The organism is Halorubrum sp. SD626R, from assembly GCF_001261915.1.
Taxonomy (GTDB): Archaea; Halobacteriota; Halobacteria; order Halobacteriales; family Haloferacaceae; genus Halorubrum.
This window is the reverse complement of the sequence record NZ_CVRT01000030.1, coordinates 115,344-160,576: the sequence shown is the minus strand read 5'-3', so window position 1 is coordinate 160,576 and position 45,233 is coordinate 115,344. Positions and strand designations below refer to the sequence as shown.

Below are 45,233 nucleotides of genomic sequence, written 5' to 3'. Positions count from 1 at the left end.
AATAGATGTACACCCACGCGAGCAGCAGGATGACGAAGTAGATCCCGATGAGCGTAAGTGTCCCGATCGGATCAAACTCTTTGTCAGATCCAATGGTCTCCGTGACCCCGTTCTCAACCTCATTTTGGGCCATGAACTCGCTATTACATATAAGGGTAAATATTGTAGATATGTTTGCAGCTAGTGGGAATATTAGTGCTACCTGATATGATCTGGAAAGCACAATTTGCGAAGTGTTTTGTTTAAAAACCCGCCTACTTCTCATATGGTTTCCATGTTTTCTTTTTTCTTCTTCTGCCGCTTGGTTGCTCAACTTGAATCGTCATTCGACCATCACTACTCAGGGAGACTGAAACACGTTCGATATTTCGCTCATATTGACTACACCGTCCGTTTTCGGAGTCAACCGCAAGGTGTTCTTTTATCAGACCCGAATTACTGAGTCGGTCTAGTTTTCGGTACACCGTTGAGGTTGAGAGATCACATTCATCAACGAGTTCGGCGGCAGTCATTGGCTTATTGAGCGCAGATAAGATCTTCCGGTTCGTTTCGACGCTCAGTGCGTTGAGGATCTGTTCAATAGACTGTGAGTCTTCAGACTCAGTGTCGAAACTGCTCATTTTGACCATCTCAATGTGTGTGTGCCAGTATCTGTCCTTGCGCTCGCGTCATTACCCTGGTAGCAGGTGTTTCGCATCACTGTAAGTTATGAGCCGATCGGCTAGTGTGTCCACTTGTCGTAGGACAACTCTCTACCCCGATCCTCTAGCCAAGTCTATTACTGTCTGTGAACGAAGTACAAACCCGTCTCAATTAGATGGCTCTAGCTCTATTGGAACTCTACAGTAAACAGAATGGAGGTCATTCCCCTGACTCAGTCACCAACCTCAATCGGGACCCCAATCATATTCCCCCATTCGGTCCACGAACCGTCATAATTCTGTACGTGCTCATACCCAAGCAATTCTTCCAGCACGAACCACGTAACTGATGAGCGTTCACCGATCCGACAGTAGACGATCACCTTGTCGTCAGGATAGATTCCGTGCGACTCATACACATTTCTGAGTTCGCTGGGGGGTTTGAACCGGCCGTCGGGACGGATATTCTTGGCCCAAAAGATATTGATCGCTCCAGGAATATGGCCACCACGCATCGCTCCCTCGTTGATTCCGGGTGGTTTTGTAATATCGCCGCGAAACTCCTCTGGTAGACGCACGTCAATAAATGCAGTTTCGGTATGGAGTGCGTCTCGTACCTCTTCCCGATAGGCACGAAGTTTTGGATTGGTCGATGAATCAAGCCTCCTGTCGTACTCCACAGTTGGTGGATCGAACGGTTCCGTTGTGATCGGATAATCGTAATCTGTCCAGTACTCGCGGCCGCCGTCCATAATCCGAACGTCTGGATGCCCGTAGTAGGAGAGTTGCCAGTAGAGGTGGGCTGCGAACCAGTTCGAGTTATCACCGTAGACGACAACGGTCGTTTCTTCGGTGATCCCATGTGATCCGAGGAATGAACGCATCTCACTGGGATCAAGGATGTCGTGTGACTCCGCTGATCGGAGGTCAGTTTGCCAGTCGATGCCAACGGCACCTGGTGCGTGGCCCTTGTCGTAGAACGCAGTATTGACATCGACTTCGAGCAGCCGGAGGTCAGAACTGGTGGCGCTAAACTGATCGAGTCGTGCGTCAACCCAGTCAGGGCTGACTAGCACGTCTGTTGGATACTGTGTTGCTGTCGATGCATCGATCTGCGTATGTTCACCGTTCTCTGATGGGTTTTCAGCCGTCATAGTTGTTGCTCTGCGAATCGCTTCGCCAATTCCGCGGTCGCTCGTCGGAGGCGGTACGACACGGTCGACCGGGGTAACCCGAGCTCGTCGGCGAGTTCGTCAAGTGTCACTTCCCGCGGCGTCTCGAAGTAGCCACGCTCTACAGCCACGTTCAGAATCTCCCGCTGTTCCGCGCGGATGTCCGCTCGCGAGAGAAGCCCGCTCTCCCAGTGGTCTACCTCAGTTAGGTGTTTAAACGAGAACGATAACCCTTCGCCGAGCTTCGCAGACAGCGTGTCGTACAGAAGTCCGATTTTCGAATCGTCCTGCACCAACACGCGCCAGCGAACCCTATCGCCGGTTCGAGTCTGCTCGAAGAGGACCCCGCCATCGATGTACTTCGCCGCGATGAGCGGGACCGATTCGCAGTAATCCACATTCGAGATGTACGTGTACGCGACTCTCCGTCGTTGCTCTTCAGTCAACAAGCTCGTCGTTCGGGTCGAGTTACACGATCGGGTGCTGATCGACTCTCGGTCGACGGACTCGTCTAAGAGCAGCTCGTCGACGGCCGCGAGGTCGGTCGGATCGCCCGTCACTGACTCGAGCGTCCACAGCTCCGTGGGATCAAGACACGAGTAGACAGCCTCCGATCGGAGGGACTCGCGATCAATGAACAGATCGACGTACTCGTCGGCGCCGATGTCGTACGTTATTTCGAAGGTAAAATCGTGCATCTGGCAGTGAACTTGGTTGGTAGGGACCGCATCGGTTTGAGACGGCCGCGATATCGGTGACAGAGGGGGTATGTTGCGTCGCGCATCGGTTCTCGATCCGGTTGGCTCTCGACAACACGTCTGATATGGTCCCAACGTACTTACATCATCTTGTATGGTTCTCTCACGCTCGCCCCGCGAGACGCTGGGTGCGCTCAGAAGCCAACTGCTGATCCCAGCAGTCGTCGCGCTCCTTGCTGGGCTCGGCGGAATCGTCTTCGGGATTATCCGTAACGACATCGTCACCGCGCTGGGGGCGCTTTTGTTTCTCCCGAGCGCGGTCCTGCTGTTCGGTATCGTCGCCAAACGCCACGGAGTCTGACCGTTCGCGTCCCCCACCGAGCGAACGGACAGAGACCTGTTGATCTGTCGTCCCGTCAACTGCTGTCTATTTGATTCATCTCCGCCGAATGCCCAGATCTCGCTCGGCAGCGGAGGCTGAAACGCGGCGGCCACGCGTACTCCACTACTCACGTCGCACCTCGGATCCGAACGGTGACGAGTCGGTCGACATTGTACATGACCACCGCGACCGACGCTAAAATCGTTGCAAAGTAGACGATGAGCTGGGACGGGCCAGACGCGGCCCCGCCGAGCACGGCCCCTACGAACCCGACGACGAGCAGCTCTGCCCACGTGACCACCACGCGCGAGATCAGCAGCGTCCCGACCGTCGACGCCCCCGCCGGCGTTCCGGTCCGCGAATCATCGCTCATGTCAGTACGCCTCGTCGGGCGTGATCGGCCCACTGAACGCCGAGTACAGGACGGCGAAGTACGTCACGATGAGCGGGAGAAGCAGCGCTGCCCCGATCGACATGAGGTTTAATGGAAGCGTTGAGACGATAGCCTCTCTAATAGTCAGCCCCGCTGCCGGATCGATACTCGGATACATGAGAAGTGCGACTACCGCAATCAGCCCATAGGTCAGTCCTGCGGCTGCCACAAGCGCGACCATGTTCCACCCACGTCGGAGTGCGACGCCGTAGCCGACTCCGAGCGCGACAGACGCGGCGACCAGTACGAGTACCGGTGCTGACAGCACCGCGTCAACGCCGGCTGGGAGTCGGACCGTCAAGACCCCGAGGGTTATGACGACCGCGAGGAGATACGCAACGACGGCCCCGAGCCCGATCCGCGTCACCGTCTTCGGAAGTGCGTTTCGGGTTTTTAATCGGAGAAATGCGGCGCCGGACACGACAGTTAACGCTGTGACCGTAATCCCGACGACGATTCCGATGACGGTGAACGACCGGGAAGTCCCAACGAGCCAATTTCCCGCGAACGCACCGAGGAGGAACGGCGCCAGGATGCTGCCAGCGACGAAGGATCGCCCCCACCACCGCTGCCAGCGTTCGTCGTGTCGCTGTTCGTACATTTCTGGGGCGAGCCCGCGGAGGATGAGTGCCCCGAGAATGCCGAACATCAGCAAGTAGTGGCGACTGAACAGCCCGGCGTATACCGACGGGAACGCGGCGAACAGCGCACCGCCGAAGACAACGAGCCACACCTCGTTGCCGTCCCAAAACGGCCCGATTGCCGACAGTACCGCCTCGCGTGCGTCGTCGTCTGTGAGCGTCGCGAAGATCGCGCCGGCCCCGAAGTCGAACCCATCGAGGAACAGAAACGTTCCCAACAGCCCGAACACGAGTACGAACCACAGTTCCGGCAGCGGCAGGTCGAACAGCGGCCCCGAGGCGAGCGCCTCAACGCTCGGGCTAGTCATCGCCGGGCACCCCTGCAGACGGAGCGTCGCGATCGCCTGCCGACTCTAGTGCGCTCATGTCCGGCGGGCCACCGCGGATTATGCGCATGACGACGTAGCTGTATAGCGACAAGATCGCCGTGTAGACGCCGACGAACCCGACGAGCGTGATTAGTGCCTCACTCCCGGTAAGCCCGGGCGAGACCCCCTCGCTCGTCTTGAGGATGTCTTGAATCACCCACGGCTGGCGGCCCACCTCGGTGACGACCCACCCGAGTTCGACCGCGACGAAACCGAGGAGGCTGGAAGCCATCAGCGCCTTGTGAAGCAGTCCATCCTCGAATAGCTCACCAGTGTACCACCGGTAGCCGCCCCAGAACGCAAGCAGAATGAACCAAAAGCCCATCCCGACCATCGCGCGGAACGACCAGAAGACGATGGCGACCGGCGGGGCTTCAGTATCGAACGTGTTTAGACCGCGGATTTCCGCGGTCGCGTCGCCCCCGCTGGCGAGCCACGACGCGCCGCCGGGAATGCCGATCCCGAACAGTTCCTTCGCACGCGGGTCGGTGAGCTGACTCAAGTCTGTTGGGATGGCGAAGATGTACTCGGGAACGTACGACTCGGTGTTCCAGACCGCCTCCATGGCGGCGAACTTCTGTGGCTGTGTTTCGTATATGTGGCGTGCGTACAGGTCACCTTGGAGTACCTGCAGCGGTGCCGTAATCAGTAACGCGACCAGTGCGATCTTGAGGGTCTTGTGCCAAAAAACGATGTTCTTCGTCTTGTTCCCCCAGACGTGGTGCCGATATATGTAGTACGCTGCGACGCCGGCCATAAACAGGGCCACCGACTCCACCGCGGCGTTCTGCATGTGGACGTACATGTATCCGAAACGTGGATTCAGGTACGCCGCGACTGGGTCAACGAGGTGTACCACCTGCTGGCCATCTTCAGTAACGAGTTCGTACCCGCGCGGCATCTGCATCCACGAGTTCGCGATGAGGATCCAGACAGCTGACAGCCACGTCCCGATTCCGACAGCGAGACTAGAGATCATATAAAGCCGGTCAGAGACCCGCTCGCGGCCGAATACAAAAATACCGAGGAACGTCGCCTCCAGCATGAATGCCATCATCCCCTCGATGGCGAGCGGACCGCCGAACAGCTCTCCGGCAGTCGTCGAGAACGCGGCGAAGTTCGTTCCGAACTCGAACTCAAGTACAATTCCAGTTACTGTCCCGACGACGAACGAGACGGCGAAGATCTTGGTCCAGAAGCGACGTAATTGTTCGTACACCGGGTCACCGCCCCGAATATCCTTCCACGTGAAGTAGATGAGGAAAGGAGCTAGTCCCATGCTCATCACCGGAAAGATGATATGAACGATCGTCGTCAGGGCGAACTGGAACCGGCTTGCGAGTACTGGGTCGATCATTTGGTACGTGGTGATGAGTAGTGTGGACGTCGCATTTTTCGAGCCGATCGGCAGTCGGTGCTTCCCCTCGTTATTAGCGACTGCTCCCGGATAACGTCGGAGTTGTCACAGGACAAGTCGCAACCGGTGTCCGGTTTCGCACAACAGCGAATCGAGTTAGCTGGTCAAGGCTGCATGCCCCCACGCCGGTTTCGACGCCGCTGCCGGCGTCGATCCAAGTATTGACTTTTCAGGTGTGGTCGCCGCGGTCGCGTTGATTGTCTTGCGCCAACCGATCCTTTTGGTCCACGAGGCGGGTGGGTTCACGCATGGAGACACATCACGCTGTGCTCGCGCTCGTCGCGCTTGTTTCGCTCGTGATGACGGTTCGAGCGGTTATCGCTGGTCTCAGCGGTAACTTCGGAACGGTGGGTCGACAGGTCGGGGTCGGTGGGGTCATCTTTGCGTTCGGCGTGGCGCTGTACCGTAACTGGGACTCTGTCGGCTGAGGTGCGACAGTTGGTCGAAACTCAGCTCCGTCGGTTTCAAGACTCATCTGCTCCACCTGCCGCCCGCTGAGCCTCAGCGGTAGCACGGTCGTACCGGACTGTGATCGACCGCGGCAGACCCTCGACTGAAACGATCGTTTCGACGTGTCTCCGGGGTACTCTGCTGGTACGGATTCAATTCTCTGTGCCGTCTGCCGCCGCAGATTCGTAGCGGTAGTAACCTCCAGTCAGGCTGCGAGCGGGTATACCGTACTCTGCCAGCACCCGCGTTGCCATATAGGAGCTCTTCCCGATTTTGCAGTACGCGAGCACCTCACCGTCTGGGTCCGCGTTAGATAGCGTACACGAGCCGATCAGTCCTCCAGCCCGAAGTCCGCGAGCGAATGAGTGTGGTGCCATGCCGCAACGATTTCGTCCGTATCAAACGTGAGGATACCGTCTGTTAGTTCAATTCTAACTGTCCCATCTTCGATGTCCGTATCGTGGAGATGTATCTCTAGTGGCTCTTCAAACTCTGAAACAGCCAGCATCAGTTCACCTTTCTCTTCGAGCTTCGATCGTAGGTCGTCGTTTTCAACTGCCATTACAAGCATCTCTTAGCTTTCAATATAATAAAATCTATTTACTATTTTCACAATCCTATTTTTTAGAAAAGCTTTTATTCTTGTTATTTTGCACAGCTAAGTGGCTGCTGTGTATGTATGCCGTCAAGCGGCTGCTGTACGGTGTATGTGTGGGCTTGTCTGTTAGACTGCGAATATATCGGATATTACCAGACCGTAGTCGCACCGTCGTGATTAGCATATAACACGTGAATTGGTCGGCGGCTTCGCCGTGTTTATTTGTGTGTAATATGTACTATACTCTAACAGAATATACCAATGAGTTCGAATAAGGATTCTACCGAAGAGTCGCCCTCTCTTGTGGGGGTCGTTGTCGGTGCGTTCAGCGTCGTCGTCCTGCTTGCCTCTATCGCTTACACCGTTATTTTGAGCGTTGTGAACTGGGCAGCGGTCAACCTGCTCGCCTATCCCGTGAACGCAGTCGCTCCCTTTGCGGTGATCAGCGGAGCAATACTAACAATCGCGATTATCGTCCCAACCACGTTAGTTACTGTCAACAAAACTAACTAGGAGTCGATAGTAAATGCGCAGTAAGTCGAGAGCACTACCCTTATCGCGCACAGAATACTCCGCGGAGAGTTGAAATCCCCAGTAACGCCTTGACGAGACCTTCGTGTGGTCTCGTGCCGATTCTGTCTAGAACTCCTTCGTGGACTCGCTTTCGGTGTCTTCGTCGTTGTTCTCTCTCTCGCCGTTGAATCGCTCCATGACTGTACATCTGAGGCGGTCAACGAGACCCGAACAGGCACCACACTCTGCGCACGACTCCTCCAAACAGGACAGTGACGTGCCACAGCGTGGACACGCCAACCCACGGGCAGGATCGAACCCATACCCACAAGTCGGACAGATCACAGGATCACCTCCAGAGCGGCCGCGGCGAGTCCACCGACGGTGAACGCTGTCACCCAAGAGCCGACCCACATGAGGAGTGCACTCCGCGCGTCGTGTTCCTTGAGAATCATCGTCATAGTAAGTATACAGGGAACGAACAGCGTGATGACGACCAGTCCGACAAAGGTCTGTGGTGCTCCCAGCGTCAAGTCTGTCATTCCTGCGGCGGCGAAGTCACGCCGGATCAGTCCCAAAACGAGTACCTGTCCGAATGACGCCGGTAGCCCGAGTGCGGCGGTCAGCGGCCGGAGCGCTGTTATGATCGCGTCGAGCACGCCAGCGTAGTCAAGCGTCGACACCACCACCGCAGTGCCCGCGAACAAGGGTGCCGCCTCCCTGAGGAACGCGGCCGTCCGATTCGACGCTTTACGAGCGACGTTTCGTGGGCGTGGGGCGCGCACACGTGGGAGTTGCTCGATTAGTGCCTCTTGATCGCCGGGGAGTACCCGGTCAAGAAAGATACCGGTAACCCCGAGGACACCGAGCAGTACAAGTAAGTAGCCAGCCCACCAGACGAATCCGAGCCCGGCAAGTATCCCCAAAATGACACCGATCTGTGCAGAACAGGGGATAGCGAGACCCAGCAACGCCGTCGTAATGATTTGTTCCCGGCGCGACCCGACCATCTGAGTGGAGATGACCGCCATCGTCACACATCCCATACCGACAATCAACGGGACAACCGCGCGACCGTTGAGCCCGATCCGATTGAGCCCCCTATCGGCTAAGACAGCAAGTCGGGGCAGGACGCCGGCGTCTTCAAGTATACTGATCACGAGGTAGAATGCAGCCACGAGCGGTACTAACACGCCGAGAATGTACTGGACGGTGATCGTCAGCAATCCTAAGTTATCGTTGATAAGCAAGAACTCAACGTGAGCGGCCCATTCGGTTGTCGGGAGCAGATTATCGACAACTGTCTCAACAGCGGGATTATAGTATCGGCCGAAGAGTATCTCTTCTGTGTAGCCGACGACCATCTGTGCAACCACTACTCCCATAAAATAGAAGACCGCGATGAGGAGTCCGGACACAATCGGAATACCCGTCGCCGGCCGCATAAGCAGGTCCTCGAGCCATTTCTTAGAGGGTTCCCCAGATGTGGTGGCATGCTCGACCGTCTCTACGGTCGATTGGACCCGGGTACGACGCTCACGATAGACCGTTTCTCGTTTATCGACAACGGCGGGAGAGGTGTCACCCCCATCAGCTACTAGGTTGCGGGTGTCGACGCGGCGGGCTGTTGGTTCGTCGCCTTCGATGAGTAGCGTCTTCTCTGCGCGGGTGGCATCGATGTCGTCAGGAAGCGCGTCGTAGTACGAATCGATGGGCGTTGATGCGGGCGCTGATGCTTCCGAGAGGCGATTCTGCAGTTCGTCAACGCCCAAACCGGTAACGGCGACGGTCGGGACGACCGGGACACCAAGCGCAGTTTCCAGCGTGTCAATATCAAGCTCAAGATTAGCTGCCGCGACCTCGTCCATCATATTCAGCGCGACAACAGTTGGAACACCCATGTCTAGCAGCTGTAGGGTCAAGAACAGATCTCGGTCTAATTGTGTGCCATCAACAACGTTTATAACCGCGTCTGTGTCAAGGATAATTCCTCTTGTGACTCGCTCCTCTTCGGAAAACGACGAGACGCCGTTGATCCCCGGAGTGTCAGTCAACTCTGTCGACCCCATCGTCACTGACGTCGTCTTGAGCGTCGTGCCGGAGTAGTTCGAGACATCAACGTACTCTTCTGTGAGCCTTTTGAACAGCGCGCTCTTGCCTGCGTTGGGTGCGCCGACTAGCGCGACAGATGTCTCGGTATCGTCGGAGGTGAAGCTCCGCATGGGGTCTTCTCTTGTCATCGCGGTGCCCGGTCACTGCTTGCACGCTCGACAGTTATCTCCTCGGCGAGCGGCCGGCCGAGCGCCAGTTCCGTCCCGTGACGCTGAATGACGACCGGGCCATTTTGGATCTGTCTGTGACACTTGACACGGCCGTCGAGAAGGCCCAGTCGCAGCAACCGGGCACGCACCTCGTCGTCTGGCACGTCGATTAATTCAATCCACTCCTCCGAAGGCACGTCCACCAGCGCAGCCGTCATTTAGGTATACCTAAAACAAGATGCACATTGAGAGGTACGGCAAATAATGTAGTATTATATACGTCTACCGGCTGCTTATCAACGAGAAGTGTACATTTCTGAGTCTTTTTATGAGCCAACAGAATGAGTTGACGGTAAACATCAGCTGGAGCAACCTGAGATCGAATCCGCCAACCGGGACCTCACCCGATCGAATCAGTCAGGCCGGCTGCGAATCCAATTTTTTGTAGTCAATATAGTCTGCTCCACGGAGATCTTCAAGCAAGTTGATGGCTGCGCGGGCACCCTCTCCGACGGAAGTCGCGATCTGTTGATGGCCACCAGTGACATCGCCTGCCGCGTACACTCGATCAATTGGCGTCGATTGATCAGGGTCGGTGATGATGTCGTCACCATCAACAGGGACACCGAGCATCTCCGCGAGATCCGTGCCGCCGGCGGTACCTAGTGCGACGAACAGTCCGTCTACTGACACCTCCTCTCCGTTTTGGGTGATGACGGCTTCGAGTACCTCCTCGCCGGTAAGCCTATCCAGGTTATCGGTAATAACTGGAATGTTTGCCTCAACGACACGATCTTGGAGGTCTTTATCGGCTTCAAACGGCGATCCGTTAGTCAGTATTCGGACATCGTCGGTGTAGTCAAGCAACATCAGTGCCTCTGTTGCGGCGTAGTTGTCGTTACCAACGACTGCGACTGGACTGTCGCGATAAAAGTACGCGTCACATTCGACACAGTAGGAGACACCGTGACCTTCGTACGACTCAACATCCGCGATTGCTGGCCGTTCGTAGTCCGCTCCGGTCGCGATGATCACACCGTCGACGGTGTACTTGTCAGCTGTCGTCTCGACACAGTATTGCTCCTCGTCTGGTTCTATCCGAACCACTTCCTCTTCGACAATGTTAGCACCGTATTTTTGTGCGTGCTTTTGACCCAGATCGACGAGTTCCGGGCCGGTAACGCCTTCTGGGAACCCGTAGACGTTTTCCATCGTGTCCACATCACGGGTTGTTCCGCCACCGTCGTCAAACACGAGCGTTCGCTTGTCGGCACGGGCCGTGTAGATTGCTGCGTTCAATCCAGTCGGTCCACCACCGATAATGGCTACACCGGGCATTTGTATTGTAAGATATTCACTATACTAACTTATACATTCCGGCCCTCCACTAATCGCACTGTGCGTGAGATCCTGATATCAAAGAGAACCAATTAGTAGGTATATTGGTAGCAAAGGGTTCTATAACCGGTTTCAACAAGCTATCTCCCGGCCAATCTGATAATCCATTTAGCAATAGTATCTATCGAGATCGTGACTATCTGCTTACTCTCCTAAGCTATCTTGTATCTATACTACAAAACTATTATTACGATCCGACCACAAAGTGCGTATGATGAGCGATCGAGACCAAATCCGGCAAAAAAAGATTGAAGAACTACGGAAGCAGGTAGCGAACAACGGCAGCACGGAGACCGTTGATGACCGAAACGAACCCATTCATGTTGAGAGCGGAGATCACTTCAACGATCTCCTCGCAGAAGACGGAGTCGTTCTGGCCGACTTTTACGCAGACTGGTGCGGTCCATGTCAGATGCTCGAACCGGTCGTTGAGGAGCTGGCTGCCGAAACTGACGCTACTGTGGCTAAAATCGATGTCGACCAGCTCCAACAACTAGCACAGCAATACCGCGTTCAAGGAGTCCCAACAATGTATCTTTTCGATAGTGGCGAACAGGTTGAACGGATGGTCGGTGTCCAACAGAAAGACGAACTGCGCTCGTTGATCAGCCAGTACGCCTGAGCTGACGCGAACTTGAGGACGCACCGCCTCATACTTCAACTATTATGTGAATACTCCCATCACTGACAGGCGTTCGTATTCGAGAATCGAACCAAATCAGATATATCCCGACGACCGGTACCGGTTTTGTGGCGATTTCCGACCCGTATAGCGACCTATCGCGGGCTGTGCTTGCCTGCGTTGTCGTATCCGCGGTCATCGTCGGATTCGTTGTTGCCGGAGCGTTCCTTTCCGACCCTGCGGCGGACGCCCCTGACCCCGTCGCGTACGATGATACCGTCGAACTCGGGCTGTCTACGGAGACAGATTCGCTAATGTCTGATTCCGGCCGAATCCCGCGCGTTCAGGTGTTTTACTCGCAGCTTCAGTATGTCATTGGATACAACGGCGTCGAGTCCTTCGTCGATCGACTCAACGAAGGCTACACCGAACGCCGGTTCGGTTATCCACTCGTCGCGTATGTCGAAACCTTTGATGGGACCAAGCCGGGGACGACTGAGACGGGGTTGTTCACAGCAGCCGAATCGAGACCGTCGTCGTGGACACCCGCCAAAGAAGCGGTCTACGTGGTCGGTAGTGAGGCTCGGACGCCAGCCGGCGAGACGGTTATCCCGTTTTCCTCTCGGGACGCGGCAACAGCGTTCACCGGGAGTCACGGCGGGAAAGTCGTCGATTGGGCGGAGCTTCGGACGCGATCGTTCGACGTTGACTCCGGGACGGTCGCGCGGGCAATGGCACCGGAACGCTGGGAGATGGCGGATAGACGGGTCACAGCCGCAGAACGAACCGCCGACCGCCCCGTCTCGGTCACCGTCGGTGAGGATGTCGAGACAATTTCGGCCGGGGTCGACGCAGCCCCGCCGAACACGACGGTCGTCGTGCCATCTGGATCCTACGAGGAGCAGATCAACGTCACGAAACCGCTCACGATCGCCGGCGAAGGCGCACACGTCAGCGGTGGCGGAAACGGTTCGGTGATCACCGTTCGGGCTCCAAACGTCGCGATCACGGGGCTGATGATTGACGGCACCGGTAATCGAACTCGGGATCCCGAAGCGGCTCAACGACGGGCCAAAGAGGCCGCGCAAGGAAACGAGACGGAGTCATGGGACACGAACATCCAACTCGGATACGGCTACGGCGACGCCGGGATCCGCGGACTCGGCGCGCCGGGGCTGTTTATAGACGACGTGATGATCGACACGAACGCGAGCGGTGTTCTCCTGCGGAACGGATCAGACGCGGTGATCCGTGATATTGAGGTCAACGGGACAGCCGAGTGGGACGACGGCTTCATGGGAATCACCGGAATGGAATCCCAAGTGACGGTCACCAACGGGACGTTCACAAATGGTCGCGACGGGATATACCTCCACCGCGCCGACGGGTCGATTGTCAGGAACTCAACGTTCAGAGAGAACCGCTACGGCGTCCATCTCATGTACACTGGCGACGCCTTGATCGCGGACAACTCGTTCCGAGATGAGATTTTCGCGGGGGTCACGGTAATGACTCGGCCAGCCCGTAACGCGATCGTCGGCAACGACGTGCGTGGCTCAGGGGCCGGAATACAGGCTTCCGGGACGCTGACGTACGTCGGCTACAACACACTCGCACACAACGATCTGGGCTTTTCCACCAGCTCACGCGGCTCACTATACGAGCACAACGTTGTCGTGGAAAATGAAGAGGGAGCGCGAGCGACGACGGTCGTGCCTGCGAGTCGCGTGGTCGCAAACGATTTTGTGGGAAACGATCGCCACGCCGGGGCGGGAGCAGGACCGCTACGCGTGTGGGCTGACGGTGACCGCGGCAACTACTGGGAGGGAGCAAACGCGGGACTCCACGAGGCGGGCGGGCGTGCCTACCGCCCGACGTCGCCGATCGACGCCGCCCTCCACCGGGAACCGGCCGTCGTTGCGCTCCGCGAGTCACCGGTGAACGAACTTCTCGAACGGCTCCGTGGCACCGTCGCGGGGGCGCGTTCTGGGAGTATCATCGATCCGGCACCAGCGCCGGAGCCGTACGCTCCCGATCGGGTCACAGCGGCCGTAGACCCGAACGGGACGGCGGTCCATGCCGACTGGCGGGCGCAGATCGATGACCGCAGCCATGCTGCTCTCCAACTTGACGACCAACCTATGACCGCTGCCGGCCAAAACGCTACGCAGCCGAACTGGGGTACCGAGCCGAACGAACGGGCGGCAGTCCAGGAGGCGTCTCCGTGACAGAATACTCCTCGACGGAGACGACACCCGACTCTGAGTTACCGAGCGACGGCGCTGCACCCGATCGCGTGGTCGTCGACGACCTCACCCGGACGTACGGCGGCGTACCGGTCCTCGATTCGGTGTCGCTCACGTTCGGGTCGGGACTCACCGCGGTAATTGGGCCGAACGGCTCCGGAAAGTCGACGCTGCTCGGTGCGCTCGCGGGAACCGTTCCCCCGATCACCGGAGAGATCAGACGGCCGAACGCCGAGGACATGAGTGAGAAGTCCATCGGTTACCTCCCTCAGCAGGTCCCGTTCCGTGAGGGGTTCACCGCCCGGGAAACACTCGCGTTCTACGCGCGACTTGTTGACGGAGATCCCGACGCCGCGCTCGCGTCGGTCGGACTGTCGGACGCCGCCGACAAAGCGGTCGAGGATCTTTCGGGCGGGATGCAGCGGCTTCTCGGTATCGCACAAGCGATGCTGGGCGATCCGCCGCTCGTCGTGCTCGACGAGCCGGCTAGCGGGCTCGACCCCGGAATGCGCGAGCGGGCGTTCCGGACTGCGGCCACCTACGCGACCGACGACGTGACGGTTGTCGTGAGTACACACAATCTCGACCTCGTCGATGCCCACGCTGATCGCGTCGTCATGCTCGCCCGCGGACGGGTCGCAGCTGCCGGCGACCTCAATGTCCTCTGCGACGAGTACGGTGTCGACACGACCGCGGCGCTGTACGAGGCCGCAGGACGCGACGCTGCCTTGTCCGGAACCGCCGACGATGCGAACCCATCGAGAAGCGGTGCGGCGGCCGGAGACGAGCAAAACGGGTCCGGCGACGACGGCGACCGCGATGTCCACGTGACGGGGGTATCCGAACGATGACCGGGGATTTCGGCGTGACCGACGCATTTGCTGGCGTAGGGGCCATATTCCGGCGAGAGCTCGCGACGGTCCTGCGCACCCCGGGATACGGCGTCCTCGCGGTCGGCTTACTTGCCGTGCTCTGGCTCCTAGTCGCCGTTGGTGGGGGCGGCGCGACAGGGTTCGTTCCGGCGGTGGTCGACCTCCTCTTGCCGGCCGAGCTGCTGGTGCCGCTGCTCGCGGTCGTGCTGGGGTATCGGACGCTGTTGGCAGACGCGGTCAGCGGGGAGTTCGCCGTGATCCGGACGTATCCGGTTGGCGTCGCGGGCTATGTCGTCGGTGTCCTGTTTGCACGGCTGGTCGCGTTGGTTGCGGTCGTCGGCCTCCCATTCGCCGTGATCGGCGGCTACATCTGGTTGACCGCCGCCCCTGACACCGGAATCTTCGCGACCCACGCGGGTGTCGACTCGCCGCTGCTGTACGTCCGTTTTCTCGCACTGATCACGCTGTTCGGAGCGGCGTTCCTCGCCCTGTCGATGTGGGTGTCGGCAGCAGCGACGAGCCGGCGGGGCGCGGCCGCGCTCGCGGTCCTCGCGTTCCTCGTTGGTACGCTCGGCGGCGACCTAGCGCTCATTCAGTCGTTAATGACTGGTACCGACCCGTCGGCGGTCGCCGGACGAGCCGCGCTCATGCCGAACGGAGCCTTCCGCGGGCTCGTCTTCGAGACCGTGATCGGCGTTTCGTTCGCGCAGGAGGGGAACGTTGTCGACGTCGGCCGGGCGGTCGGCTCGCTTGCGGGGTGGGCGCTCTTCGGAAGCCTCGCTTCGGTCGGAACGCTCGCCTTCCGGGAGCGCATGAGTACCGTAATCGAACGGGTCCGATTCCGGTTCGCGGAGTGAGGAACCCGGTCACGGGAGCGTATCGGGATCCGGGTCGTACGTTCTTTTCGCGACCTCAACTACCAATCTTTGCGTGAGACGAATTCGACGTTCCCACCAGAACGGATATGATCGGGTGAGCGCAAGCATGAGTATGAACCGACGCCGCGTCATCGCTGCCGGGATCGGCGGTGCGGTCACCGGACTCGCCGGCTGTCTCGGCGGGAGCGCCTCCGAGGAAGCGCTCCCCGACCCGGTGGATCTCGAGGGAGAGTTCGACACCGATCACGGGATGGCGATCGGCCCCCACGGGGGCGCGAACGGGCAGATCTTCTACCGAGACGCCGATCCGCGGGACGAGGGCAACCCGGCGTGGTTCCACACCCTCGTCCACAGCCTCTTTCCCTACCACTTCGATCGGCTTGACCGCGGCTGGAAGCCGGCCATCGTCTACGTCACCGACTTCTCGCGCGTCGACTATACCGTGCGGCAGCGTGACGGTGCGCCGCGAATGCCGTCGCCGACGGCACCGGAGACGTTCGCCGACGCGAGCGACCTCCTCTACGTCGCCGAAAGCGACGTGATGGGTGGGATGGGCCCGGCGCTCCACCCGTTCTCGGACCAAGAGGAGGCCCAATCGTTCATCGACACGCACGGCGGACAAGTATTTGATTACGAAGAGATCGACCGCACCCTAATCGAGGGGATCCGACAATCGGAAAGCTAAGTCGATAAACCGGACGGATCGAGAGGGAGGCCAGTACTGATTGTCGCAGCGCGGGCACAGTTGCGATTGGGTCTGGTCGAGTCAGTCCGCAGTGGAGCTGTCATTTAGCGAACCGGGTGCGTACGCGTACACAGCGTAGAGAACCATCGCGGCGATCAGGAAATCGAGGCTGTGTTCAATGAAGTGATGAACCGGCATCGGGACGACCCCCAACACGGTCCCGGCACCGACCAGCGACCGTAGAACGAGCACGCCGACCGCAGCGCTGATCAGTCGGTACTGGCCAGTCTGGCGGCGTCGATACGCGACGAGACTCACGAGAAACAGTGCACCGGTTCCGATCCCGGCGCACGCGATGACGGCCAGCAGCACGGGTGACCCTTGGACGGTGAGGGGCACGAGCGCCGGGAAGACGGTCCGGGAGATGAGCGATGCGATCACGACACTGGTCAGTATGCGTTCGAAGTGATAAGAAGACACGGGGAGAAACGTTCCCGTGCGGGGAGAACCCCCCGACAGGTTTTATCTCTCAGCCGATTACGGGCGAGTACTCACGATGGCGACGACCAGAGATCGGGTGCGACGACACGTCTACGAGACGCCCGGCGTCCACTTCAACCAGGTGGAACGCGATCTGGACATCGCCACCGGACAGGCACAGTATCACCTCCGGCGGCTGGTGAACGATGAGGAATTGGTTGTTGAACGGATCGCTGGTCAAGCTCACTACTTTGATCCAACCTTCGATCCGTGGGAACGACGTGCGCTCGCGTTTCTCCGACGTGAAACTGCCCGCGAGATCGTACTGCGGCTCCATGCAGACGGTCCTCTTCGCCCGGAAACACTAACCACAGAGTTAGACCTCGCGCGGAGCACGGTCTCGTGGCACGTCTCAAACCTCAGCGACGCTGGGATCGTCACGAAGTCTGATGATCGTCCGATGACGGTCACGCTGACCTGCCCGGACCGCACGGCTGCGTTGCTTGAGGTGGTGTCGCCCTCGCTGCCAGACCGGCTCGTCGACCGCTTCATTCGGACCGTCGACAGCCTCTTCGAGTGAGAAGCTGACTGGCTGGACCCGCCCAGATTGGATGCGATCGACGCGTTCGAGGGTCACACCAGATACCTCAAAACCGCGGGACCGATACGCGACTGTATGGACCGACGGAGTTTCTGTAAAACCGCTGGCGTCGCGGGAGTCACCGCCGGCACTGCCGGCTGTCTTGGTGTTCTTGGCACTGGTGGCGCTGAAGGGACCATTCTCGGACCGCCGGAGCGAGACCTCAGCGAGGCGTCATTCCCGAGCTACGGTGACAAAATGCCTGAGTTCACCGTCCCCGATCCAATCCACGGCGAAGAGATATCGACATCCCAGTTCGAAGGGGAGCGCGCAGTGCTGTGGACGTCATTTTATACCAACTGCCCGGACGGAGTGTGTCCAGCACTTATTCTCCGACTCCGTCGTGGGAAGGAGGTCGCTGCCGAGGCAGGGTACAGTAACCAAGTCTCGTTTCTCCCTATCACGTTTGATCCCGAACGCGATACCGCCGAGACGCTTCGCGAGTACGCTGGGCAGCAGGGGGTTGACCTCAACGCGGGTAACTGGCACTTCCTCCGCCCAGAGACCTACGAGCGGGCCCAAGAGATACACGACGAGCACTTCGGTCTGAAGATCGAGAAGCAACCGGCAGATGACATCGAGAATTTAGAGTATCGCTTCCCGCACTACGGGCTCATCATCCTCGCCAATAAGCAAGGGATCATCGAACGGGCGTACTCACGAGGGCCGCGAACCGACATTGAACGGCTCGTCGACGACCTCGAACGAGTGGCCACTGCGTGACAGTTCCTGGATTCCGGGAGGCCAACTACCGTCCTTTTCGCCATCGTAGTTGTTGATTGGAGCCCGTCAGCTGTATCGAGTCAAAAAGGTCCAGTGCTCGGTCAGTGCCCCATCGCGCCCCCGAGTGGCTGGTAATGCGGGAACATCGGGTGGGGAAGGTGAACACCGAGTGCCATCAATCCGTGCGCGAACAGCACGTACCCCAGCACGACGAACACCACACCGAGTAGCCGATGAACGCGTCGCCGGTGAGCAACGTCGATTGACTGGATAATCGTCCCATAGAGGAAGACGGCCGGAATCGTCCCAATACCGAGGGCACCGAGAGCGATTCCACCGGTGGTCGGAGAGCCACTCGCGAAGGCGAACAGATACGCGGGATACAGCATCGGGCAGGGAAGAAACGCGTGGACGGCCCCGAGACCGACAATGCTCGGACTGTTGACGTGCCGGTGAACTCTCGTTGCGAGCCACGACGTGACGCGCTGGATGCCAGGGATACGAATATCGCCCCCGCTTCCACCGATGACGTACCGAAGGCCTGTCGCCACAATGAACCCTCCGACCGCAAGACCGACAACACCTCGCAGGAGGTCAGCGATCGGTGTCAGCTGGTCAGCAGTGACGAACACGACGCTCCCAAGCGCGCCGAAGGAAGCCCCAAGAATCGCGTAGGTGGTCGCCCGGCCGACGTTGAACAGGAAGTGCTGGCGAACCTCGTAGGTCGTGAGATGACCGGCACGCCCGTCGCTGGCTGTCACCGTCCCACCGTCAGACTGCGGCGTCATCTGCTTCGAATACATTGTCACGAGCGGCCCGCACATCCCAATACAGTGTGCGCCGCCGAGCACACCGATGAGAACAAAAAGCACAACATCAATTCGAAGGAATGACTCGATCATAGCCTTTCTCGGTTACGTACGGGCTTGTGTCGTCTGGTGTACCTCTCGAACGAGAGGGCTCAGACACTAACGAACAGGGGATCAATACTATCCACCGAGGTGTGTTTATTATGAGCAACCCATCTCAGCAGGATTACAGTCAGATCTGCTGAATAGGTTGGTGAGTTTCGACAAGGCCCCGAAAGTTTTCGAAGATTGTCTTGCTTTCCCGTGCTGCCTCGACTGATTCATCGGTGATTCCATCAAGAACGGAGTGAATTCGCTCGTCCGGGAGGTCTTTCCTCTCGGTCACCCAAACCGCAGTCTCGCGATCGTACTCGGGATGGAACTGCACGCCGTACGTGCTTCCGACGCGGAAGGCTTGTACCCCGTAGTTGTTGCGTGCGAGGGTGGTCGCACCCGGGGGGAGTTCTGCGACTCGGTCAGAGTGCGTTTCAAAACTGGTAAATTCCTCAGCGAGGCCTTCAAAAAGCGGATCGTCCCCAAGGCGTCTGATTTGCTCGTATCCAAGTTCGTACTCGCCCATATCAACGACACGCCCGCCTAGCGCCTGTGCGAGGAACTGGTGGCCCCAACAAATACCGAGAATTGGAATGCCGACGTGGTGAACCCGGCGGACCCACTCTGTCGCCTCATGAATCCAGTCATAGTCGTCGTATACTGAAGTCTGAGATCCACTAATGATGATACCATCGAACTCCCATTCGGACGCAGATTTCGACGGCGGGAACTCGCCTTCAATTAGCTTGAACACGGTAATATCCGCATCGAGCTCTCGACGCAGGTTCGCCTCTGCAGGAGTCTCACCAACCGATGCATCGATTACTCCGAGTGCTACGCTCATATTCTCTTTTAGATGCGCTACAGACAATAATACTTGTGAGTAGTGCGATTTATATACACAACCACTCTACATAGAGCTAGTCTACATCGCCCTCTGATGGATTTATCTATCAGTATTGGGGTCTAAGACGCTAAATACAAATTCAATCAGCGATTATTCGACTTATACTATTGGTTGTTTCTCACACAACTACTAACTGGTTTCAGTACATAGTTATTACTGTATGATCGATTCCATTTCCGAACAACTCGAGCGGGAAATGGCATGTGAGGCTTTACTTAGCTGTTTTTATAGCCACACCGAACTGGACAAAGAATGTTATCAGCAAATTGCGTCGTCGAGTGAACCGGTCACGGTGGACGATGTCGCAGAGAAAATCAGCTGTGGCCGTTCAACGGTGTATCGATCTATCCAGCGGCTACTCAGAACCGGGCTTATCGAAGAAGAACAGATAAATTACGATGACGGTGGCTACTATCACCAATATTCTGTCACCGACCCAAAAGAGGCCGCTAGCGAGATGTATAGAACACTCAGTAACTGGTACGTGAAAATGAACCAACTCATCAGCGAATTCGATGAAATATGTTATAAAACTGAGTAACCTAGTATGAGAAATTGAGCCTGTTGGCGTATCTGTCACACCAAATATCTCATCAAGTGCTTAATCTTCGGGATAACGTGTTGCGACTTAGACGATCTGTGTAATCACTTCGCGTATGGAACGGCCCTCGTCAACGATGTCACGCCGATAATGCATATAGACTGCACCTAACGGTGGTTGTATGACATAGGCGAGCGCGATCGGCAGAATCGCGGCGGGAGGCACTGTATCTGCGGCAACGACGACGGCCAATGCGATCGAAAGATTGCGCATACTGGTGGCATAGACCAGCGCAATCCCACGTGCAGGGTCAAGTAGGATCCGGCCTAAGCCTGCAGCGCTCCCGATGATTAATCCGTAAAAGACCACTAAGGGGACGACTGTGCTTATTGATGTAATCGGATCTGCGAGGATCTGAGTGGACCGCATTGTCATCGCGACGAACACAATTAGCATCACACCAAGGGATGACAATCCTCCGAACACAGGTTTGAGTTGTTTAAATTCTCTTGTAGTGTACCGCCAGAGTAACACCCGTCGAGTGAGATTTCCAGCAATCATTGGCACGACGACGATCTGTGCGAGTTGTTGATACAGCGCTGAGGGATCGAATCCAACGTCGGCAGGCACAAGCACCGATAAATACATAGGAAGAATCACGACTGCAGCTAGTAGGTTAACCGCCATCGCAACGAGTGCTGCTTCCAGATCACCATCAGCGAGGCCAGTCCATGCGGCAGTCATCCCAGAGGTGGGGATAAGCGCAATGAAGTATAGACCGATAGCATACTCGATGTTTCCACTAAAGAATCCACGTGCAAGACCGACCGCCAGTAATGGAGCTAACCCAAAATTAACTAGCAGACTTAGCCCAACTGGTCCAGCGTGCTCACGAACATTGATGACCTCCTGAAGATCGATGTTGATCATCATCGGATAGATCATCAATAATAGAATCGGGACAACTGCAGCTTCTAACATGGCTGTGGTCTCTGTGCTCGCAACCTGGCCAAACGCGAGACCAGTAGCTAGTGATGCGACGACGACGAAAATGAGATTCTCTTTGATGCTGCTGAGTAGTGTGCGTATCATGAGGTAGTCGCGAGTGTGTGGTTCAGTCGGTTGGTAACGTCTTCATTCGCTTCAGTCAGGGGCGCTTCTCTCGGTTCAGACTGGTGTTTGGCGACACGCACTCAGGATCTGTTTCAAATGCCATACCGCAAATTAGTCACTATTTCATAAAAATGTAACGGAAGCACAATTCTATGACTAAGACCGATCATATCAATTCTCATTAATATTTAAATCTATTTACAGGGAAAATATAATCGACTACTGGCGACAAACATTCTACTGGGAAAATGCCTGATACACAGGAACAACCCGAAGCGTGGCTCCTTGATATGGACGGGGTACTAATCCATGAGGAAGTTGCCCTCCCGGGGGCTGAGGAGTTTATTGATCGACTCCAACAACAAAAACAGGAGTTTCTGGTACTCACCAATAATTCAATTTACACACGACGCGACCTGTCGGCTCGACTTTCGGATGTCGGTCTCAACGTCCGGGAAGAACAAATCTGGACTTCGGCCGTGGCTACAGCAGAGTTTCTGTCAAATCAGGTTCCCGATGCGTCGGCCTATGTTATTGGTGAAGCCGGACTAAAAACCGCACTCCACAAAGTCGGCTACACTCTGACCGATACCAACCCAGATTTTGTCGTCCTCGGTGAGAGCCGCACGTACTCATTCCAGAATATCACGCGGGCTGTCCAACTAATCGACCAAGGCGCACGATTTGTCGCAACGAATCCGGACGCGACGGGACCCTCACCAGAAGGTCCGCTCCCGGCTACTGGCTCTGTTGCCGCGCTCCTCACGGAAGCCACTGGAAACGAACCGTATTTCATTGGAAAGCCCAATCCGGTCATGATCCGGAGTGGACTAAACCGAATTGGAGCGCACTCTGCATCCACGGCGATGGTGGGGGATCGCATGGACACCGATGTTGTGGCCGGCATTGAGGCTGGCCTGACCACGTATCTAGTGCTTACTGGTTCGACCGACCGTGACGAACTCACAAGGTTTGCGTATCGGCCGGAGGATGTCGTTGACTCAATTGCTGAGTTGATTGAGTATATCTGAGAGTATTATTTGTCCTGAGTGGGTCCATCGCTCGCTCATCTTGTCCGAGGCGCACAAGTTACTGTTCGGTGTTGCCGCCGGTGTGTTCTTCCATGTGGCTGTTGACCTACTATCTGAGTGTGCCAGCGGCAGTGAGACGTGCTCAGCCTTAGGTGCGGCGCACGAGACAGCCATCACGACAGGACCGACTCTGCCGACACGCCGCGTTGAGCGCTGCTCTCGGGAGTGTGGCGGTCGGTCTCGCATGGTTGCGTGTGGGTTGATTAGAGCTGAGCAGTGTCAGGTGACTTGCTTGGCATATCTGTCCCGATATATTCCGATGATGTTGGCGTGCTGCTTCTAGACTTGACGGCGCTAGGTTGGATCAGCCGTCACCTTTCCCCCACTGTTGGACGTGGAAGAGTTGGACGCTGTTACACACGATATTTTAATCTACTCTACAGAGTTGGAACCCACCATCTAGTCTCACCCAGTTAGCAAAGATACGATGCTAACTGCGGTATGGACATACCGGAGGGACAGACGCAGCGAGAAGGCTTATTTGTTGGTTCAGTAGCTTTGTACGCGTTCATGATCGACTCCGCGAGGTGGCAACCTCGCTAGATTGATTGAAATCTGCAACTCTTGAGAGGCGGACCAGAACCCCCTTTTTGACGCGCCTCATACAATATAGCATGGATCGCCGTACGTTCCTCAATACTAGTGTCGGGCTCGCCACCGCCACCAGCCTCGCTGGCTGTGCTGACCAGCTCACTCCTCAGTCCACGCGTGCCCCCGCTATTGTCGAAAATCGCCCCAACGGAATCTACCTACCGGGCCACGTCGAGGGGATGCAGATGATCGGAACCACGGAGAGGGACGGTTACGGTTTTGGACTGATGTACAGCTTCGCCCATCGGTTTTGGAACGTCAACGGTAAAACCACATCACTAACAAAGATTGGACGCGACGACGATATCCATCTGATGGCTAGCGTCTGGGATTCTGAAACCCAAATGATCCTCCCAGAGACGGGGTTAAGTGTTGAAATCTACCGGAACAGTGATCTCGTCTCTCAAGAAGCTATCTACCCGATGCTGTCACAGCCTATGGGCTTTCACTACGGGGCAAACTTCGGACTTGACGGGGATGGCACCTACGATGTCCGGCTCAGCGTTGGTGGCCTGTCGACCCGGCGTACCGACACATTTCAGGATCGGTTCGAAGAGCCTGCGACTGCGGCAATCCCATTTGAGTACAGCGAATCGCAAAGAGACGAGATCAACTTCCGCCGGCTTGAGGATGCTGGATCTCCCGGTGCTATCGAGCCCATGGCGATGGAAATGGTCCCAGACTCAACTGCCCCTCGCGTAGATCGCCTTCCTGGTCGCGTTATTGGGACTGGCCGTACCGACGGAGCCGTTTTTGTGACGACCGTGCTTGATTCGCCGCCGGTTGGCATAGTTGGTCAGGGAGCATATCTCGCTGTCTCAGCGCGGTCACAGTACAACCGGATGGTGCTTCCGGCGATGGGCCTCTCAGCAACACAGATTCGCGACGGTGAGACACTCTTTGACCGACGGCTCACCCGAACGCTGGACCCTACTCTCGGCTATCATTATGGCACCATCATTGACGACATCCAGTCCGGTGACCAACTGATACTCTCGCCGACGCTCCAGCCACAGACGGCGCGTCACGAAGGCTACGAGACTGCTTTCGGTGGCGAACTTGGAGCAATGGAAGACATCACATTCACCGCCAACTACCAGCAATAGGGTTCGTGGTGCTGGCTATGGTCTACTAGTTGCTCACTCTGGTTGTGGCGATGGGAGTACCCGATGCCGACGAGGTGGGACAAGGAAGTTCCCCCGGCGGCGGGTGAAAATATACTCCAAGATGCCGTTGTTGACTCGCTGCCTGATCGCCGGCGTCTCTGTTGTAAGGTCTTCGCCGTTCATTGCTTGCCGAACATCTTCGAAATCGGAGATGCCTTGTTGTAACGAAGGGAAGTGGAGACTCGCAACTTTCTGATCAGAGCCGATATCATCGGTTGACTCAAAGTGCCGTCGGAGTAGCCGCACGTTGTTATCTGCATCTCGGTTCTCACGCGCCGCCTTCTGGGCGTGTCCCACTCGAGCATGTTCACGGGCTTGATCGACGATATCGTCAAGCATCTCGTCGATACCGCTATTGTCACCAAGATTCGCGCCAACGCCCTCAACGAGTCCCTGCTCTGCGTGGGCCGGGCTGAACATTTCCATCACTCGGTCGTCGTGGTCCTGTTCAACATACCAGTCGTCAAGTCGTTGCCGGATGTTTGCAATCGCTTTTGTTGTTCCACCAGCGAACGGGCCCTTCTCCAATGTCACATAATCTTCGGTGGCTTGGTTGCCGACGAAGCCAGCGATGAACCCCATAAAAAGCGGCGACTCCTCAGGGACCGGCTTCGAGTCAGGAATGCCCGCAGCGTCTTGATTCTGTGCCGGAAGACCGGCCCCGACGAATCCGGTTCGGCGGGAGTCGACGGTGAACACATCGGTGAGTCGCGCCTCAACATCAATGTCGTTCACGCGCTCTTGTTCACCAATTAGTGCTTCCTCAGCCGCCAAGAGCGTATCAGCGCGATCGCTTGCGAGGTGGACGACCGCGTCTTGTGTGTCGAACGTTGGTGTCTCAAAGTCGGACAGTGACTGCGGAGCCGGGAGGTCCACAGTCGTTGGCAGCGACGCTTCGAACCGGTTGAAGTAAGCCGGCGAGTAGGCAATCGAGTAGAGCAACCCCTCGTGGCTCCACTTGTAAGCCCGATCGATGGTCGCAAGCGTCGTGGCAACAGTCTCACGCTGCTGGTTTGTTGGTGGCCCGCTGCTGTCTAAATTCAGGTATAATAACACTTGGTGAGCAGGAAGGAGCGAGTTGCCGGCGTCATCATGTCTGATATAGTCTCGCCAAGCGTGCTGACGGGCAGGTTTCGCATTTGGGTCGCCAGTTGGAACCGGCTCAGATTCCGTCCGGGTTAGGCAGGCCGACAGCGCGCCGGCCCCACCCATCGCGACCGCGCCCTTCAAAAACTCGCGACGCGGTAGGTCCCGGTCGAAAATGTCCATGCACATCGGTTGTGGCCTCAGCGAGATGAATGTGTGGCCTCTCACAAAGAAACGCCGTTGAGAATAAGAGCGAAATGCACGCGCCCGCAGAGAGGGAGATCACCGTGCTGTCATCGGATTCAGCAGAGCAAGATAATCTGTTCCAAGTGTCAAGATGGTTCCGGATAGTGCTTTCCTCTGTGGCTGGAAGCCTGAACAAGAGAAGGGGTGACCTAGCCCGTGGGATGTACCCCGCACGCTTTTGTCTAGCGTCAGACACAGTACAGTTATGGACGACGCTTTATTCGACCGTATCCTCGTACCGATTGCGAGCCCCGACGACGCTGAGGAGACAGCACGTGCGATTCGGCCGCATTTGGACTCAGATACGACTCTTATCGTCACCCACGTAACCCGAGGTACAGCTGCAGAGACAACGATAAAAACCGGGAGAGATCAGTTTGCTGGAGCGACGTACGAGAGGTTCGTAGACATACTCTACCGTGATGATATCCAGTTCGAATGGGCGACACTCAAAGGACGCGAGGTTGCGGAGGCACTCGTTGATGCGATCGACATGGTGGAGGCAACACTCGTTGCGTTCACACCTCGAGATATGGACACGTGGGAGCGGGTAATCACCGGCGACCCAGGAGGCAAGCTCATACGAGAGGCAGATGTTCCGGTGATGGTGTTCCCAAACCAGCAAACCTGACGATACTCTCAGAACGCGTCGCATAGTGCCCTCCCGTCTTGGCACCTTCCTCCGCGTTCTTGTATGGACTGATGAGAGCCTTTCTGATTTCGGATTACTCAGCCGTTTCATATACTCTTTGGAGGCAATTTTGACGAACATGGCTGCACCAGCACTTGATAAGCGATCGGTTAGAACAGGATACCTATCACACATCTCGGTAAAAGAACACTACTCCTCTAGAAGAAACTAAAAAAGTTACATACAAGTATTTTTGTGACTTTACACGGTATCATATCTTGTGGACCGTCGTCGGTATATCCAGTTATTCGGTGTCGGTGGAAGTCTTTCTCTTACTGGTTGTGTTGGAAGGGCTGTGTTGAATCGCCATACAGCAACGAGGTAGGCCGCTAAATCAAAGGAGTTGAAGCGGGAGAATCCGGTTGTTCATGACGCAGATCTCCCGCTTCATCGGGGAGGTTGTACCGGTTGCTCAAAGAGTTACTGGCGATGGAGGCGAATCCGCCGCCCCGGAATGTGGCGGCGGATTCGCCGACTACGCACTCGTTTCCCTTCACTGTCTGCGGATTTACCTCGATTCATCGTACCGCATGACGATCGACCTGCTCAAAGAGATGTCACAAATAACCGGAGAGATCGGCCTCAACGCGGTCGATCTCCCCGCGCCGTCCACGTTGTGTAAGGCGTTCGACCGGATCAGCATGAGCGTCTGTCGAGTGCTGCTGCGCCAATCGGCGCAGCTGCACGATCTCTCAGAACACGCCGCGATCGACGCCACGTTCTACGACCGCTCACCAGCCAGCCGCCACTACTGCCAGCGAATCAGCTACCACGTTCAGAAGCTCAAAGTGACGAAACTCGTCGATACAGCGTCTCAGGCCGTCCTAGACGTTCACTGCTCAACGAATCGAGAAGGAAGCGACGCAGACCTTGCTGAGCAGATCGCCCGCCGAAACGCGGGCGATCTGCGGTCTCTTGCGGCCGATAAGGGCTACGACAAGCAATCGCTTCGTGAATGTCTCCGTGATCTCGGGATCAGACCGGTTATCAAGCACCGCATCTTCGCACCGTACGACCACGCACACAACGCCAGAATCGACGATAACAGCTACAATCAGCGTTCTATGACCGAAACAGTGAACTCGGCTGTCAAGCGCTCGCTCGGCTTCGCCGTGCGAGCGCAGTCATGGTTCCGTGAGTTCCGCGAAATCGCGCTGATGTGTGTCGTCTATAACATCAAACGCTTCGTCAAACAGTGAATCTCTCCGCCTTACAGCGATTCAACACAGCCGTTGAGACAAGTCTGATTGGGTGGGACTCGCCGATGTCTTCGTTGTTGAGGCCGAGAATATCTGCGAACAGTCCTTGTGAGAACTCGTCCTCAAAGGTTGGCTCAATCTGGCGCATCCAGTATGTCTTGTCGCCGTCGTAGTCTTCAACCCAGACCGGAATTTCCCCGACGCCGAGGTTGAGTTTGACTTCCTCCGGAGGCTCGTCCCAGAGGTACTCACGAATAACGAATGCCGTGCCAAGTGTGGGGTGACCGGCGAAGGGGATCTCCTCAGCGGGGTCGAAGATTCGGACATCGTATCCACTATCTGTCGTGTCGGACGATTCGATGAACGTCGCTTCGGAGAAGTTCGTCTCACGGGTAAAATCGAGCATCTCGTCCGTGGAGAGGTTCGATGCGTCACGGACGACCGCCAGTTGGTTCCCCGTGTACTTCCCCTGGGCGAATACATCCACGAAATGAACTCGATTGGTCGCCATTTGCGTCTATCAAATTTCGGTGCCCGAATATTTGTAGCGGTTCTGAGGGGGGTGAATCGGGGTAGTCGCGGTGCCAATATGAAATACTATTTAATGCGCGATTTCGACTCAGGTGTGAGGCGTTCTCTAAGACCACCTGTCTGTGGCGATTTCCGCGTCTCAGACTTCTTCGCGAGGCTTGCGATCAACGACGTCGGCGAACGCAACGTTTTCGCGCACCTGTCGCATCTCGACGGTGACACGATCGCCGATATCCGTCTCAGGGACAATTACAACGTAGCCGCGCTCAACTTTCGCGATCCCATCGCCTTGATCACCGAGATTCTCGATTTCGACCTCTCGTTGTTCACCTTCCTCAACCGGTGGCCCGTCGTATTCTTCTTGCTCATTTTTTTGATCAGTAGGTTGGATGGTGTCAGTCGTCTCCGTATCGGTAGCCTCTGACGTTGACGTCGAAATAAGCGCAACACGGTATGTCTCACCCTCAGTAATCGTCCCAGTGGCTATCTCGCGGTCTGGTACAGTGATCTGATACGTTCCATCATCTTGCTCGACAGTCGCAGTGTACAATGTCTGGAGTGTCTCAGAAATTTCCATAAATTGTGTTTACCGTAATACGTGGTAGATGACTTGAGTCTAGTGTTCCTGACACTCTTGGTCGGTCACTCCCGTTTCAACCGAGCGGTCCTAGACACCGCCTAGGGATTCTCGTCGTCCTCAAACAGCGCGGCGAACTCGTCAAGAAGCTCTTGTGGTGATCGCTTACCACCACGAGACGGAAGTGGGGCTTCCCAGCATTCGATCTTGAGTGTGTGCGCGTTCGATACTGGCTCAGGCTTGGTTGACACGTTGAAGATACCGGTCTGATAGATCGCTAACAGCCGCTGATTGTGGACATCGACATAATCGACACCAACTCGATTCAATACGGCTGGAATGTCTGTCGGCTCAGATAGCGAGACGGAGGCGCTTGGCGACGCCGAATCGCTCATACCGTTATTTCGTATATCATACATATAAAAACCCGCCTCAGAGCGGATCTGTCTCCAATATCTATTTAGTTGCGGTAGCTGGACTGTAGTCTCGCGGTGAGTGCTGCAGCTAGTGTGTCATACACTCGTACTGCGTCTTTTCGCGACATCTGCTCCCCCAACTATATCATCGATCCGCTGAAGGACAGTACAATGGCAGTCACGCTTGCCGAGCCAACGGTGCTTGCTGCCGCGAAAGACACTCTATATCCGGATATCGACACAAGCCCGGATCAATATGCGGTCACGGAGACGCAGTTCACGCAATCCACGTGGGGTGGGTGGACAATTCCTGATGCACTTCGTGAGCGGCTCGCGCCGTACAACACGCTCCGACTCGCCGCCGGCGAGCCAGACTTACTCGGTGTCGGCATGCCGGCAACGGAGGTACTGAATGGTGATGCAGCGACGACGCCAGTTACGGTGATTGAGGCGAAAGGCCACAACTCCGACCCGGGCGATACAGACGTTGCTCGCGGCATCACGCAAGCTCACGCCCATCTCCCTGAAGTCAACCTTGGATACGTTGCTGCGCCGGCCACCAGCATTACCGACGCGGCACGTTCACATGCACGGAACCTGAACGTTGGTGTCATCGCCGTCCACGATACAGGATCTACACGTCTCGTCGAACCTGCCCGTGTTACTGGGGCTGGTGAGTTCTCCACGACGATTGATGCAGTGCGACTCCAAGCAACTACGCATCGGCTCACCGATGGCAGTTTCCCGGTGAATCATCCGAAAAACTACCTCGGGTACGCGCTTGCGATTGCCGCCGATGGTGACACAGACGTTGTCTACGCCGATAACGTCATCAACGCCATTTCTGATGGGCGTCGCGGTGCGATTCTGTTGAACCTCGTTGATGCCCAGCCAAACGGGGACTCACTCACACACCTCGGTGCTGAGGTTGTTCGCTTCGCTCGCGACCAACATGGGGGCGTCACAGCTGCGCTTGAGATCTTCGATAGCTGGACCGGTCGCTCAACCCGATTCACCGAGCTTGCACCGCGATGGGCGCAACTCGCACGGTCAGTTGCGATTCAGTACGAACCAACTCGGCTGATTGTTGAGTCACTCGAACGACTCCACGATCAGGGGGTTCGCGATGCAACGATCGCTGATATGGCGCTTGAAGCAACCCGTATCAACCAACCGCTCGCTGTTGAGGTGTTTTTCAGCCAGCATCGGCGGAACAATGTGCTCACCGCAGCTGGTGATATTGACGACTCTGTGCTTACTGACCCAAGGATCTACAGATCAGGGATTCACTTCCAATTTAAGTATCAGTTGTACCACCTCGGAGTGGTGACGACTGGTGGGACGGACGACAAAGAGGCAGTGTTGGATAACGAGTGGGGGTTAGAACACGCAGTTAGCCTTCCGACGTAGTTCCCTCTCATGTTGATCTCAGTATGAATCGCTCTATCACGCCAAAGATAGCCCGGAGATGCCAGATCTTGGAGGGCCGACTGCTACGATACCTCACTCATAGAGCGCTAACCGGACGGCATCGGACATCCCACTAACGCGAGCGGCATGTTCCCACGATTCTTCGCGGATCCCGTTGGTGACGTATGCGAAGCCGACGTTTAGTTCAGGGTCACCCCAGCCAAAAATACTCCCAAGCCCGGCATGACCGAACATCCGCTCGCGACTGAACGATCCGAACATGTCATTCGCCAATCCGCCAGTCCAAAACCCAAGCGCATACCGGGCCGGTCGCGAGAGTGTCCCGTCGGAATCCGTTTCAGCGTGGGTCCGAGTCGCTTCAGCAACTGTCTCCTCAGCAAGCAGGCGTGTACCATCGAGTTCACCGCCGTTGGCCATACATGCGTAAAACCGCGCCATGTCTCGGGCGGTGCCAATGCCGTTTGCCGCCGGGATAACTGCACGTCGAACGGCTTCGTTGTTGAACGCGTCCGCGGATTCAGACGCTGGAATACCTAACCCTTCACCGGCATCCCGGCAGCGGTCGAACATCTCGAATCCGGCGAGGGTAGCCACATCGTCATCTTCATCCGAGCTAAGTCCAATCGACGAGCGGTCCATTTCCAAGGGGTCGAACACGTGTTCGGCAACATACTCGTCGACGTGTTGACCGGATAAACGATGGATGAGCTCACCGACAACCCAGCCGTAATTGAACGTATGATACGCGGGTTGTTCACCCGGGTCAAACACCGGATCAATATCTTCCATGGCCTGGACAACTGCGTCCCAGTCTCCCCATTTTTCGGGCTGGTCATCGAAATCGCCATATGGGATACCGGCGGTGTGGCTAAGCACCTGCCGGATGGTGATCTCGGCTTTCTGTGTTCCGTCGGTGGCGAATTCGGGCCAGTGCTCGACAACCGGGTCATCGTACGCGGCCTCGCCTTGCTCGATGAGTTGATGCAGGCCGACGCCAGCATATGGCTTCGTACACGAGAAAATGAGATGCCGCGTTTCTGCGGTCGTTTCGTCGCCGTCCGGTCCGGTCGTTCCGCCAGCAAAATCTACAACGAGATCCCCGTCAACGTAGACGGCGAGTTGGGCACCGTGATGTAGGCCGACATCGAGATGTCGATGGAATTCGGCTCGAAGTTGCTGTCGATCGCTCTTGGTGAGTGTTGGCATATCTTTACTTGAAAAGTATTGATGATAAGAATTGGGGGCTCTGTTAAAATCCCATTCCTCAGACATATTTTTGCCTGAAATAGCCGGTCGATGAAAGCTGCGAACGGATTCTCAAATGGGTATTTGTTCCATCAACAAAATTATTCGTAGCTAGTTACTAATCGAAGCTATGAACCGGAGATGTGTTCTTTCGGCTGTCGGAACGTCGGCACTTGCCCTTTCGGGGTGTTTGAATAATCGTACTGAAGATGGGACAGCCGAGGGTTCAGGATCAGTTGGCGGACCTTCGGTTACGATCTCGCTCACACATGTGGCCGGCGATGAAGCAATTAGTCTCAATTCTGACGTTATTCGTTCGGAGATTACAGAAGAGTCCCCGGCGGTAATCGAACTGATAGCAAAAAACGAGACGGAGAGTGCAATTGAGTACGGGACCGGTGCTCCGGCCCCGTTCGGGGCGCTTTACGATCCAGATTCGCCTGAAGCAATTTTATGGAACAAAAAGTACGTCGAGAGTCAACACGTAGAAACGGACGGCCGTCGGATAACCGGCATGAACGACATCGGGATCAGTGTTAGGCTCTCTCCCGAAGAAACCCGGTCTGAGACCTATGAATTTGCCGCCCCTCCGGGGAGATATTCGATACAGCGGACTGGAAACCCCCTCACGCTCGGAGAGGAGACGTACGAATTAGATATCACCGTTTCGGAGACCTGATCCCCTGTCAATACTTTGTACTGAGCGATGCATGAATCCCCTGTACTGAGCGGTCCGTGAATCCCCTATACTGAGCGGACCTTGAGGGGAACGTATCACAATCTAAGGCTTTCAACAGAGCTGAATTGAGTAAGAGCGTCCGACTTGCTGACTACACGCTCTATTTTGCCACATAGGTCCTGACACGAGGTGAATAGGTTGAGCTTCTACGTCCATATATCAATCTCCTTTACTAACACGTAGCGAGCGGAAGTCCACCCCTTCAGGGGTGAGAGGATGTCACCAACTTCTTGAGCGCTGCTTTGCTGAGCGGGTCGATCGTACTCCGGGTCCCATCGGCGGTGTAGAAAATCGATGCGGAGACAGTTCGGTCAGGGTACTGATCGGCAACGACATGATAGTAGACACTGAGTTGCTTTCGATATTCGGCCTCAGCGTGGGTTGTGCGGTCCGTTTTGTAGTCGATAATCTCAGCGGTCTCCGGCGTGATGTGGAGTAAGTCGATGATGCCTCCGATCGAGACGGTCTCACTATCAATGGTCAACGGGAGGAACGCGTCGATCTCTGCTCTCGTCTCGCCGTGCAACGACTCCAGGAATGTCTCCACGTGTTGCTTGTCAGCGTTGTCGGCTTCGACCGGTTCATCAAGCACGTACCGCTCTGCGAACTCATGAACCTCCGATCCGAACTCCATGCCTCGCCCACCGGTATCACCCTCAAACACAGCGTCGTCGATGAATGTGTGGGGCGAGTAGCTTGCTGGCCCATCAGGCGCTGAGAGATCAATGGTGAACGGTGCGTGCTCACTGGGCGGTGATTCAAAGTCCGACAAATCCGGCTCGACAGATTCGATGGGAACCGGGAGCGATTCTAGGAACGCGTTCGTGTTAGGCCCGCTCGTGAACACGACATGGCTCTCAGCTCGCGTGATAGCCACGTAGAGGAGCCGGCGCTCTTCGTCGTACTGCTGGGGTAGACACGCGTTCAACACGTCTGTCTGCCAGCTGTCGTAGACGTACGGCACGTCGTGTACATCGTCTCGGTAGAGCTTGCGTTGTCGGAGTCCGATTGGGTCGGTATACTCGATCGTACTCCCGCCGCCACCCGTCGACGGAAACTTGTTGGCATTCATATTTGCGAGGATGACGATGGGATATTCAAGTCCCTTTGTCGCATGAATCGTCTGGACAGTGACCGCATCCGTTCCGGCGCCGCCCTCCACTTCGTGGGTGCTGCCCTCTGCGATCGCCTCCTCGATGAACTGAATCACCTCCCCACGAGTGAACGTCGTTGTTCCATGCACGGACTGAATCGTTTCAATCACGACGTCAGCGGTCGGGCCAGTGCGGTCGTACCGGTCGAACACACGGCGAGCGACTCCACCGAGTGTCGCTAACTCACGAAGCTCATCACGAAACGCCGTCATTGCCTCCGGATACGACTCACGGTCGATGAGCGTGTTTGTCTCATCGATTGTGTACCCGGCTGCTTCGAGAACGAGTGCCCAGCCACGATCGGCGTCGCGTTCAAGAATCCGCAGCCACGCCAACAGTAGCTTCGCGGCGTCGGTTCGGAACACTTCCATTCCACCTTCATACGCCATCGGCAGGTCGTAGTCCGCTGCTGTCTCAAGCAGCTCCCGGCCGAAATCTCGTGTCCGCGTCAACACCGCAATATCGCTATACGCTGGCGCAGTGGTTATACCGTCATCGCCCTCGACGGCGTACTCGGGATTCCCGACAATTTCGTCGATCTTGGCAAGGATGGCTTCGTGTTCCGACTTGCTTGTGAGTGCCTCAATGTGGCTCTCATCCCGATCCGTTGTCGCCTCAAGTGGCGTCACAGACTCAGCAATCGCCTCCTTATCGAGTGATTCGCTCTTTGTCGCTTTCGCTGTGAGCGCTTTCGTCGAGAAGTCGAGGATTGATTGTGTAGAGCGGTAGTTTCGGGTTAGCTTCTTTCGCTCGATTGGAGCCGTCGGGAATGTCACTCGGGCTGTGCCCTGATTCAGTTCGGCAGCAAAATCATTCAGTCGATCGCTGAACTCACGGATGTTGTCGACGTCGGCGTATTGGAAGCTGTAGATGCTCTGTTTCCAGTCACCCACAACACAGAGGTTGTCCGTGCTCGCCAACAGCAGCATGAGCTTGAACTGGATTTCACTGGAATCTTGGAACTCATCGACCATCACGTACTCAAAGCTGAGTCGCTCGCGCAACTCGTGGTCGTCACACAATAGCACGAACGCAAACAGCTGAAGGAAGCCGAAATTCAGGTAGTTCCGCCCAAGCGCGAATTCGAGATACGAATGATACACATCGTGGACGAACTCCTTGAGTGCCGTCCGATCGGCTTCGAATACGCGTTCTGCGATATCCGGCGGGGCTTGTTTGCCATCGCCGCGAAGCTCCCACTTTGCGGGTGCCTCCGGGAGGTACGTCTTGTTTTCTCCGTACCGGTATAGCTTCGATCGCAGTTTCGACTGCTTATTCCCGTCATCCCGCGGTTCGTTCAGATCAGCAAACAGTGACTCAAATGCAGCCAACTCGCCGTCGAGGTGGGATTCACCATTTCGATACCACCCTGTGGCTGTCGGGAAGACACCTTTGGCCGAGAGCTCTTTGATGAGCGACAGCAGCTCTGTTGACTCAGAAACTGCCGCGAAAAACGATTCGTACTCTGGATGGGTGTCGGTAAACTGGCCGATGAACTCACGGAACAACGATTGCTCGATGATCTCGTCGTCGATGATTCGCGTTGAGTCCGTGATTGGCTCATCGACACCGAGATGGGACGGCGCGTCATGCCCGTGTTCGATGAGGATATCGTGTGCTAGCGAGTGGAATGTCTGGATTGGTGCGTCTGCAAGCTCTCGCATTCCGTACTCGCTGTGCCGTACGATTCGGTCTCGCATCTCTTCGGCTGCGTTGTTCGTAAACGTCACCAGCAGCACGTCCGTCGGATCAATCCCGTCTTGGTCGACGATATTCGCGTACCGTCGGGTAACGGTGAATGTCTTCCCGGTTCCCGCGCCAGCATCAACGAGGTACAACCCATCAAGCGAGGTGATGAGATCTTGTTGCTCCGGGTTTGGCGACACCTCACTCATTGGTCGCCCTCCAGAAGCAGGTCTCGATTGTCCACACGCCGGTAGTTTGGCTCGCCACCCAGACCTGCAACGGGGAACGGCTCCGCTCCCGTGCGACGTTGGTTCAGCTCCGTCAGCTGTGTGTCAATGAATGCTTCAAATGCATCGAGATCGGGCTTGAAGAAGGCAGACTGCTGCCGTGCGGCCATCGCGCGGAGTGCCTGTTTGCTGCCCGTCGTCACGTATTTGTAATCGCCAATCTCGGCTTTGAGTCGTTCAATCATTGTTTGACCGAACTCCGATTCAATGAGTTCATCGCTGTCGGTTGTTTCGACGAAGGCCGCTGCATCGAACAGTGCTGCGTACGTCGGGTACTCAATCTTCGAGAGGATTTTCTGGCATTTCTTAGAGCCCTGCTCGCGGAGATACTCGAAAAACGCCTCCCGCTGGACGTGGTCTGTTGGTGATTCGGGGTAGTATGAGACCGTGGTCAACGCGTCGTTGAGATCGGCGTCACCAGTGATGACCTCGTCGACGAGTTCGGTAACATAGAAGAAGGTGAAGGTGAGTTCCTCGTTGGGCGTCTGTGAGCGCCAATACGTGAGATAAAGTGGTGCCTGGAAGTCGGGTGTATCAGTCGGGTCGTCGATGGCGGCGTTTTTGACGATCGCTCGTGCTGTGTCCTCGCTCCCGCTTTTGTAATCGAGCAGCTCCCGAGGGGATTCAACGAGGTCGATCATCCCGTTGATGTGCCGATCCGTATCGACGAACCGACGTTCAGTGACGGGTGACTCGACGGCCATATCGAAATGTGTGGCAACGGCGTTGTCACCCCCACTGGACGGTGTCAGAAAGGCGCCATCCGTGGGCGGATTCGCATCCAGATATGACATGATCGTCTTAAGACCCGCCCGATACTCCGTGCGACGCGTCTTTTCATCGACCGACCTTACGAGTGGCTGCACCCGCTCGACCAGCAGTTCAACGATCTCTGAAAGCGTGGTCTCATCGACAACATCCGGGTGAGTCGCGTAGAACTCGGCAAAATCATGGAGCAGCGTGCCCTCGGTGAGGTGCGCTTTCTCGGGAGTGTCTACAATCCGGCTAAAGTAGTAGTCACGGGGTGAGTTGACGTAGGTGTTGAGGCTCGATTTGCTGATCGTTTCGATTGGTTCGGGCGTGATGTCGGTGGGGTGTCGCTCGAAGCCAACCGAATCCCGCTGGCTGGTGACTGTCTGGTGTGTTGTCGACGGGAGATCTGAGAACCGGTCGATATCGGTGTCCAGCAGCTCCTCGAAGTACAGCGACGGGGTGACCGGTGACCCACCGGCTGCGTCCTGGACGAGATAGTGCTGCTGGCTTCCGCTCTGGAGGAGCAGTTGGAAGCTGTTGAGATTCCGTGTGAACTGTGCATCCTGATCGACCCACGGACGGCGGGGCGCCGCGTGTGTCCATCCGTCATCGAGTCCGAGATAGAACACGACATCCCGCCCAACGTAGGAGGCAGACTTCGCATCGGCGAGCAACACACCCTTGTTCTCGCGGTCGACAGGCACCTCGTACGTCTGGAGATAGTAAGCGAGCTCGTCGAGCCGGTGCTCGGTGACAGATTCGTTGGCAATACCGAGGGTCGTCAGTTCATCGCGAAACGCTTCGAGCGTGGTATCTGTTCGGCGTTCGAAGACTGATAGCGCTTCAGAGAAGGTGTACTCGTGGATGTTGCGACAAAACGCTGTCAGCCACGCTAACTCGTCTGTTTCGAGTTCGTGGAGGCGTTTGTTTGTGTCGCGATCTGTGACGTCACACTCAGACGCCGTTAGCAACGATCGAATCTGGGTGAGCCGGGTATCGGTGCCACGATATGCGGTTCGCAGGAACTGGAGGAATAATCGGTGGTCGCTTCGATCCGTAAATCCTGGGCCGCCGAAAAACGGGATCCCAGCTGATTCAAGCGCTGATTCGATGAGTGGGGAGTATTCACTTTCCTGATCGAGAACAATCCCGACAGTGTCGGCTGTCTCCGCTGTGAGTGTATCAACGACTGTCTCGACGATTGCAGTGGGGGAGTCGTGAATTCGGACCGGTGGCAACTCAAACGCCTCATCGGTGAAGAGACTGACAGTATCGTACTCGGCGGGGAGATACGATTGCTCAAGATGAGTGAGCATCGCTGGTTCGACAACAACCACGTCGTGTGCCGGATCCATCGTCTCCGTTGTGAGCCGCATCGACGCGGTGTCTAACTCGCCAATCTGCTCAACAGCGCGCGTTGTTGCCTCGTCGACGTATGCTTCGTATTCGAAGATCGCGTCGTGTGATCCTTGATGCTCCCAGCACTGGAGGATATTCCCGACGGCGTACGCACAGCGCTTCCACGGGATGTCCTCCTCGGCGATGATATCGAGAAACGCGAGGCGGTCTTCAGATTCTTCGCGCCGGCCAACTGCTAGTCGGCGTGGCGGGATTGCAAAAGGGCCTAGGTGTGATCGATCCAGCTGTCGGTTGATCGCGCTTGCGAGGGGGCCATCAGGGGTGATCACACGGTCATAGGATCGGACCTCGCGATAGAGTTGACGCGGCGATTTCGCACGGGGAAGTGACACACCTCACGAGGTGCAGGACGTGAGTTAAATCTTTGTCAGGAGTCGCGAAATGGTCTGCCGGTAGAAATGATTCTCATGCGTTATCGACCGAACTTCTTTCAAGAATAGCCATGAGCTTGAATCATGGAACGGAAACGAATATCGTCCGGAACCGAATGGGAGTCAACAGTCGGGTATTCTCGGGCTGTTCAAACGGGCGATCAAGTACACGTTTCTGGGACGACAGCGACTGACGGTGACGGTAATATAGTTGGTCAAGACGACGCGTACAAACAGACAAAAAAGCACTCCAGAACATCGAAGATGCCCTTCGAGAGACTGATGCATCACTCAAGGACGTGGTTCGAACTCGAATGTTCGTCATCGATATCGATGAGTGGGAGGCAATCGGTGAGGCACATGGTGAAGTGTTTGGTGACATTCGCCCAGCCACCAGCATGGTGGAGGTGAATCGCCTTATCGATCCAGCGTTACGTGTTGAAATTGAGGCGGTTGCGAATATTTCAGAGTAGATCTCTCCTCTGTACTGGGAGAAGTCTCAATCAATTGTATTGACCGCAACCGGAGCGAAGTATGTCTCTTTCTGAATACTTCAACAGCGCCGAGTAAACATATATACATCGAACCAGTAACAAATCGGCATGGCTACACGGGATGGTGCGTATTCGCTCGTCCCACTTCTAAAACAGCCTCGAATCGATCCAACTGAGCAGATTGAAATCGACCTGTATATCGTCGGGAGCGGCGATGTCAGGACAGCACAACTCTTTGTCGTCCATTCGCATCCAGATCTAGTCTCCGATTTTGGAACAATCGATTCCAGTCTCGCTCCACTTACTGAACAAGAGTATGACCCTGACGAGGGTATTCTCACGGGGGAAGCTGCTGAAGATAGTGAGTATACAACGACGAATGAACTCGTCCAGAACGGCTGTCACTTCCCACTGTCACCTGCACTCTTCGAGTCACCAGCCACGAATCGTGACTTGACGCTCCCGTTTGGAGCTAGCTATCTTGAACAAAAACACAACGGCGATCCACCGATCACGTACACAGTTCCGACTGATAACTCGGTTGCGCCAGGCGAATACGCTCTCCACATGGTACTCTCGTATGAGACCGGGACTGGCGAGATTAAACAGGACGCACACAAGATCCCGGTCCATGTCCGGAATACTCGCGAACAACACAACCGGGGGATTACTATCGCCCGCTACGCAGCTGCCATTCTCGCACTCTTGTCGTTGCTTGTGACCGCGGCTGCCGCGCTGATTAATGCAGGACTCGTCTGATCGGGCCTATCGAGATACTGTATGTAAGCGCACGCCGTCACGCACGGAACATTCAACCCTGTAGTTCGTACCAATCACGGAGGAGTCGGGCTTCAAGCGTCGACAGCTGCTCGGTCACGGCCGTATCTGCGAGTTGGTACAGATGTTTCCGGCCACTCGATCCAGCATCCTCAACAATCCCCTGTTCAATCAGCTGTTCACGATGGTTATTCACCGCGCCGCGACTTACTCCCGCGATTGTTGACCAGTCTTCGATACTGAGTGCGTGGTTAGGCTCACTGAGAACTGCAGCAACCAGTTTCGCTTCTGGGTGGTCACCAAACACCCAGGTCAGTGGCGTGTCCTCGGCATACGGCTCAGCAATCTCTTTTTCAGTGGGTGGCTGAGGCTGCACCTCTCCTGTTGGCAACTCACCCGACTCCTCGTATGCACGAGAAAGCAGCGTCGCCTCAAGTTCCCGCAGGAGCTCAACAGCTTCCGTTTCGCCGAGCCGGAACAACTCACGTTTTCCCGAACTTGTAGCGACATCGATCACACCACACTCAACCATCGATTCCAAATAAGACGGGACAGCCGGTCGCGAGACACCCGTTAGTTCAGCAATTCCTTTTTTATCAAGTATCGTGTCAGGCTCGCTGAGAAACCCGGCGACCACCTTCACTTCTGGGTGAGCGCCGAACACCCACGTGAGTGGCGTGTCCTCAGCATACGTACCGTCGTGCTTCGGAATTGGTCCAACCGCCGAATGTGGATCGTCTGGAGCCATGATATGTGTGCGTCCGCAGGGATACGCCATTCAATAGATGCCAGCGACTTAATAGTTTCTAGTGCCGCAGGCTTGTATACTCTCAATGTATCTTGTGAGGGGTTTACCTCTTAGAAAAATTTGATATGTCAGACGGTGGCACGTACTCACAGTTCAGCGATGGCACACGTCCCAAACACTCTCTTTTCTGATGATGACGATACGGTTTTGGCAAAAAAGATTATCCGGAAGCTTGGGATGAAAGGCCACGACAAACAAACTCCAGCCACAAGAGGGCAGATCCGCTCGTATCTTGCAGCATCTCCGACACCAAACCGGCTGAAGCGGGTTTTGCGTACACTGATTCAAAAAAGCCCTCCGGTCGGAGGCACGGTCAAGCGAGATAAGATTTGGGTGACGGCGGCATACTTCAACAATCCTATCGTCGAATTCTAACGGGACGCTCCGACCGGCGAACAGTGTCTAAGCGGGTTAGGGGTCGGGGATCCACTCTGTGTCTGCCCCACACCGGTCAGCAAACTGCATCGCCGGCTCGAAGGCGACCAGCTGGACATTGTTCCGATGTCCACCACCGTACATCGTCACTGGAACTCCTGGCTTCCGAGCCATCGTCTCAAGCAGTGCCTTCACACGGCCCTGCTTGTGTGTTGGAAACCACCCTGCGACGGTAGTGATCTGTTTCTTGTGACTCCCCAGCACTCGCTTGCGGAGTAGCTTGTACACAATTTGCCCCGCAAGGCGAGCTTCCTCTTCGGTGTCGAACGGGTGGTGGGAAATTTCGGGGATTGTCACTCACCGTGGTTGGGGATCGTTAACACTCCTTTGGATAAAAGTGTTTTGAGAGTGTTCACACAAGAACTTGCTTAGGACAAAGTTTTTGACCCCACCCACCAATATGCGGAGTGTGAGTCGTCTCACGTGCTGGCTCCCCGAACAAGCACCCCCGAAGCAGGATCAATGAGCACGAACCACGGCCACACTGCGGGAGGCGACTTTGCGACGGGCACTTAGACCATGTTCCACAACCTCATCGATAACCCGACGGCGATGCTCCCGACGACGGCGACGATCACGTCGAAAATCAACAACGGGGCGCGTTTGCGCAATCACTTGCCCGTGAACCGGGCTCGTGAGCTCCGCGCCACGCTCACCAGACGTTTCGCACCAAACGACACTGGTGGGAACAAAGAGCGCAGTGAGCGGTCACAGCGAGACGCGTATGCAGAGGACACGCCGCTGACGTGGGTGTTTGGTGACCATCCAGAGGCGAAACTGGTTGCGACCTTCCTCAGCGAGCCACAGACCACGCTTGATGTCAGTGACCTCAGACAGCTCAGTGGCGTGGATGATGAGGCTGCTTTAGAGCGCACACTCGCGCAGCTTGAGCGTCATGACGTCATCGTCTGTGATCGGTCTGGTGAGGAGACAGTTGCGTGTACGGTCAATGAGGGCTCGCCATCGGTTGAACAGCTCCGTCAGACTGAGCAGGTGTTGCTTAGTGAGTGGCACAAGCAGTAGCTGCTTGATGGAGTGGGTTGGTGAGTCCCAGAGAAAGTTGTCACTTTCCACAGAGGGGACTGGTAGTGAAGGACTGGCTTCGACGAGATCACTGCCCCCGATTGAGCCACTACGGGTTGGGGTTAACCGATTGATGGCTACGATCGCAGCCGCGAGACGAACCCTGCGTTCGGTCGTCCGAGCGACAGGTAAACAGAATTAATTCAGTAGTCCACAGATATATATCGCTTCAAACCTACCTCTGTACTAACGAGGCGACACGCATGGACGTTACTGACATCCCTGAGGAAGCGTATGACGGTGCGGAATCGCGACCAGATCTCACTGAACTTGCGTCACCTGAAACGCTTCTCACAGACGGACCGATCCGCGAACGGCTCCTTGATGTCATCACTGGGCTTCGAACGCCCACGAAGGTCTCCGGGATCGCCGACCTCGCCGACTGTGGGACCGAGACAGCCCGAGACTATCTCGCGTGGTTCGACGAGATGGGCATGGTTCACCGCCACGACGGTCGGCCCGTCCGGTACGAGCGCAACAACGCGTATTTTCAGTGGCGACGTATCGACCGTCTCCGTGACAAATACGCCGAGCAGGAACTCGTTGACGAACTAACAGACACACTCGACAAAATCGAAGCGTACAGAACGCAATTCGATGCAGACGATCCGAACGAGATTTCTCTGGTTGAAGCCAGCAGAGAAATGACAACCGAAGACGCATGGGAGGCCCTCTCTGAGTGGAAAACGCTCGAACGACGAGCAACGCTCCTCGACGCGGCGCGACGTGACCACCCTGCCTCTGGTAGCCCTCCCGGGCACATCGATGCCTGAGCAGCCGGGCAATCCACCCAGTACCGGCCCAATCGATGCTGCGGTTCTCGACCGGATTACCGCTCACCTGCTCCGAAGCGCCCGATTCGAGAGTGTCAATGCACAGCCAGCATACGCGCCAAACGCTGTCGTTGCTGATTACGACCTCGGGTACTTCCGCAGCGGGGTCACACGTGCCTCACTTCGGATCCGATGGTTCGAGACGGACGACTTCAGCATCCACTACACTGAGCAGTATCAGACGAGCAATTCGTGGGAGTGTCGATGGGATCGCCATCCCAACGATCACAACCTCCGCGAGCACTTCCATCCACCTCCGGACGCAGCAACACCAGGCGAGGATGCTGAGTATCCACCCGAGTGGCGAGACGTACTCACCACCGTACTTGCCCGTCTTGACGAACGGATCGAAGAATTCTGGGACGAGTGAGCATCTCTCGTACGAGATAGAGTCCTGATGTGGGTAGCGCGATCTACGGAGACTCATAGTAGGTACAGAGTCTGACCTCTCCGAGGTCAACACCGGAGACGCGCGTACCGATCGGCCCGCTGAATCACCTTTATCCGGGCAAGAGTGCCGTCCGAGATACAGAGGCTGAGTTCAGGAATGACAGGGGTGATAGGTCCGAATCCCTGGACACGTCTCACCGCAACTGCATAGGAACTTTGAGGTGAATAAGCGGAGAGTGGAGAGTCATGAGTCATACCGTCCAAGAACTTCGAAACGCGATTCGAGTGGCAACCGATCGCTTCGAACGGGAGGTCAGGGCGTCGTTCACGAAGGAGGAGCTACAAGCGATTTGTGAGGCACTCGGAGTCGATGTCGACAAGACGGGGCAATCATCAACATCGCAGATGCGGCAACTCATCCGGGCGCACGTCGGCATCGCAGAGTCGCCGGAGGCGGCCGACAACTCCCCGTTCCGGAAGGCCGATCTCCAAGCGGTTGCTGACGGAGTCGGGACGTCGTTCGAGTCGTAATCACCAATCGCCCAATCAAGCTGGCTGTTATAGTTCTAGACCTGACTCCCCAGGTGAGGTCGCTTTCTCCTGGCCGACTCGCACGATGTATCTCTGGCGCAAAAGACTCAATCAAGAATCCGAGAGACGCTACAAGAGAGATTTGATCAGCTATTTTGGGGAAGACCACTCAAAATGACTCCAACGAGAGCATGAGGAGATTGTGCGCCACTCAGCGCGTCTTAGGTGGCCTACTCTGACGTGTCTGCGATCTCCTCGGAGTACGCGTCCTCTCCAAGCACGACCTGAATCTCACCTGACGGCGCGTACTCGTAATCAGTTCCGTTGAGAACGTATACCTTCCCCTTGTCTAAACGGAGGTCTGCATCGTACACCACGAACGGCCGGACCTCATCGTCACTCATCGACCGATCACGCAGCAAGCCTTTCTGGTACGGCTTGTGACTGTCGAGATCTTGGATGTGAGTGACAAGCGCCTTCACGAGGACGTTATCGCCAGAGCCGGTCAGATCGGTGAGGTGAGTGAGGCCCTCTCGAACCGCCATTATCGACCCTCCGTGTAGCGCACCGTAATCGTCCCAGTTGTCCGCCCCTCGGGTGTCTCCACGCCACACCACGGGCAGGCGTCCATCAGTGCTGCCTCGTGCGGCTTCTCACACTCCGGGCACTGTACGGCACCAGGCGTCCGGACACGGGTCGCGGCCGCATCGACTACGGTCACAAGGGCGTTGCCAGTTTGGCAGATAACGACATCGGCAGGCGGGTAGTAGCGAGCACCGTCGAAATCCTTGTCAGGGAGGTCTGCGGTTACCCCGTCATTCCAGAGCGTCTGGACGGAGTGGTCAGTCTCGGGGGAGCGCTCAGCGAGGCGCAGCGTGGCGTGGGTAGTCGTGAGCGGCTGGTGCGTCGTCGGGTGGGGTGTGACGGACATTTGTTGTGGTGTTCGGCTGGCGGTGAGCGAGCAGTTCCTCAGTGACTTCCAGGCTCGCGGAAGCACAGAAATACAAAAACAAGAGAGTAATAAATAATTTCTTGCGATACTTTTACTTATCAACAGATTTCGCGGACGTATGTGTGTATATGGGCGCATGTGAAGCGCAGGTGCGCACTTGTGAGCGGCCGGGCGGCCGAGTGTAGGCACGCTCGGCTGTGTGCCCCCGGCTGCGCTCGGCCTCGGGTGCGCTAGCGCATAATTGACGCGCGTGGTATCCGCGCGCGGTCACCGGGTGCGCGGGCGCAACTGGCGCGCGGGACCGCGCGTTACAGAGGAATGGAAACTTCCACTGAAAGGGGGGACCGAAGGGGACCCTCACCGGGCCCGAGGGGGGTCCTGCTGTAAGGAGGTCGAAGGGGGGCCTGCCGCAAGGGGGGGCCTCTCTGTAGGGGGACCCCTGCTCCGCAAATATTCAAAAACATTCGATATTTAATAAGCACAGTACGACACAAGCTTTGCTGGGTGGATTGTTCGGCAATCAGTGAATCCGTCATCAAGCCTGTCGGTAAACATAACAGGGCCCCGGCCGGGCGTCAGTCGTCAGCAGCAGAAGCCTCAGCCTGCCCCTGCCAGAGATTCGCATATGTTCCCTTACCCGCAACTAGTTCTTCGTGATCGCCCTGCTCGA

General features: G+C 56.4%; 47 protein-coding genes and 1 pseudogene (1 of these 48 only partly in view). 23 read left to right on the top strand and 25 right to left on the bottom strand.

What is annotated here, in order from left to right; translation table 11 throughout:
- Positions 1–254 precede the first annotated feature (254 nt).
- The 3 genes from SD626R_RS02440 to SD626R_RS02430 form a co-directional block, all read right to left on the bottom strand.
- A complete protein-coding gene (locus SD626R_RS02440; protein WP_158298346.1) occupies positions 255–620 on the bottom strand; it encodes a winged helix-turn-helix domain-containing protein in 366 nt (121 codons plus the stop codon).
- A 254-nt stretch (positions 621–874) separates the two neighbouring features.
- Complete coding sequence (locus SD626R_RS02435) at positions 875–1,795, bottom strand: sulfurtransferase (protein ID WP_092563004.1); 921 nt, start codon at positions 1,793–1,795, stop codon at positions 875–877.
- Entirely contained in the window at positions 1,792–2,511 is a 720-nt protein-coding gene (locus tag SD626R_RS02430; RefSeq protein ID WP_092563001.1) for a helix-turn-helix domain-containing protein, read from the bottom strand. Before SD626R_RS02430 ends, SD626R_RS02435 begins: the two co-directional genes overlap by 4 nt.
- Positions 2,512–2,665: 154 nt before the next feature.
- On the opposite strand from SD626R_RS02430, the gene SD626R_RS02425 reads away from it, so the two are divergent.
- The gene (locus SD626R_RS02425; RefSeq protein WP_092562998.1) at positions 2,666–2,872 is read left to right on the top strand and encodes a hypothetical protein; all 207 of its coding nucleotides are present in this window, start codon (positions 2,666–2,668) and stop codon (positions 2,870–2,872) included.
- Between the two features lie 148 nt (positions 2,873–3,020).
- On the opposite strand, the gene SD626R_RS02420 is transcribed toward SD626R_RS02425, so the two are convergent.
- The 3 genes from SD626R_RS02420 to SD626R_RS02410 are packed head-to-tail and all read right to left on the bottom strand — an operon-like array spanning position 3,021 to position 5,692.
- Positions 3,021–3,266, bottom strand: coding sequence for a hypothetical protein (locus tag SD626R_RS02420; RefSeq protein WP_092562995.1), 246 nt, complete (start codon positions 3,264–3,266; stop codon positions 3,021–3,023).
- A 1-nt stretch (position 3,267) separates the two neighbouring features.
- Entirely contained in the window at positions 3,268–4,275 is a 1,008-nt protein-coding gene (locus SD626R_RS02415; RefSeq protein ID WP_092562992.1) for a cytochrome d ubiquinol oxidase subunit II, read from the bottom strand.
- On the bottom strand, positions 4,268–5,692 hold the full coding sequence (locus tag SD626R_RS02410) for a cytochrome ubiquinol oxidase subunit I (protein ID WP_092562989.1): 1,425 nt from the start codon (positions 5,690–5,692) through the stop codon (positions 4,268–4,270). The genes SD626R_RS02415 and SD626R_RS02410 overlap by 8 nt, the downstream gene beginning before the upstream one ends.
- A gap of 308 nt (positions 5,693–6,000) precedes the next feature.
- Between SD626R_RS02410 and SD626R_RS02405 the strand changes: the two genes are divergently transcribed.
- Positions 6,001–6,180, top strand: coding sequence for a DUF8073 family membrane protein (locus SD626R_RS02405; RefSeq protein ID WP_092562985.1), 180 nt, complete (start codon positions 6,001–6,003; stop codon positions 6,178–6,180).
- 353 nt (positions 6,181–6,533) lie between these two features.
- Here SD626R_RS02405 and SD626R_RS02400 read toward each other — a convergent pair whose 3' ends face one another.
- Entirely contained in the window at positions 6,534–6,764 is a 231-nt protein-coding gene (locus SD626R_RS02400) for a hypothetical protein (protein WP_092562982.1), read from the bottom strand.
- A 297-nt stretch (positions 6,765–7,061) separates the two neighbouring features.
- On the opposite strand from SD626R_RS02400, the gene SD626R_RS02395 reads away from it, so the two are divergent.
- Complete coding sequence (locus tag SD626R_RS02395; RefSeq protein WP_092562979.1) at positions 7,062–7,313, top strand: hypothetical protein; 252 nt, start codon at positions 7,062–7,064, stop codon at positions 7,311–7,313.
- A gap of 341 nt (positions 7,314–7,654) precedes the next feature.
- Here the strand turns inward: SD626R_RS02395 and feoB are convergent, their stop codons facing one another.
- The 3 genes from feoB to SD626R_RS02375 form a co-directional block, all read right to left on the bottom strand.
- Positions 7,655–9,553: a ferrous iron transport protein B gene (gene feoB / locus SD626R_RS02385; protein WP_092562972.1), complete on the bottom strand. Its 1,899-nt coding sequence runs from the start codon at positions 9,551–9,553 to the stop codon at positions 7,655–7,657.
- Positions 9,550–9,792 (bottom strand): FeoA domain-containing protein, encoded by a 243-nt coding sequence (locus tag SD626R_RS02380; RefSeq protein WP_092562968.1) that lies wholly within the window; start codon positions 9,790–9,792, stop codon positions 9,550–9,552. Before SD626R_RS02380 ends, feoB begins: the two co-directional genes overlap by 4 nt.
- A 199-nt stretch (positions 9,793–9,991) precedes the next feature.
- Entirely contained in the window at positions 9,992–10,912 is a 921-nt protein-coding gene (locus SD626R_RS02375; protein ID WP_092562966.1) for an NAD(P)/FAD-dependent oxidoreductase, read from the bottom strand.
- Positions 10,913–11,183: 271 nt separating this feature from the next.
- On the opposite strand from SD626R_RS02375, the gene trxA reads away from it, so the two are divergent.
- From trxA to SD626R_RS02350, 5 genes are all read left to right on the top strand, one after another.
- Positions 11,184–11,594: a thioredoxin gene (gene trxA / locus SD626R_RS02370; protein WP_092562963.1), complete on the top strand. Its 411-nt coding sequence runs from the start codon at positions 11,184–11,186 to the stop codon at positions 11,592–11,594.
- A 128-nt stretch (positions 11,595–11,722) separates the two neighbouring features.
- On the top strand, positions 11,723–13,822 hold the full coding sequence (locus SD626R_RS02365) for a NosD domain-containing protein (RefSeq protein ID WP_092562960.1): 2,100 nt from the start codon (positions 11,723–11,725) through the stop codon (positions 13,820–13,822).
- 68 nt (positions 13,823–13,890) lie between these two features.
- Positions 13,891–14,691 carry an ABC transporter ATP-binding protein gene (locus SD626R_RS02360; RefSeq protein ID WP_176697253.1) on the top strand — a complete coding sequence of 267 codons (801 nt, stop codon included), beginning with the start codon at positions 13,891–13,893 and terminating at the stop codon, positions 14,689–14,691.
- Positions 14,692–14,705: 14 nt separating this feature from the next.
- Positions 14,706–15,569 (top strand): copper ABC transporter permease, encoded by an 864-nt coding sequence (locus SD626R_RS02355; protein WP_092563019.1) that lies wholly within the window; start codon positions 14,706–14,708, stop codon positions 15,567–15,569.
- Between the two features lie 133 nt (positions 15,570–15,702).
- Entirely contained in the window at positions 15,703–16,275 is a 573-nt protein-coding gene (locus SD626R_RS02350) for a nitrous oxide reductase accessory protein NosL (RefSeq protein WP_092562954.1), read from the top strand.
- 81 nt (positions 16,276–16,356) lie between these two features.
- Here SD626R_RS02350 and SD626R_RS02345 read toward each other — a convergent pair whose 3' ends face one another.
- The gene (locus SD626R_RS02345) at positions 16,357–16,713 is read right to left on the bottom strand and encodes a DUF7471 family protein (protein WP_092563016.1); all 357 of its coding nucleotides are present in this window, start codon (positions 16,711–16,713) and stop codon (positions 16,357–16,359) included.
- Positions 16,714–16,831: 118 nt separating this feature from the next.
- Here SD626R_RS02345 and SD626R_RS02340 point away from each other — a divergent pair, with 118 nt between their 5' ends.
- Both SD626R_RS02340 and SD626R_RS02335 read left to right on the top strand, forming a co-directional pair.
- Entirely contained in the window at positions 16,832–17,335 is a 504-nt protein-coding gene (locus SD626R_RS02340; RefSeq protein WP_092562951.1) for a winged helix-turn-helix transcriptional regulator, read from the top strand.
- Between the two features lie 96 nt (positions 17,336–17,431).
- Positions 17,432–18,118, top strand: coding sequence for an SCO family protein (locus SD626R_RS02335; RefSeq protein ID WP_092562948.1), 687 nt, complete (start codon positions 17,432–17,434; stop codon positions 18,116–18,118).
- A gap of 101 nt (positions 18,119–18,219) precedes the next feature.
- On the opposite strand, the gene SD626R_RS02330 is transcribed toward SD626R_RS02335, so the two are convergent.
- Both SD626R_RS02330 and SD626R_RS02325 read right to left on the bottom strand, forming a co-directional pair.
- Entirely contained in the window at positions 18,220–19,020 is an 801-nt protein-coding gene (locus SD626R_RS02330; RefSeq protein ID WP_092562945.1) for a sulfite exporter TauE/SafE family protein, read from the bottom strand.
- Between the two features lie 139 nt (positions 19,021–19,159).
- On the bottom strand, positions 19,160–19,864 hold the full coding sequence (locus SD626R_RS02325; RefSeq protein ID WP_092562943.1) for a type 1 glutamine amidotransferase: 705 nt from the start codon (positions 19,862–19,864) through the stop codon (positions 19,160–19,162).
- Positions 19,865–20,087: 223 nt separating this feature from the next.
- Here SD626R_RS02325 and SD626R_RS02320 point away from each other — a divergent pair, with 223 nt between their 5' ends.
- The gene (locus tag SD626R_RS02320) at positions 20,088–20,468 is read left to right on the top strand and encodes a helix-turn-helix domain-containing protein (RefSeq protein WP_092562940.1); all 381 of its coding nucleotides are present in this window, start codon (positions 20,088–20,090) and stop codon (positions 20,466–20,468) included.
- A gap of 87 nt (positions 20,469–20,555) precedes the next feature.
- Here the strand turns inward: SD626R_RS02320 and SD626R_RS02315 are convergent, their stop codons facing one another.
- Positions 20,556–21,560, bottom strand: a complete 1,005-nt coding sequence (locus SD626R_RS02315; protein WP_092562937.1) for an arsenic resistance protein — start codon at positions 21,558–21,560, stop codon at positions 20,556–20,558.
- A gap of 269 nt (positions 21,561–21,829) precedes the next feature.
- Here SD626R_RS02315 and SD626R_RS02310 point away from each other — a divergent pair, with 269 nt between their 5' ends.
- Both SD626R_RS02310 and SD626R_RS02305 read left to right on the top strand, forming a co-directional pair.
- Positions 21,830–22,612 carry an HAD-IIA family hydrolase gene (locus tag SD626R_RS02310; RefSeq protein ID WP_092562934.1) on the top strand — a complete coding sequence of 261 codons (783 nt, stop codon included), beginning with the start codon at positions 21,830–21,832 and terminating at the stop codon, positions 22,610–22,612.
- Between the two features lie 674 nt (positions 22,613–23,286).
- Positions 23,287–24,369: a DUF7350 domain-containing protein gene (locus SD626R_RS02305; protein WP_092562931.1), complete on the top strand. Its 1,083-nt coding sequence runs from the start codon at positions 23,287–23,289 to the stop codon at positions 24,367–24,369.
- A 33-nt stretch (positions 24,370–24,402) separates the two neighbouring features.
- Here SD626R_RS02305 and SD626R_RS02300 read toward each other — a convergent pair whose 3' ends face one another.
- Positions 24,403–25,692: a DUF7405 family protein gene (locus SD626R_RS02300; RefSeq protein WP_394324690.1), complete on the bottom strand. Its 1,290-nt coding sequence runs from the start codon at positions 25,690–25,692 to the stop codon at positions 24,403–24,405.
- A 274-nt stretch (positions 25,693–25,966) separates the two neighbouring features.
- On the opposite strand from SD626R_RS02300, the gene SD626R_RS02295 reads away from it, so the two are divergent.
- Together SD626R_RS02295 and SD626R_RS02290 are read left to right on the top strand one after the other, a co-directional pair.
- Positions 25,967–26,392: a universal stress protein gene (locus SD626R_RS02295; RefSeq protein WP_092562925.1), complete on the top strand. Its 426-nt coding sequence runs from the start codon at positions 25,967–25,969 to the stop codon at positions 26,390–26,392.
- 428 nt (positions 26,393–26,820) lie between these two features.
- Positions 26,821–27,651: an IS5 family transposase gene (locus SD626R_RS02290; RefSeq protein WP_092562922.1), complete on the top strand. Its 831-nt coding sequence runs from the start codon at positions 26,821–26,823 to the stop codon at positions 27,649–27,651.
- Here SD626R_RS02290 and SD626R_RS02285 read toward each other — a convergent pair.
- The 3 genes from SD626R_RS02285 to SD626R_RS16285 all read right to left on the bottom strand — a co-directional run bounded on the left by SD626R_RS02285 (position 27,641) and on the right by SD626R_RS16285 (position 29,154).
- Entirely contained in the window at positions 27,641–28,138 is a 498-nt protein-coding gene (locus SD626R_RS02285) for a PhzF family phenazine biosynthesis protein (RefSeq protein ID WP_241996673.1), read from the bottom strand. The genes SD626R_RS02290 and SD626R_RS02285 overlap by 11 nt on opposite strands.
- Positions 28,139–28,321: 183 nt before the next feature.
- Positions 28,322–28,759, bottom strand: a complete 438-nt coding sequence (locus tag SD626R_RS02280; RefSeq protein ID WP_092562919.1) for a TRAM domain-containing protein — start codon at positions 28,757–28,759, stop codon at positions 28,322–28,324.
- Positions 28,760–28,860: 101 nt separating this feature from the next.
- Positions 28,861–29,154, bottom strand: coding sequence for a hypothetical protein (locus tag SD626R_RS16285; RefSeq protein WP_137782583.1), 294 nt, complete (start codon positions 29,152–29,154; stop codon positions 28,861–28,863).
- Between the two features lie 192 nt (positions 29,155–29,346).
- Between SD626R_RS16285 and SD626R_RS02275 the strand changes: the two genes are divergently transcribed.
- Entirely contained in the window at positions 29,347–30,585 is a 1,239-nt protein-coding gene (locus tag SD626R_RS02275) for a hypothetical protein (RefSeq protein WP_092562916.1), read from the top strand.
- 93 nt (positions 30,586–30,678) lie between these two features.
- Here the strand turns inward: SD626R_RS02275 and SD626R_RS02270 are convergent, their stop codons facing one another.
- Entirely contained in the window at positions 30,679–31,812 is a 1,134-nt protein-coding gene (locus SD626R_RS02270; protein ID WP_092562913.1) for a serine hydrolase domain-containing protein, read from the bottom strand.
- 169 nt (positions 31,813–31,981) lie between these two features.
- Here SD626R_RS02270 and SD626R_RS16280 point away from each other — a divergent pair, with 169 nt between their 5' ends.
- Positions 31,982–32,530, top strand: a complete 549-nt coding sequence (locus SD626R_RS16280; protein ID WP_141651412.1) for a DUF8130 domain-containing protein — start codon at positions 31,982–31,984, stop codon at positions 32,528–32,530.
- Between the two features lie 262 nt (positions 32,531–32,792).
- Here SD626R_RS16280 and SD626R_RS02265 read toward each other — a convergent pair whose 3' ends face one another.
- Together SD626R_RS02265 and SD626R_RS02260 are read right to left on the bottom strand one after the other, a co-directional pair.
- The gene (locus SD626R_RS02265) at positions 32,793–35,639 is read right to left on the bottom strand and encodes a UvrD-helicase domain-containing protein (RefSeq protein ID WP_092562910.1); all 2,847 of its coding nucleotides are present in this window, start codon (positions 35,637–35,639) and stop codon (positions 32,793–32,795) included.
- A complete protein-coding gene (locus SD626R_RS02260; RefSeq protein WP_092562907.1) occupies positions 35,636–38,221 on the bottom strand; it encodes a PD-(D/E)XK nuclease family protein in 2,586 nt (861 codons plus the stop codon). The genes SD626R_RS02265 and SD626R_RS02260 overlap by 4 nt, the downstream gene beginning before the upstream one ends.
- A 123-nt stretch (positions 38,222–38,344) precedes the next feature.
- Between SD626R_RS02260 and SD626R_RS17440 the strand changes: the two are divergent.
- Together SD626R_RS17440 and SD626R_RS16275 are read left to right on the top strand one after the other, a co-directional pair.
- Positions 38,345–38,733, top strand: a pseudogene (locus SD626R_RS17440) (RidA family protein).
- A gap of 129 nt (positions 38,734–38,862) precedes the next feature.
- Entirely contained in the window at positions 38,863–39,513 is a 651-nt protein-coding gene (locus SD626R_RS16275; RefSeq protein WP_137782581.1) for a DUF8164 family protein, read from the top strand.
- A 52-nt stretch (positions 39,514–39,565) separates the two neighbouring features.
- On the opposite strand, the gene SD626R_RS16270 is transcribed toward SD626R_RS16275, so the two are convergent.
- Both SD626R_RS16270 and SD626R_RS16265 read right to left on the bottom strand, forming a co-directional pair.
- Positions 39,566–40,279 (bottom strand): helix-turn-helix domain-containing protein, encoded by a 714-nt coding sequence (locus SD626R_RS16270; RefSeq protein WP_137782580.1) that lies wholly within the window; start codon positions 40,277–40,279, stop codon positions 39,566–39,568.
- A gap of 471 nt (positions 40,280–40,750) precedes the next feature.
- Positions 40,751–41,071, bottom strand: coding sequence for a hypothetical protein (locus SD626R_RS16265; protein WP_137782579.1), 321 nt, complete (start codon positions 41,069–41,071; stop codon positions 40,751–40,753).
- A gap of 222 nt (positions 41,072–41,293) precedes the next feature.
- Here SD626R_RS16265 and SD626R_RS02250 point away from each other — a divergent pair, with 222 nt between their 5' ends.
- From SD626R_RS02250 to SD626R_RS02235, 4 genes are all read left to right on the top strand, one after another.
- A complete protein-coding gene (locus SD626R_RS02250) occupies positions 41,294–41,797 on the top strand; it encodes a hypothetical protein (RefSeq protein WP_092562904.1) in 504 nt (167 codons plus the stop codon).
- A gap of 263 nt (positions 41,798–42,060) precedes the next feature.
- Entirely contained in the window at positions 42,061–42,630 is a 570-nt protein-coding gene (locus SD626R_RS02245; protein ID WP_092562901.1) for a DUF7342 family protein, read from the top strand.
- Entirely contained in the window at positions 42,623–43,060 is a 438-nt protein-coding gene (locus SD626R_RS02240; RefSeq protein ID WP_092562898.1) for a toxin-antitoxin system TumE family protein, read from the top strand. The genes SD626R_RS02245 and SD626R_RS02240 overlap by 8 nt, the downstream gene beginning before the upstream one ends.
- A gap of 305 nt (positions 43,061–43,365) precedes the next feature.
- Positions 43,366–43,611 carry a hypothetical protein gene (locus tag SD626R_RS02235; RefSeq protein WP_199242128.1) on the top strand — a complete coding sequence of 82 codons (246 nt, stop codon included), beginning with the start codon at positions 43,366–43,368 and terminating at the stop codon, positions 43,609–43,611.
- A gap of 230 nt (positions 43,612–43,841) precedes the next feature.
- Here SD626R_RS02235 and SD626R_RS02230 read toward each other — a convergent pair whose 3' ends face one another.
- Both SD626R_RS02230 and SD626R_RS02220 read right to left on the bottom strand, forming a co-directional pair.
- Positions 43,842–44,156 carry a hypothetical protein gene (locus tag SD626R_RS02230; protein ID WP_092562892.1) on the bottom strand — a complete coding sequence of 105 codons (315 nt, stop codon included), beginning with the start codon at positions 44,154–44,156 and terminating at the stop codon, positions 43,842–43,844.
- 982 nt (positions 44,157–45,138) lie between these two features.
- On the bottom strand, positions 45,139–45,233 hold the 3' portion of the coding sequence (locus SD626R_RS02220) for an ABC transporter ATP-binding protein (protein ID WP_092562886.1). 1,810 nt of this gene lie beyond the right edge of the window; 95 of the gene's 1,905 nt are visible here — the last part of the coding sequence; its start codon lies off the right edge, out of view; its stop codon occupies positions 45,139–45,141.

Bases quoted from the DNA above. Each gene is read 5' to 3' on its own strand.
- SD626R_RS02440 (WP_158298346.1), bottom strand. From the start codon at position 620: ATGAGCAGTTTCGACACTGAGTCTGAAGACTCACAGTCTATTGAACAG.
- SD626R_RS02435 (WP_092563004.1), bottom strand. From the start codon at position 1,795: ATGACGGCTGAAAACCCATCAGAGAACGGTGAACATACGCAGATCGAT.
- SD626R_RS02430 (WP_092563001.1), bottom strand. From the start codon at position 2,511: ATGCACGATTTTACCTTCGAAATAACGTACGACATCGGCGCCGACGAG.
- SD626R_RS02425 (WP_092562998.1), top strand. From the start codon at position 2,666: ATGGTTCTCTCACGCTCGCCCCGCGAGACGCTGGGTGCGCTCAGAAGC.
- SD626R_RS02420 (WP_092562995.1), bottom strand. From the start codon at position 3,266: ATGAGCGATGATTCGCGGACCGGAACGCCGGCGGGGGCGTCGACGGTC.
- SD626R_RS02415 (WP_092562992.1), bottom strand. From the start codon at position 4,275: ATGACTAGCCCGAGCGTTGAGGCGCTCGCCTCGGGGCCGCTGTTCGAC.
- SD626R_RS02410 (WP_092562989.1), bottom strand. From the start codon at position 5,692: ATGATCGACCCAGTACTCGCAAGCCGGTTCCAGTTCGCCCTGACGACG.
- SD626R_RS02405 (WP_092562985.1), top strand. From the start codon at position 6,001: ATGGAGACACATCACGCTGTGCTCGCGCTCGTCGCGCTTGTTTCGCTC.
- SD626R_RS02400 (WP_092562982.1), bottom strand. From the start codon at position 6,764: ATGGCAGTTGAAAACGACGACCTACGATCGAAGCTCGAAGAGAAAGGT.
- SD626R_RS02395 (WP_092562979.1), top strand. From the start codon at position 7,062: ATGAGTTCGAATAAGGATTCTACCGAAGAGTCGCCCTCTCTTGTGGGG.
- feoB (WP_092562972.1), bottom strand. From the start codon at position 9,553: ATGACAAGAGAAGACCCCATGCGGAGCTTCACCTCCGACGATACCGAG.
- SD626R_RS02380 (WP_092562968.1), bottom strand. From the start codon at position 9,792: ATGACGGCTGCGCTGGTGGACGTGCCTTCGGAGGAGTGGATTGAATTA.
- SD626R_RS02375 (WP_092562966.1), bottom strand. From the start codon at position 10,912: ATGCCCGGTGTAGCCATTATCGGTGGTGGACCGACTGGATTGAACGCA.
- trxA (WP_092562963.1), top strand. From the start codon at position 11,184: ATGATGAGCGATCGAGACCAAATCCGGCAAAAAAAGATTGAAGAACTA.
- SD626R_RS02350 (WP_092562954.1), top strand. From the start codon at position 15,703: ATGAACCGACGCCGCGTCATCGCTGCCGGGATCGGCGGTGCGGTCACC.
- SD626R_RS02340 (WP_092562951.1), top strand. From the start codon at position 16,832: ATGGCGACGACCAGAGATCGGGTGCGACGACACGTCTACGAGACGCCC.
- SD626R_RS02335 (WP_092562948.1), top strand. From the start codon at position 17,432: ATGGACCGACGGAGTTTCTGTAAAACCGCTGGCGTCGCGGGAGTCACC.
- SD626R_RS02330 (WP_092562945.1), bottom strand. From the start codon at position 19,020: ATGATCGAGTCATTCCTTCGAATTGATGTTGTGCTTTTTGTTCTCATC.
- SD626R_RS02325 (WP_092562943.1), bottom strand. From the start codon at position 19,864: ATGAGCGTAGCACTCGGAGTAATCGATGCATCGGTTGGTGAGACTCCT.
- SD626R_RS02320 (WP_092562940.1), top strand. From the start codon at position 20,088: ATGATCGATTCCATTTCCGAACAACTCGAGCGGGAAATGGCATGTGAG.
- SD626R_RS02315 (WP_092562937.1), bottom strand. From the start codon at position 21,560: ATGATACGCACACTACTCAGCAGCATCAAAGAGAATCTCATTTTCGTC.
- SD626R_RS02310 (WP_092562934.1), top strand. From the start codon at position 21,830: ATGCCTGATACACAGGAACAACCCGAAGCGTGGCTCCTTGATATGGAC.
- SD626R_RS02305 (WP_092562931.1), top strand. From the start codon at position 23,287: ATGGATCGCCGTACGTTCCTCAATACTAGTGTCGGGCTCGCCACCGCC.
- SD626R_RS02295 (WP_092562925.1), top strand. From the start codon at position 25,967: ATGGACGACGCTTTATTCGACCGTATCCTCGTACCGATTGCGAGCCCC.
- SD626R_RS02290 (WP_092562922.1), top strand. From the start codon at position 26,821: ATGACGCAGATCTCCCGCTTCATCGGGGAGGTTGTACCGGTTGCTCAA.
- SD626R_RS02280 (WP_092562919.1), bottom strand. From the start codon at position 28,759: ATGGAAATTTCTGAGACACTCCAGACATTGTACACTGCGACTGTCGAG.
- SD626R_RS16285 (WP_137782583.1), bottom strand. From the start codon at position 29,154: ATGAGCGATTCGGCGTCGCCAAGCGCCTCCGTCTCGCTATCTGAGCCG.
- SD626R_RS02275 (WP_092562916.1), top strand. From the start codon at position 29,347: ATGGCAGTCACGCTTGCCGAGCCAACGGTGCTTGCTGCCGCGAAAGAC.
- SD626R_RS02270 (WP_092562913.1), bottom strand. From the start codon at position 31,812: ATGCCAACACTCACCAAGAGCGATCGACAGCAACTTCGAGCCGAATTC.
- SD626R_RS16280 (WP_141651412.1), top strand. From the start codon at position 31,982: ATGAACCGGAGATGTGTTCTTTCGGCTGTCGGAACGTCGGCACTTGCC.
- SD626R_RS02265 (WP_092562910.1), bottom strand. From the start codon at position 35,639: ATGAGTGAGGTGTCGCCAAACCCGGAGCAACAAGATCTCATCACCTCG.
- SD626R_RS16275 (WP_137782581.1), top strand. From the start codon at position 38,863: ATGGCTACACGGGATGGTGCGTATTCGCTCGTCCCACTTCTAAAACAG.
- SD626R_RS16270 (WP_137782580.1), bottom strand. From the start codon at position 40,279: ATGGCTCCAGACGATCCACATTCGGCGGTTGGACCAATTCCGAAGCAC.
- SD626R_RS02250 (WP_092562904.1), top strand. From the start codon at position 41,294: ATGTTCCACAACCTCATCGATAACCCGACGGCGATGCTCCCGACGACG.
- SD626R_RS02245 (WP_092562901.1), top strand. From the start codon at position 42,061: ATGGACGTTACTGACATCCCTGAGGAAGCGTATGACGGTGCGGAATCG.
- SD626R_RS02240 (WP_092562898.1), top strand. From the start codon at position 42,623: ATGCCTGAGCAGCCGGGCAATCCACCCAGTACCGGCCCAATCGATGCT.
- SD626R_RS02230 (WP_092562892.1), bottom strand. From the start codon at position 44,156: ATGGCGGTTCGAGAGGGCCTCACTCACCTCACCGATCTGACCGGCTCT.